Here is a 53,666-nt window from a genome sequence, read left to right on the forward strand (position 1 = left end):
CCGCACGCGAGATCATGGGCATGGCGACGGAGTCGCCCCTCCCGAAGCTCCGGGGCCAACTCGAGGCGGGGAGAGTGGGCGAAGAACGGATGATCCGGCAGGAGGACGGGCCGACGCTACTGGCGTCGCCCACGCCGTCGGTAAGCACTCCGCACTTCTACCCCGGCGGCGCGGTCGCGGGTCGCCCGGTGCCGGCCGGCTGGTACTCCGATCCGTGGTGGAAGCAGGCGCTCGTCGCGGGCACGTGGGCCGCGGGTGCTGCGGCACTCTCCTCCTCCGTGTACGCGGAGGCCGAGGAAGATCCCCGCAAGAAGATGGAGTCCGCATCTGGCAGCGGAGGCAGCGGAGGTGGCAGTGACGACTGGTCGAGCACCCCATCCTCCGGCAACGCCACCTTTGACAACGAAAGCAGGGGCGGCCGGTTCGACGTCGACGACAACCGGGGGCGCGGCGACGACGGAAGTGACGGCGACAGCGGCGGGGGCGGCTGGTTCGGCGGCTTCTTCGGCGGAGACGGCGGTGACGGGGGCGGCGACGGTGGCGGGGACTAACACGCAGATAGCCAAAGCCCTGCCCGACCAGTGAGCTGTGTGCGATAAACTGCTTGACGTTCAACCGCCCTATATATAAGGAGCCGCAGTGCGCATTGCAGTGTTGCTGAAAGAAGTCCCGGACACCTACAGCGACCGCGACATGAACCTGGAGACCGGTCTCACCGACCGCTCGGGGGACGTCGCCGCCGACGAGGTTGGCGAGCGCGCGGTGGAGGCCGCGCTGCGCATTGCGGAGAAGCTAGGGAAAGACGACGTTCAGGTCGAGGTCCTTTCGGTCGGTCCCGCACAGGCGGCGGAGTCCGTGCGCCGCGGGATCGCGATGGGCGCGCAGGAAGCGACGATGGTGACGGATGACCGCCTCGTCGGCGCGGACACGACGATGACGGCGACGGTGCTGGCAAAGCTGATCGAGCGCGGCGACTACGACCTCGTCGTTGCGGGCACGATGAGCTCGGACGGCGGCTCGGGTGTGATCGCCCCGATGCTGGGCGAGCTGCTGAACTGGCCCGCGCTGACCAATCTCACCTCGCTCGACGTGGACGGTGACACCGTCACCGCGACGCAGGCGGGCGATCACGCGACGGCGACGCTGCGCGCGCAGCTGCCCGCAGTCGTCGCGGTTTCCGACGAGTTCGCGGACGCGCGCTTCCCCAACTTCAAGGGCCTCATGGCGGCGAAGAAGAAGGAGCTCACCACGCTCACGCTCGATGACCTTGGGGTTGACGCCGAGGATTACACTCCGGCCCGCGCCATCATGGTGAGTATTGACCGCCGCCCGCCGCGCGAGCAGGGTGAGATCATCGACGCGTCGAGCTCGTCCGCCGCCAAGCTGGTCGATTTCCTCGAGTCTCAGAACCTTATCTAGTTAGGAGCCCACCATGACCACCACAGATCCGGTTCTCGTCGTCCTGCCCGACACGCTCGACGGCCAGCCCGACCCCGCAGCCGCAGAGCTCATCGGCGCTGCTAGCACGCTCGGCGCCCCGGTTGTCCTCGCCCGCAGCGCCGACCACGCCGACGCCCTCGGCGGTCTCGGGGCGACCAAGGTCGCGACCTCGGAGCTTTCGCTTATCGACGCCACCGTGGCCGCCATCGATACGTTCAACCCCCAGGCTATTCTCACCGCCCACGACGTGCGCGGCCGCGACCTGGCCGCCCGCGTGGCCATCCGCGCCGGACGCGCGCTGCTCACCGACGCTACGAACGTCCGGCGCGACGACCAGGGCATCGTCACCGACCACTCCAACTACGGCGGCGCGTTCACCGCCGTCGCTGCCGCCACCCACTCCGCGCCGGTGGTCACGCTGCGTCTGGGCAGCGTCGACACGCGCGCGGCAGCCACGAACGCGGAGGTCATCGAGGTCACCGGTGACGCACGCGAGCGCCGCGTCGCTGAGGTCGTCGAGTCGACCCCGGTGGAGCGCACCTCCTCCCGCCCGGAGCTGACCACGGCGGACAAGGTCGTCGCCGGCGGCGTCTCGCTTGGCGACGCCGACATGTTCGAGGAGCTCGTCGGCGGCCTCGCGGACGCCCTGGGCGCCGCCGTCGGCGCGACCCGCTCCGCGGTGGACGAGGACCAAGTCCCCTACGAGGCGCAGATCGGTCAGACCGGTGTGCTGGTGTCCCCGAAGCTGTACATCGGCGTGGGCATCTCCGGCGCCGTGCAGCACCTGGTGGGCATGCAGACCTCCGGCACCATCGTTGCCATCAACAATGACGAGGACGCCCCCATCTTTGAGATCGCCGACTTTGGCATTATCGGCGACCTCTTCGATGTGGTGCCCGAGATCATCTCCGAGATCGAGTCCAGAAAGTAGGCGCTCTATGCAGGTACCCGTACGTCAGGGCCTGCCCCGCGTTTCCGGCGGGGCACCGTGGCCGCCGGTGGAAGTTGCGGAGGTGCCGGAGCCCAAGGGCGGCGCGTCGACACATTCCGCACAGGCGGAAGACCCGGCACCGAACCCAGCTCACTCTGCGGCCGCAGAGTACGTCACCGTCCCGCTGCGACGCGGTCTGCCCCGCACCCCGGGCGGCCAACCCTGGCCCGCAGCGGAAACCGCCCAGGTCCCAGCACCGAAGATTTCCGCACAAGCGGAAGCACCGGCACCGGAGGCGGATCACTCTGCGGCCGCAGAGTACGTCACCGTTCCGTTGCGCCGCGGCCTGCCCCGCACCCCGGGCGGCCAACCCTGGCCCGCAGCGGAAACCGCCCAGGTCCCGGCGCCAAAATTTTCCGCACAGGCGGAAGCACCTGCACCGGACGCGGATAATTCTGCGGCCAAAGAGCCGGCAGCGCCGGCAGAGTCGACAGAGTCGGCAGCGCACGTCACCCCGGCGGCACCCGCAACACCTGCCACACCCGCAACTCCTGTCGCTGCCGCCGGGTCGACGGCGAAGCGTGCGGGGGGTGGCACGGAGGCGTCGAAAAGCACTCCGCACAGCACTAAACCCTGGCTGTGGGGCGGTATCCTTGTTGTGCTTGCGGCGATTGGGGTGCTGGCTGCGCGCTGGTTCGTCGGGACGGACACGGGCGCGGACTTCATTGCGCGCTACAGCGGCGCGCAGCCGCTGCCGGAAAGCGCGCCGGAGGGCTTCCCCGCGTGGCTGACGTGGTCGCACTTCTTCAACATGTTCCTCATGGCCATGATCATCAAGACTGGTCTGACGCAGCGTCGCGAGAAGAAGCCGGAGGCGTACTGGGCGCCGCGGAGCAGGCCGCGCGAGAAGATTTCGGTGAACCTGTGGCTGCACATCGTGCTGGATCTGGCGTGGATTGTGCTGGGCGTGATCTTCTACGTCCTGCTTTTTGCCACCGGCCAGTGGATGCGGATCGTACCCACGAGCTGGGAGACCTTCCCCAACGCGGTGTCGGCGGGTATCCAATACCTGAGCCTGGATTGGCCGAACGAGAACCCGTGGGTGTTCTACAATTCCCTGCAGGAGCTGTCGTACTTCCTGGTGGTGTTCGTGGCGTCGCCGCTGGCGATCATCTCGGGTGCGCGCATGAGCCCGCTGTGGCCGAGGCAGTGGAACTTCATTTCCATGCGCGTGGCTCGCGCGCTCCACTTCCCCACCATGCTGTTCTTCGTCCTGTTCGTGATCATCCACGTCGCGCTCGTATTCACCACGGGCGTGCGCGGCAACCTCAACGCGATGTTCGCCGCCACCGACGACCCGACCGGGTGGACGGGCACGATCCTCTTCGTCATCGCCATCGCGGTCATCGCGGGCGGTTGGGCGCTCGCCCGGCCGATGTTCGTCGCGCCCATCGCGGCACGCACCGGCAACGTGACGCAGCGCTAGGGGCATTCGCTTATCGACGCCCCCGTCACCCCGTCCGACTACGATGTCGGCCATGACGGAAACGATTCCCGAGCTCAAACTCAACGACGGCACCCTGATCCCCCAACTCGGCTACGGGCTGCACCGCGTCGACCCGGCCCTCGCTGAGGAACTCACCCTCGCCGCGCTTGAGGCCGGGTACAGGCACCTGGACACCGCCTTCATCTACCACAACGAGGAGGACGTTGGCCGCGCTATTGCCGCCTCCGGCGTGCCCCGCGACGAGCTGTACGTGACCACGAAACTGTGGAACGACCGGCACCGCGACGCCGACGCGGCGCTGTCCGAGTCTCTCGAGCGCCTGGGGTTGGACCACGTGGACCTGTACCTGATCCACTGGCCGGTCCCCTCGGAGGGCGCCTACGTGGACGCGTGGAGATCCATGGTCCAGCTGCGCGAGCAGGGGTTGACCACCTCAATCGGCGTCTCGAACTTCCTCCCCAGCCACATCCACGACCTCGAGATGGCCACCGACGTCACCCCGGCGGTCAACCAGGTCGAGCTGCACCCGCTGTTCCAGCGGTGGAAGGAACTCGACGCGATGCGGGTGCACGGGGTGGCCATCGAGGGGTGGGCGCCGCTGGGCGGCGGCAACCTGGACCTTTCCGACTACCCGGAGATCACCGACGCCGCCGAGGCGCACGGGAAGACGCCCGCCCAGGTGGTGCTGCGCTGGCACCTGCAGAACCGGGTAATCGTCTTCCCCAAAACCAACTCGCCGGAGCGCATGGCGGAGAACCTGGACATCTTCGACTTCGAGCTCAGCCACGACGAGATGGCCGCCATGATTGCGCTTGACGAGGAGGAGTTCGGACGATTCGGGCCGCACCCCGCGCACTACTCGGACATGTAGCCTTCAATTCCCAGCGCCGCGAGCTCGGCGCACAGGGCATCGATCTGCGCTGACGTGTGCGTCGCCATGAGGGTGACGCGCAGGATCGCTTGCCCGCGGGCCACGGTGGGCCAGCGGATGGCGGGCACGATGAACCCGCGCTCGAGCAGCTGAGCGGACGCCCGCATCGCGGCTTCCTCGTCGCCCACGTGGACCGGGATGATGGGGCCGGCGCCCGCGGGATCGATCGCGCCTTCGCCGCGGTTGGCGTACCAGCGGGCGATGTTGGCGTGCAGGCGCTGCACCGGCTTGGGATCGGATTCGAGTACCTCGACCGCGGCGGTGATCGCCGCGCAGGTCGCCGGCGCCGGTGAGGTGGAAAAGACGAAGGAGCGCGCCTGCTGGCGCAGGAGTTGGGCAACCGGCGCGCTGGTTGCGACGGCGGCACCCTCCACCCCGAGCGCCTTGCTGGCGGTCATGAGCTGGATGTCGGGGCGCACACCGAAGTACTCGGGGAGGCCGCGGCCGGTGGCGCCGATGGTGCCGATGGCGTGGGCGTCGTCAAGCATGCTCCAGGCGCCGTGTTCCCGGCAGACCTCGAGCAGTGCGGGCAGCGGCGCGCAGACGCCGTCCATGGAGAACAGGCCGTCGGTGACCACGAGCGCGTGGGCGGTCGTGCGCTGGGACAGGGCGCGGGCGACGGCCTCGACGTCGCGATGCGGGGTGACGCGGACCTCGGTGCCGCTGGCTTTGGCTAGGCGGCAGCCGTCGATGATACTGGCGTGGTTGCGCGCGTCCGAGACGATCGTGAGGCCGCCCGCGCTCGCGCACGCGGCAGCGAGGGCTTGGAGGGTGGACACGTTGGCCTGGTAGCCGGTGGCAAACAGGACAGCGTCGTCGTAGCCGGTCAGGCGCGCGCACGCGGCCTCGGTGGCCAGGTGGAGCTCGTTGGTACCGGTGGTGAGGCGGGAGCCGCCCGAGCCCGCACCAAAGGTCCGGATCGCGGCGATGGCGGCGTCGGCCAGGCGCGGGTCCTCCGCGAGACCCAAGTAGTTTGAAGAGCTGAACAGGACCGCGTCGGTGCGGTGTGCCCCGTCCCGGAGGCTCGCCTCGGCGCGCTGGGCGGTGGCGAAGACGGACGGGCTACGCCACAGACCACGGGCGCGCCAGTCGTCGAGGTTGGCGGCGGCGACGTCGGCAAGCGTCTCGGGCCGCGTTGGCTGGCCGGGGGTCACTGCGCGTCCTCCTGCGAGGGAACGCGCACCAGTACCGGTTCTCGCTCCAGGTAGCGGAAGAGCGCGGCGGTGTCGGCGCCCTCGCGGACGAGGAAGGCGCGCGCACCCGCGGGCGAGCCGACCGGCTTGATGTTGGGGATGCGCGTGTACGTGCCGGCGTGGGCGACGTAGCCGGTGGTGTAGTCGGGGTCGTCGGAGATGCACAGCTCCGCGAGTACGTCGGGGTGCGCGGCGACCTTGCTGCTGAGGACGAGCGCCTCGCGGGCGGCGTCCTTGCCGGGCGCGACTGTGGTGCAGGTGGCGTCCACGGCGTCCACGTGGCTCACGCGTACGCCGCGCTCGCGGTCGGGTTCCAGCCGCGCGCCGGTGCCCGCGCACACGAGCATGGCGCCGCGCATGTCCCGTGCGGCGAACGTGTCGCGGACCAGGGCGTCGGCGTGCGGGGTCAGCGGCGCGAGCAGCGCGCGGATCACCTGCTGCGCCTCACCTGGGTGGGCGCACTCCGCCACCTCCACGGCGAGCGCGGGGACGCGCCGGATCGCTTCGGGGTCGAGTGCTTCCACCGTGAGGTGCGTTTCGGCGGCCACGCCCTTGGGGTGGTCCAGCGCGCGCTGCGCAAGCTGCGCGCAGGTGGACGACACGCGCTCTGCGGGCACGATGCGCTCCGCGCCAGAGATGTGTCGGCCGTTGGAGCTCGCGCGCATGCGCACCGAAAAGTAGGTCATGTGACCCAACCTACACGCCGCCTTGTACAGTGTTCAATATCGCCACCAGCTGCAGCAATGAAAGGCTCCCATGACGCCCGACGAGATCACCGCGATCGACACCGCGCACATCTGGCACCCCTACGCCGCGCCCGGCTCCGGCAATCTCCCCGTCGTCCGGACCCACGGCGTCTTCCTCGAGCTCGCCGACGGGCGCACGCTTATCGACGCCATGTCGTCCTGGTGGGCCGCAGCCCACGGCCACGGGCACCCCTGCCTGGTCCGCGCCGCCCACGAACAGATCGACCGCATGGCACACGTGATGTTCGGCGGGCTCACCCACGAACCGGCTGCGCGCCTGACTCGCAACCTGCTAGCGCTTACCGGCGGCGCCGACGGACCAAACTACAGTCGCGTCTTCCTCGCTGACTCCGGCTCGGTGTCGGTGGAGGTGGCCATCAAGATGGCACTGCAGTACGCCCGCGGCACCGGACACCCGGAGCGCAATCGGCTGCTCACGTGGCGCTCCGGCTACCACGGCGACACCTTCGCCGCGATGAGCGTGTGCGACCCCGACGGTGGCATGCACTCCATGTGGAAGGGCGTGCTCGCCGAGCAGCGCTTCGCCCCCGCCCCGCCGGTACGCGGCGCGAGCGAGGACGCACGCGCCGCGTACCTCGCCGAGTTTGAGCAGCTCATCACCGACGACATTGCCGCAGTGGTGATCGAGCCCGTCGTCCAAGGCGCCGGCGGCATGCGCTTCCACGACGCTGAGCTGGTCCGCGGCGTGCGCGAGCTCTGTACGAAGCACGGTGTGCTCCTGCTTGCAGACGAAATTGCCACCGGCTTCGGGCGCACCGGTCAGCTCTTCACCACCCTCGACAACGGCGTGGTCCCCGACATCCTGTGCGTGGGCAAGGCGATCACGGGCGGGTTCATGACGCTCGCCGCGGTGCTCACCACCGACGAGGTCGCAGCCGGCATGGAGCCGTCGGCGATCATGCACGGGCCAACGTTCATGGGCAACCCGCTCGCCTGCGCCGTGGCCGCCGAGGCGACCGACATTATCGCCGAGGGCGACTGGCGCGAGCAGACCCGCAACATCGAAACCTGGCTTACCCAGGCACTTGCGCCCGCGCGCGACATTGCCGGCGTCGCCGACGTGCGGGTTCTCGGCGCAATCGGCGTGGTGGAGATGGCGTTCGACGTGGACATGGCCGCCACCACGCAGGCCGCGGTCGATCACGGCGTGTGGATCAGGCCGTTCGGGCGCAACATCTACACCATGCCGCCGTTTGTATGCACCGAGGACCAGGTCCGGCAGATTGGTCGGGCCGTGGTCGCTGCGGCTGAAGCGGCCGCAGCCGCACACAAAGATACACAGGAGCAGGACCAATGATTGTTGTCGTCACCGGTACAAACACTGACGTGGGCAAAACCATCGCCACCGCGGCGCTCGCATCGGCGTGGCAGGCGGACGGGACGGCCGTGCGCGTGGCCAAACCCTTGCAGACCGGAGAACCGGACGGCTCCGGCGACGCCAACACGGTCGACCGTCTCACCGGCGTGGCCACGCACGAGTACGTCCGCTTCCCCGAGCCGCTCGCCCCCAACTTGTCGGCCCGGCGCGCCGGCATGCAGGTCCCGCCGCTGGGCGAGGTCTGCGATTGGATCCGGGCGCTCGACGCCGAGGACGGCGGCCGCGGCGTCACTCTCGTGGAGGGCGCGGGCGGCCTGCTGGTGCGGCTTGCAGACGACTACACCATCGCCGACATCGCCGCCGAGCTGGACGCACCCGTCGTTGTCGTGACCTCGCTGGGCTTGGGCAGCCTCAACGCCGCGGAACTGACGGTGCGCGAGGCGACGCGCCGCGGTGTGCGCGTCGCCGGGCTTATCGGCGGCATGCTGCCCGCGGAGCCGGACCTGGCGACGCGGCTCAACCTTGAGGAGCTGCCCGTGGTCACGGGCGTGAACGTCTGGGCAAGTATCCCCGCCGGCTCTGGCGCGCTGGAGCGCGATGCGTTTGCGCGGATGGCCGGGGCACTCGGCGTTCCCGCGCCGCCGCGGTAGCTCGGTCTAGAGCGGGCGGCCGACCTCGGATTGCGCGATCTCCTCCGCGTGGCGGATCACCTTGGCCAGCGCCGCTGCGACGTCGGCCGCCCGCTCGCCGCTCAGGATGTCCTTGCGCACCTCGATCATCACGCCCAGCACTTTCATGTTCTGGGTAAACTCGACGGGGATGTACACGCCGGTGAACGGGGTATTGCGCTCCACGTTGAACCCGGCGGCGGTGAACTCGCGGTCGGTCACGTCCGCAAGCAGCGCCGGTGTGTGGATCGAGTGGGTGCCGATGCAGATGTCCGGCAGCAGCGTGCCGGGGTGGATCTGGTACTCGTCGGGCTGGTTGGAGTAGGAGTGCACGTCCACGATGACCGCGCCGTCGAGGGCGTCCAGGCGACCGCGGGTGAGTTCGGTGACGGCCTCTGCGTAGGGCTCGTAGTACTTCGCGCGCAGTTCGGTGGTGTCGAAGCCCGCGGGGCGCAGCAGGTTGCCGTCGCCAAGCTTCATGTAGACCGCACCGCGGCCCGAGGCGTCCATCGAGTCGCGCTCGTTGGAGAACCGACCCGGGTCCGCCACCAGGCGCGACAGGTTGTTCACGATCATCCACGCGTCCACCCCGGACTGCTCGCGGGCGGCGGTAGCGAGCTCAAGCGTGCCGTCGTCCGTCACGCGGTCGAGCTCCTGTGCCAGCTGCGCGTCGGTGGCGACGAAGTCAGCGGCCACCTCCTCGGGGATCTCGCGCGAGGAGTGCGGGACGTGGATAATCACGGGGCATGCGGCCCCGCCCTGCGTAATGATGTAGTGCTCGGGCTGTGCGCTCATGCACAGAAGCGTAACCGGGATTTTAGGATTGCGCTGGGTTACCCGGCACCTCCGGAGCCACACCGGTCTCTTCGTACTTCGCCAGGATGTCAATGCGGCGCTGGTGGCGCTCCTCCTCGCTCCATGGCTGGGCGACGAAGGCGTCGACGATCTTCAGCGCCTCCTCCTCGGTGTGCATGCGCCCACCGATGCCGATGAGCTGTGCGTTGTTGTGCTCGCGCGCCAGCTTCGCGGTCTCCTCGGACCAGGCCAGGGCGCAGCGCGCGCCCTTCACCTTGTTCGCGGCGATCTGCTCGCCGTTGCCGGAGCCGCCCAGCACGATGCCGAGCGAGCCCGGGTTCGCCACCACTGCCTCAGCAGCGGCGATGCAAAACGCCGGGTAGTCATCGGCGGCATCGTACTCGTGGGCGCCGCAGTCGATGACCTCGTGGCCCGCGTGCTCCAGGTGGGCTTTGATCTGGTTCTTTCGCTCGAAACCTGCGTGGTCTGCTCCAAGGTAAATTCGCATGCGCACAAGCCTACCTGCCGCCCGGCCCGGCCAGGGCCCCTACGCCTGTTCGCGGACCTGCGGGTCCTCAGTGCGCGAGCGCTTCAGCTCGAAGAAGTAGGGGAAGGAGGCGAGGGACACGGAGGCGTCGAAAAGCTTGCCTGCCTCCTCGCCCTTGGGCACGCGGGTGATCACTGGGCCGAAGAAGGCGGTGTCGCCGAGCTTGACCACAGGCGTGCCGACCTCATCGCCGACGTTGTCCATGGCCTGCTGGTGGTAGGCGCGCAGCTGGTCGTCGACGACCTCGGAGTTGGCCACATCCGCCAGCTGCGGCGGCAGACCGACCGCGTCGAGGGCCACGCCGATGATCTCGTCGTAGCCGCCAAAGCCTTGCTTGCCGCCCTGGCCCTCGGTGTGCACGAGCGTGCCCATCATCGTGTACAGCTCGTCGATCTTGTCGGGGAATTCGTCCTTCACCTTGGTGAACACGCGGGCCGGGCCCCAGTTCGCCTCCATCATGCGGGCGTAGGTCTCCGAGAGGTCGCGGCCGTCATTGAGCACGCTCAGGGACATCGGCACCCACTCGACCTCGATGTCGCGCACCTGCTCGACCTCCTTGATCCAGCGGGAGGTCAGCCAGCAAAATGGGCAAGAAACATCGAACCAAAAAGTGACTTGTTGGGTCATTACATTCTCCTTCGTGTGAGCGGTTGGCCCCCACAGTAGCCACTTCGTGCGTCCGAGTATGTTGGGGCCATGAAAACAAATCTGACTCGGGCCGACGCGCAGCACCGCGCCGCCCTCATTTCCAACGTCCACTACTCCATCGAGCTCGACGTTACTGGCGCCGAGCAGTTCCGCTCGCGCACCACGGTCACCTTCGATTCCCGTGCCGGCGAAACTTCCTTCGACCTGGTCGCGGACTCGTTCACGGCCACCCTGGACGGCTCGCCCGTCGAGGGCCGCGAGCTTTCGCTTACCGACGGCCAACACACCCTCAGCGTCGACGCCACCATCACCTACAACCGCACCGGCGAGGGCCTGCATAAATTCACCGACCCGGTGGACAACAAGGACTACCTCTACACCCAGTTCGAGCCCGCGATGGCGATGAAGGTCTTCGCCTGCTTCGACCAGCCGGACATCAAGGCCACCTACGACATCGCGGTGACCGCACCGGAGTCCTACACCGTGGTCCTCAATGCGCCGACCACGCGCGAGGACAATACCTGGTCCGCCACCGTGGACTACCCCCTGTCCACCTACCTCATCGCCGTGATCGCCGGCGAGTACGAGCACGTCACCGACACCTACTCCGACGAGCACGGCGAGATCCCCCTGGGTATCTACGCCCGCGCCTCCCTCATGGAGCACCTGGACGCCGAGCGCCTGTTCCGCCAGACCAAGGACGGCTTCGCCTACTACCACAAGAACTTCGGCGTGGCCTACCCCTTTGGCAAGTACGACCAGATCTTCTGCCCCGAGTACAACATGGGCGCGATGGAAAACGCCGGCGCGGTGACCTTCCGCGACGAGTACGTGTTCACCTCCGAGCCCACCCCGTACCGCCTGGAGCGCCGCAACGACACCATCCTGCACGAGATGGCGCACATGTGGTTCGGCGACCTGGTCACCATGCAGTGGTGGGACGACCTGTGGCTCAACGAGTCCTTCGCCACCTGGTCCGCCGCCATCGCGCAGACCGAGATCGGCGAGTACCCGGACGCCTGGACCACTTTCGCCGCCGTGGAGAAGGCGTGGGCCTACCAGCAGGATCAGCTGCCTACCACGCACCCGATCGCGGCGGACGCGCCCGACATCGAAACCGCGGAGCAGAATTTCGACGGCATCACCTACGCCAAGGGCGCCTCGGTACTCAAGCAGCTGCAGGCCTACGTCGGCCGCGACGAGTTCTTCGCCGGCGTCCACGAGCACTTCACCAACCACGCCCACGCCAACGCCACGTTCGCTGACCTACTCTCCGCGCTGGAGAAGTCCTCGGGCCGCGACCTGTCCAGCTGGTCCGAGCAGTGGCTGCGCACCACCGGTGTCTCCGCGCTGCGCCCGGAAATCACCGAGGACTCCTTCACCGTCGTGCAGGAATCCGACGTCATGCGCACCCACCGGGTTACCGTGGGCCTCTATTCGCTTATCGACGGCCACGTGACCCGCACCCACCACGTCACCCTCGACGTCGACGGCGCGCGCACCGAGGTACCCGAGCTCGCCGGAGTCGACCACGACCTGGCTCTGGTCAACGACGAAGACCTCACCTACTGCAAGATGGGCCTGACCTCCGAGCACCAGCGCTTCGCCCTGGATCACCTGGGCGAGATCACCGACCCGCTGGCGCGCACACTGGTGTGGTCGTCGCTGTGGGAGTCCGTGCGTGACGGCCGGCTCCCGGCCCGCGAGTTCGTCCGCCTGGTGGCCAAGCACGGCGCCGCCGAGGACCAGCCGAGCGTGCAGGAGCGCCTGCTCGCCCAGGCCACCCTGGCGGTTAAGCAGTACGTCGACCCCGCCTGGCAGGCCGAGGGCTTCTGCCTGCTCAACGACGCCTTCCGCGGCGCCGAGCCGGCCGCAATTTTCGACCGCGCACTTGCCCGCCTCGCCCCGACGCCGGAGACGGTGGACTACCTCAAGCAGCTGCTCGAGCGCTCGGACAATCAGGAGGTGCGCTGGCTGGCCCTGACCAGCCTCATCGCCGCCGGCGAGGCGCCGCTCGAGGACGCGGATAAGGAAGAGGACACCTCGTCCGAAGGTGTGATTTCACGGCTGCGGTGCCGCGCGACCGTCGAAAAGCGATGGGCGTGGGACACGCTGGTCAACGAGGATCTGACCAACCTGGAGGCGCGCTACCTCATGGACGGGCTGAAGTTCAACGGTGACGAGCTCGACGCGTTCACCGACGAGTACTTCCGCGTCGCGCCGGCGCTGTGGGACCGCCTGACCAATGAGATGGCGCAGCGCACCCTCGAGGGCATGTACCCGACCTGGGCGATCTCCGAGGAGGCCGTGCGCAAGGCGGACGCATTGCTTGACGACGCCTCCGTGCCCGCCGGCCTCAAGCGCATCCTCGCCGAGGGCCAGGACCGAGTTGCGCGCGCCGTGCGCAACCGCGCTGCAGACACTGAAGGTGCTGAAGGCGCTGGCGAGGTCAGCTAAGGCGCGGCGCTAGAAGCGCGTGACCGTGCGGAGCTGCGCCACGTCCGGCCGGACGACGATAGTGGCGTAGGCGACGACGAGGCTCCCCTCGTACAGCTTGCGGGTCACGCGCTGCAGTGGCGCATTCGCCGCCATTTGGAGTCGGCCGCGCTCCACATCTGTAGCCGCGCCGGGGGTGACCACGTCCTCGCGCAGCGTTGCCGCCTCCGGCCGCCTGTCCACCGTCAAAGTCAGGCTGCTCACGGCGTAGCCTTCCTCGTATCCTGGGCGCACGTAGAGCGTCTCCGAAAACGCCGGGGCCCCGTCGGCATAGTGCACACGCTCCTCCGCATACACCTTGTCGCTCGCCCCGTCGCCGAGCTCGGCGTCGGTTTCGGCGTCTCCAAAGGCCGCGGCAACAACCCGAGGAGGGGTGATGCGTCCGGAAAACAGCAGTTTGGAGACGATGTCCACCCCTTTCTCCTCCAGCTGCGCCGCCAACCCGGTCGCCCCATTGAGGTCCACGACGGGCGGCAGCGCGCGCACAAACGTGCCCCCGGCTCGGCCGCGCTTGCGCTCAATGATGCCTTCAAGCTGCAACACATCAAGCGCGTGCCGCACTGTCATCCGGGCGACGTTGAACTGGTCGACTAGCTCGCGCTCGGGTGGGAGCTTGTCACCGGGCTTGAGTTCGTGAGACTCAATCCTGGTGCGCAGCGTCTCCGCGATACGGAGATACGCCGGTTTCGTCGCCATAGATACCTTCCCTCGCTCTCCCTCGCGCAATGGGAAAACTCCCAAGACGAGCAATTCGGCCGTTGATTTACGTTCATTTACACGCAGCCGTCAAAATTATTGAAAACGGCTGTGTAAATTTCTCTTCGATCAACGTTAATCAACAAAGGATGCAGTTACCCCGCATTCTTTCTACGCGCCCAACCGACAGTTGTTGTCAAATCAATGGTCTAAATTTGGACGAACGTCGCCCTTTCCGACCCCGGCAGCACACACCCAAACGGGTGCACACCTCCCCCCGATCACCCCCAAAAGGTACATTCCGACCGGACATGCATGCCATGCATGAAAAACCTTGAAATTACCCCCTATTAGGGGTCTAACTTCGATGCAATTTATGCACCCGCAGGTATAACGAGGTCACCAGGCGAACTCGCCGCACCGAGCTTCCTAGCGTCCGGCTTACAACGCCGCCACGGCTTGCTCGAGGTCGGCGATGAGATCGTCCACGTCCTCGATGCCCACCGAGATGCGAACCAACTCCGGCGGGACCTCGAGCGCCGACCCGTTGACCGCCAGGTGCGTCATGGTCGCCGGGTGCTCGACCAGACTCTCTACTCCACCGAGCGATTCTGCGAGGCAGAACAGCTTCGTCGACAAGCAAAACTCCTTCGCCTGCTCCTCGGTCTGGAATTCGACGGACACCATGCCGCCGAAGCGCGTCATCTGGCGCTTCGCCACCTCGTGGTTGGGGTGCGAGGCAAGCCCCGGGTAGTGGACCTTGGCCACACAGTCCTGGCGCTGGAGGAAATCGGCGACCGCCTCGGCATTATCGCAGTGGCGGTCCATGCGCACCGCAAGCGTCTTCAGGCCGCGGGCGGTGAGGTAGGTATCAAACGGTGACGGGATCGCGCCGACCCAGCCAAAGAAGAAGCGCAGGTCCTCCTCCAGATTCGCATCCTTGCCACACACGATGCCGCCAACGACGTCAGAGTGGCCACCGATATACTTGGTGGTGGAGTGCAGCACCACGTCCGCGCCCAGCTCGAATGGCTTTTGCAGGTAAGGAGAGGCAAACGTGTTGTCCACGACGAGGGTTGCTGCACCTTTGGCCCTACTGATTGCCGTGATGTCCGCGATGTTTAGCAGCGGGTTCGTCGGAGTCTCCACCCAAATCACCTTGGTGTTGGGCTGGATCGCCGCAGTGACCGCGTCGGTGTCCGTAATGTCCACCACCGAGTTCTCCACGCCCCACAGCGTGAAGACCTGTTGGATGAGGCGGTAGGTGCCGCCGTAGGCGTCGTTCCCGATGACGATGTGGTCCCCGGGCTTGAGCAGGATGCGCAGTAGGGAGTCAATCGCCGCCATTCCGGAGGCGAACGCCACGCCGTAGTCCGCCCCCTCCAGCGCGGCGACGGTCTTCTCCAGCGCGGTCACGGTCGGGTTACCCACGCGCGTGTACTCGTACCCGCCGCGGAGCTTGGCCAACCCGTCCTGCGCGAATGTGGTGGAGGCGTAGATCGGCGCATTGATCGGTCCGTACAGGCTGTCAGGCTCGTACCCAGCGTGAATTGAATCTGTGGAGAACCCAGAGGTCATCGCGGTACCTTTCTTGTCGTCGCGGCCCCTCCGTGCGACGCATCCGTGCGGCGAGGGGAAGTTTCCCCGAAGTGTAGACCAAGCGGTTCATTTTGGGTGCGGAATGGGCGAATTTTATGCACAGGACGTTCGTTCCGTCTGGCCAGCACCGGCACATCCAGCCGGTTAAGATTGCACCTGATGAGCTATACAACAACACTTCTCGCAGCAGCATCGAACGACACCGAGGCGCGCGTTGACAGCGCCGTCTCCGGCCTCTCCACCTGGTGGAACGACCCCGACACGCAGCAAAACTTTGTCACCCGCCCCTTGTGGATCCTCCTGATCATCCTCGTGGCCTCCGTGCTGCAGTGGGTGCTCAACCGCCTGATCCGCCGCGGTGCCGAAAACGCAATCAAGAACCCTGGCAGCGGTGTGCCCTTCCGGCGCGGGGAGCGCGACGTTGATTCGCCACAGGCGCGCTCGCAGGAGCAGCGCCGGCAGGCTCGCATCCGCACCCTGTCAAACGTGGGTCGCTCTGCGGTGGCCATTGTCATCTGGGTCTGGGCCATCATGGCGATCCTGGACCAGCTCGGCGTGAACGTCGCCCCACTCGTGGCCTCTGCAGGCATCGTCGGTGTCGCTCTCGGCTTCGGCGCGCAGTCGCTGGTCAAAGACTTCTTGTCCGGCATGTTCATCCTGCTTGAGAACCAGTACGGTGTGGGCGACGTCATCGCCGTCAATGACGTCGAGGGCACTGTCGAGGACATGACCATGCGCATCACCACGCTGCGCGACATCGACGGCACGCTCTGGTACATCCGCAACGGCGACATCGAGCAGGTTGGCAACAACTCAGACCGCTTCTCGGTCGCCCGCATGGAAGTCCCCGTCTCCCTGTTCGCCGACCCATCGAAGGCCGCAGACGTGATCCTGGATGCCGCCCGTGCCGCTGCCCAGAACGAGCGCGTCCGCCGCAACATCATCGGCGAGCCCGAGCTCCTCGGCGTATCCAGCTTCACTACCGACCACCTCACCTATCGCGTTACCGTAAACACCATGCCCGGCGAGCAGTGGGGCGTGAGTCGCTTCATGTACGAGCAGATCCTCGAGGCCATGCAGGAAGCCGACGTCCGCCTGCCGGGCTCCGAACCCACCCTCGTGCGCAATGACCCGCGCGACAAGATCACCGAAAGAGGGCCCTCCAATGACCAGTAACCCGCAGGAGCATTCGCTATACGACGCCCTTGGCGCCGACTTTTTCCAACGCCTCGTCGAAGGCTTTTACAACCAGGTCAAAGAAGACGACCTCATCGGCCCGATGTACCCGGACCAGGACTGGGACGGCGCGCAGGACCGGCTCCGTTGGTTCCTCGTGCAGTACTGGGGCGGTCCCCGGACCTACCAGGAAAAGCGCGGCAACCCCATGCTGCGGCGCCGCCACTTCCCCTTCCCCATCGGCGAGCCAGAGGCGGATCGGTGGCTACACCTCATGGAAAATTCGCTGAACCAGTTTTCGGACGAGGAGCTCCCCGAGGCGTACCGCTTCGCCCTGTGGAACCACATGCAGCGCGTCGCCTACATGATGATCAACCAGGGTCCGCGCGCGTACTAAACGAGCGCGCTTAGACGAACAGCCCGAGTCCCGTTGAGTGGTAAACGGACCCAAACGGGGCGTCGAGACGCACCCAGCGCCCCGCGGTGGACACCCGCAGATGGCGCGGGATGTCAATGGGGGCAGCGAAGCCGGGGATGAACCCCAGCGACGTGCAGGTAAAAATCATTCGCATGGGGATCTCCACCGGGCTTGCAGACTCCGCGTCGGCGGTCAGCACCGTCGAGTCCAACAGCGACTTCGGCGGCCCCATCGGCCCGGAAAACTGGCGGGCGAGTTCTCGGCCCTTGTCGGCGAGCTGGCGCGCCACCGAAACTGGCACCTCGTCACGCACCGTGAAGCCCTCGCGCGGGGGCAGCGCGCCGGGCCAGTTGGGGTCCCGCGCCGCACCGACTTCGGCGCGGCCAGCCTGCAACGCAGCCAGCAGATCGCTCGCCGCCACCACTGCCCCATCGCGCGAGGCCTCGCCGCTCACCCGGCGCGACGCGATGCAGTCGAAGGGGGTGGTGACATAGACGTCGACCGCGGGGGCGCCTGCGTCGAGCGACTGGAACCGGGCCGACGCGGAGGCGTCGAGGCCGGTGGCCCGGCCGATCAGCGCTGTCAGCCCCGGAGCGCCGTCCGTAATGCGGAGGGACTCCATTTACTCCTCGCCAGCTTCGTCGATGCTCGAGGCAACGCGGGTGAGGATGCCGATTTCCTTCTGGGTGATCTGGCGCGGGGACGTCGTCGCGGTGTCCACGGTGACCTGCACGGTTTCCACCACGCAGCAGATGTGGCCTTGCGCGTCCTTAATCTCCTGGCGCGTGGTGAAGGAGGTGTTGCCCAGCCGCACAACCTCGGTGTCCACGGTGACCTCGGTCGTGTTGGGCAGCAGCGGGCGGATGTAGTCCGCGTCAACGCGGCGGACAAACACGACGAACTCGTGGCCCTGCGCCTCGAAGAACTGCTGCGCAAACGCCAGGCGCGCCTCCTGGGCGAGCTCGATGTAGGCGGAGTTGGTGACGTGGCCGTACCGGTCAAAGTCGCCCCAGCGCAGCGAAACCTTGTGAGTATGCGGGGCCCCGGCGCCGTTCGCGCCTGCGGTCTCGCCGTGTCCTGGTTGCTCAGCCATATTCTCCACTCCAAACTTCGCGGGTATGCGGTGCACGTTCTGCCGACATGCTACCCCACAACCAACGCCCCGCCACGGAACCAATGTGAGCTGGCTCTCGGGGCGGGGCGTGAAGCGGGAGGCCGGGTGGCGTCGAGAAGCGTGTGCCTAGCGCGTCAGCTTGCGGTGCGTGACGCGGGACGGCTTCGCGGCCTCTTCGCCCAGTCGCTCGACCTTGTTCTTCTCGTAATCGCCGAAGTTGCCTTCGAACCAGTACCACTGGCCTTCCTCAACGTTGCCTTCCCAGGCGAGGATGTGGGTGCAGGTGCGGTCCAGGAACCAGCGGTCGTGCGAGATGACCACGGCGCAGCCCGGGAATGCCTGCAGCGCGTTTTCCAACGAACCCAGGGTTTCCACGTCGAGGTCGTTGGTGGGCTCATCGAGCAGGATCAGGTTGCCGCCCTGCTTCAGCGTGAGCGCCAGGTTGAGACGGTTGCGCTCACCACCGGAGAGGACCTTGGACGGCTTCTGCTGGTCAGCACCCTTGAAGCCGAAGGCGGACAGGTACGCGCGCGAGGGCATCTCGTTCTGGCCAACGTGGATGTAGTCCAGGCCGTCCGAGACGACCTCCCACACCGTCTTCTCCGGGTCGATGTTTGCGCGGTTCTGGTCCACGTAGGACAGCTCGACGGTCGAGCCCACCTCAACGTCGCCGGAATCCGGGTCCTCGAGACCCACGATGGTCTTGAACAGGGTGGTCTTACCCACGCCGTTCGGGCCGATCACGCCAACGATGCCGTTGCGCGGCAGGGTGAACGAGAGGTCCTTGATCAGCGTTCGCCCGTCGAAGCCCTTGTTCAGGTTTTCCACCTCGACGACCTTATTGCCCAGGCGCTGCGGGGTCGGGATCTGGATCTCCTCAAAGTCCAGCTTCTTGTACTTCTCCGCCTCTGCCGCCATCTCTTCGTAACGCTCCAGGCGGGCCTTGTTCTTTGCCTGGCGAGCCTTCGGCGAGGAGCGAACCCAGTCCAGCTCCTTCTTCAGGCGCTTCTGCAGCTTCTGGTCCTTCTTGCCCGCGACCTGGAGGCGCTCCTGCTTCTTCTCCAGGTAGGTGGAGTAGTTGCCCTCGTACGGGTAGAGCTGGCCACGGTCGACCTCGCAGATCCACTCCGCGACGTTGTCCAGGAAGTAGCGGTCGTGCGTCACAGCAAGGACGGCGCCCGGGTAGTCCTGCAGGTGGCGCTCCAGCCACAGCACACTCTCCGCGTCGAGGTGGTTGGTCGGCTCGTCCAGCAGGAGCAAGTCGGGCTCGGACAGCAGCAGCTTCGCAAGCGCCACTCGACGACGCTCACCTCCCGACAGGTTGGTCACCGGGGAATCCGACGGCGGGCAGCGCAGCGCTTCCATCGCCTGCTCGATCTTGGAGTCGACCTCCCACGCGTCGGCCGCGTCGAGCTCCTCCTGGAGCTTGCCCATTTCCTCCATGAGCTCGTCGGAGTAGTTGGTCGCCATCTCTTCGGCGATCTGCTCGAAGCGGGCCTTCTTTTCAAAAATGTCGCCGAGGCCCTCCTCGACGTTCTCGCGGACCGTCTTCTCCTCGTTCAGCGGCGGCTCCTGCAGCAGGATGCCCACCGACGCGCCGGGCTGGAGAAATGCCTCGCCGTTGTTGGGCTGGTCAATTCCCGCCATGATCTTGAGCAACGACGACTTACCAGCGCCGTTGGGGCCCACGACACCGATCTTGGCGCCGGGGTAGAAAGCCATGGTGACGTTGTCCAGAATGACCTTGTCACCGATGGCCCTGCGAACGTTTTTCATCGTGTAGATGAATTCAGCCACGTGAAGTCCCCTCTTGTGAATTCGACTGCGAAATTGGCGTAAATGCTTTCCACAGACTACATCATTTCGGGGCCTCCACATGGCCTGACTGCCTGCACCAGACCAGGCATCGCGCGCGGGGAAGCAGCGACAGATCAGCGTTGGGTGAAGTGACGGCTTAGAACGGCACCCCCTCGGCGTCCGCGGAATCCGCAGAGTCTGCGGAATCTGCTGCGTTTGCGCCACGCGCGCCGCCACCGCCGGCGGCCGCGCCGACCAACACGGGCTCGCGCTCTTTGGCGCGCTTTGCGTGCCCGATGGCGTCTTCCTCGCTCATCAGCCGGTCAGTAACGTCCCCGCGACTGTCGCGCGTCAGCTCCTCCGTCGTCTTCGCCCGAAGCGGTTCCTGGCCGGCCAGCGTGTTACCAACGGGCTCACTACGCACCGAGCTGACCTGGTGGCGAGCCAGGTCGAATGCAACTTGGGTCGCCTTCAGCACGATCTTTGAGCGCTTGAGTTTCTCCTGCTCGGCCCCCTCCGGCGCGTCAACCAGCCACGTTTCCGTCACCAACTTGCCACAGACGGAAACCGGCAGTCCCCGCTTCAGCGACGCCGCCACGTTGGTGGCGAGCTGCCCCCAGCATTCGACATCGATATACAGCTGATCCACGTCCTCCCACAGCACCTTCCCGGAGGAATCCTTTTCCTCCGTCGGGCGACGGCGCGAGGTGGCGAGGCGAAATTTGCACAGCACCGAATCGGTGTCCTTAAACACGCGGAGGTCTGGGTTATCAATCAGGTTGCCGTGGATGTGAGTGTGCAAGTGGCTCATGGGAGAGCCACCCCCTTTCCTAAACTTTGACGTTTGTTTCGTGCAACGGGGCGTCGACAAGCGCTTGCTCCGTTAGGCGTATTTTTACACGAAACGTACGAAATGGGAAGGGGTGGCGGACAATTTTCCAAAAATGGCAGCTAGAGTCGATTGTATTGCGCGAGCATCTTGTTGTACTGGCGCCATTCCTCGTCGTCTGTTTCTTCTGCCTTGCGGTCGGATTCGATCGCTTCCCGGTTGTCCTCCGCGAACCACGCGCGGAACAGCTGCGCAAACACGATGACCAGCGGGAACGAACCGGCCGCCCAGCCGATACCGCCGCCCACCTTTTGATCATCAAGCAAGTCCGGATCCCACGGGAGCTGCAGCGACTGGTAGAAATCCTCGCCCAGCACGAAGTTGAGCTGCATCAGGTACACGCCCATAAAGAGGTGGAACGGCATGGCGATCCACAGCCATGCCAGGCGGACTTTCGCCGAGTGGCGCGCGGGCAGCTCGTCCGGCCCAATGAGCTCCCAGAAGTAGAAGTAGCCGGAAACAAGGAACACGGCGTTCATGATCACGTGGCCCGCGTGCTCCGAGATCATCAGCTCATACAGCGAGGGGAAGACGTACATGACGTAGAAGAGCACGAGGAACTGCACCGCGGACACCGGCGGGTAGGTGATCACGCGGACGAAGCGAGAGTGCTGGAAGCTCTCCGCCCACAGGCGCGGGTTGAACTCGCCGGCCGGGTAGGCCTCGCGGACCAGTGTGAGCGGCGCCCCGAGCACGAAGAAGACGGGAGCGCCCATCGAGAGGATCATGTGCACTGTCATGTGCGTGGAGTACGCGGCCGGCATGTGCATCCCCAGCCCGGAGCTCAGCGTGACCACCACCGTGGCGCAGCCGAGCAACCACCACGCCGTGCGAGACGCGCGCCACCCGGGCACGCGGCGCACCAGGTAGAGGTAGTACACGGCAAGCAGCAGCGCGATAACGCTGTACAGCAGCTCCGGACGCCACTGCGTCAGCCAGTTGCCCCACGTGAGCGGCTCGGCAAGGTTGTAGCCCAGCGCCACCTGCATCGCGGTCAGGTCGGGGTCCAGCGGCGGCGGGGGCGGGGTGCGCCCGAGTGTGACCGACAGGCCCGCAATTGCCGCCATGACCACGACCTCCACGAGGGCGAAGCGGGTAAACGCGCCGGGGCGCGACCCCAGCTGCGGCAGCGTGAGCTGGCGGTGCGCGAACCCCATCAGGCCGAGCACGAGGATGCCCGCAAACTTGATCACCAGCACCCAGCCGTAGGCGTAGTCGAGCAAGTCGGACAGCCGGACCCGGATGAGCGCGTTGGTCAGCCCAGATACCAGCATGACCAGCAGCGCGAACAGGGCAACCGCGGAATACCGCCGCGCCGCCCCCTCGAGGTTGGGGCCCAGCCTGCGGCCGTGCGCCACCAGCGCCATGAGCCCGCCGACCCAGATGAGCATGAACACCAGGTGCCAGATCAGCGAGTTCGTGCCAAAGTCGTGGCTTCCGCCCGACGCCGAGTGACCCGTCAGCGCCAGTGGCATTATCGACGCCAACGCGCCCCCACACAGCGCCACCTGGGAAAACCAGCTGCGCGCCAGGAGTCCGCACACGCCAACGCCCGCGGCGATGATGGCGGTGACCAGCCACACCTTCGCGTCGGCAACCTGCTCCAGCGCGACGGACCAGGCACTGAGCTGGAAGAAGACCTCCCCGAGCGGTTCGCCGGAGACGTCGGAAAGCACGAGCGGAATCATCGTCAACCCGATGAGCGCGATGCCAAGCTGCGCCCATCCGCCGGTCCGCGATGCGATGATCCCGTCGACGGTGAGCTGCGCGCCGTTCAGATCCGCGCCCTCGCCGCGCCGCGTCGGCGGGATCAGCCACGCGGTGAGGAAGAACGACCCCACTGACAGCGCAAACAGTAGCCAGGCGACGCCGCGTAACGCGGGCAGGCCGGCAGTGGTCAACGCACCGGGATCAGGGATGCCGAGCGCGCTTAACGACGCCCCCGCGAACGATTGCGCCACCGCACCCGCCACCACCGCGGCGATCACGCAGGCTGCAACGTACACCGGCCAGGCGGGCCGCACTGCCCGCTTGCGAACTCCCACTTCAGACATACCCCCTACCCTACTTTTGATTGATTGGGGTGCCTAACTGGCCTTGCGCTACAATAGGCGGGCTGCACGGAGCGCCCGGGCGTACGGGTGCCCTCGTGAGCGCTGCCCCCATAGCTCAGTGGATTAGAGCATCCGGTTTCTACCCGGCTGGTCGCGGGTTCGAGTCCTGCTGGGGGCGCTTTTGCTGGGGGCGCTTTTCGTTGGGGCGAAAACCGCTGCTAGGAGGAGTTTCGGCGCTTCCGCCGCAGCATGTCCACCGCCACCGCGGTGCCGAGGATTGCCGCGTGCTGACGCTGATCCAGGCCCGGCTGGAAACTGATCCGGTACGAGGTCTTACCCATAAACGCGCGCCCCATGCCCGTGTACTCTGCATTGATGCTCGCGATCGGCTGTCCGTTGCTGGTCAGGTCAAAGTTGAGGGCGAGCAGCTTGCCATCAATCTGCACGCTGGGAAAGCCGGCGATCTCCAGGTCAAGCTTGGTGCGCAGCAGGGAAAACTTGCTGCGCAGTGTGGCGAGCACCATGTCGGGCTCCGCCAGGCGCACCTCGTAGGAGTCCCGGAGGAAATTCGCCGGGTCGGTCACGCCAAGCACGAGGGTGCCTTGGGCGTCGCGCACCTCCACCCCGCGCGAGCCACGGAACATATCGGCGAGCTGCCGCGTTTGCCGCGCCGTGCCGACGAGCTGGCCCTGCCCGTCGGTGATTTCAAATTCGTCGGTACCAAGTGCCTTGGTCTGGCTGAAAATCAGTTCATCGCGATCAAGCATGACGCCAGGCTACCGCCACGGCAGCCACCACGCTTTCCGATGCGGCGGCGCGTGCCGCACTTCCGGCTTCGCTTCGTCGACCTCCGGAGTCGCCTCAGGCTTCTCGACGACTACGTCTTCCCGGTCTTCCCTTAGCTCGTGGGCCCCGTGGTACTCCTCTGCTTCCGGCACATCCGGTGCGTCTGGCGCTTCTACCAGCTCGGCGTCAGTACCGTCGGCGGCGTCAGCGCCGTCAGTGACGTCACGCCGCACTTGCGTTCATGCCAGGCCGAACTTCTTCACGTTCGCGTTCACGGCCGTACGCAGGAGCGCCAGGTTGGTCCGGGAGGAGTCGACTGCCACATAGATGAACAAGTCATTTTCCAGAATCTTGATCAAGTGGAACTGGTCGGTCAGGGTAAGCAGCATGTCCTGCAGGCCACCCTGGATGCCCAGCGCCTCCATGGTCTTGAACTTGGCCTTCACCATCTCAGAGTTGTACGCAGCCGCGATGTCCAGGTCGAAGTCCGGGTAACGGGAGGTGGACACCAGGGACATACCGGTGTTGATGTCGACGACAGATGCGCCAATGAAGCCGCTGAGGTCCTCAGAGACGGCGTTGAGGAAGTTGTTGAGATTCTCCTGCTGGGACATTCGATTCCTTTTCGTATTCTCGTGTAATTGCTGGTCACGGCGCACAGGTACGCGCCCGTTTGGGACGGTGGAAGTGCACGCTGGCCCGGATTGCCACCACAGAATACCGCAATATTAGACAAATGGAAAGAAAAGTCTGATAATTTGGGTGTCACTCCCCAAACTGAACCTGAGGAAATGATATGACTCAAACGCCCGCCACTGGGCGGCGCCACGGAAAGGCCGAGGACATCACCGCCGATGACCTGGACCCACACCTGACAATGCCCTCGGACGCCATCATTGGCGCGTACTCAGATTCCGAGGTCGTTTTCGTCGGCCCGGTTGGGGTTGGCAAGACGACGGGAGTCGCGACCATCTCGACGGTGACGCCCATCAATACTGAGGCGCACGCCAACGCTTCCGACGACTTCCTCGCGCAGACCAAGACAACGACCACCGTGGGGATCGACTTCGGCGTCTGGGACCGCGCCGACACCACGCGCGTTGCCGTCTTCGGCACCGCGGGCCAAGACCAGTTTGATGATGCGCGCACCCCCGCCCGCAATCCGGCCGCAGCGCTCGTGGTCTGGCTCTTCGGGCTCCCGCAGCTCCTGGAACAGCAGGTCGTGCACTGGCTGGAGACCATCGGGAGCTTGGACGCCTATCACCGCACCACCTTCGCGGTGAACTTCATCGACCCGGATGGGCCCGACCCGCTCCCGATCCTGCGCGATTTCCTTTCCACGGTCGGCCACTCCGACATTCCCGTGGTGGCGGCCGACCCGCGCGTGCACGACGACGTGGCGCGCGTTATTGACCTCGCCCTGACCAGACTGGAGGATTACCTGTGACCGCGACGCTTGAAAACACGACGACCACGTTGGCCACAGACGGCCTGGAGGGCGGAATGTCAGAAGCCATGAAAGATGACGTCAAAGCTCAGATTGGGCGCCACCGCCGGGTGCGCGGCACCGATTTCGCTACGAACGACCTGGCTGCCGCCGCTCTGCCATACATGTCGCGCATGCGCCACCAGGTACCGGGAATCTACGCAGTCGTCCTCGGCACCGGCGACGGCACCCACGTCTGCTCGATCGGCCTCGGCGACGCGCTCGACGCCGCCCGGATCAGCGCCCTAAACTCATCGATGTTTGGCACCGCCGGGGCGCAGGCCGCGATTGTGGACCCCTCCCGCGACCCCGATGAGGCGAAAGGCGAAGGACGCGACGCTATCGTCAGCGTCTCGCTGCCAAACGACGAGGTCATCGCACTGGCAAAAGTGGCGCACCCGCCCGTCGGCCACCTGGTCCTGGCTGTTTTTGCCCGCGATGTACAGCTGGGCATGGTGGTCCACCACGCGCGTACCTCCGCGCAGGCGCTCTCGGAGTGGCTGGACGAGGAGTAATCCCACTTGACGTTACCCCGCGTTCCGGTACACTTTCCACTATGGAAAACATGGAGACGCAGGGTCGGCAAAGCACGACCAATCAGCACGCCAGAGTCAAAAACAAGGACACAGCCGCCTCCGCTCGCGAGGCGCTCGAGGTAATTCGCGACACCGAAGCCCGCACCAAGGCATCACAACCCGTGCCGTGGCTGAGCATCGTGGCGACCAGCCTGTGTTTCGGTGCTGGCATGTACTTCACCCTCGTTGGCCACCCCTGGGGCCTGCTTATCCTCCTTGCTGGCGTGGTGGGCATCATCTGGATCGAGCTTTCCGCCAAACGCGGGGTGCGCACCGCGATGAAGCAGGAGGTGCGCGAGGATCCGAAGCTCAATTGGAAAGCTGTCGTCATTCCTCTGCTCGCGTACCCCCTCATGACGCTCGCTGAAGGAATCGGCACAGTGGCCTGTGCCATCGTTGCGGTAGCCACAACCGTGGGTTTTATCGCTGCCTACGGCCTGACCTGGAACAAGTACCATGACTAACCCCGTCATCCACCCCATCAACCGTTTGAAGATTTGCGCGGCGCTCAACGCCGGCGGCGCCATCGAAGGCGAGACGCGCTACGAAATGCGCTTCAGCACGCTTCGCGACGCCACCCAGCTTTCCGACGCCACGCTGTCCAAACAACTCAACGCCCTGGAGGAAGTCGGTTTTGTGACCCGGTTCCGCGAGTACGGCTCGACACGGGCGAAGGACACGGTGTGGGTCACGCTCACCAGGGAGGGGCGCGAAGCCTTCCAGGCGCACATGGAGGCGTTGGAGGCGCTGGCGAGGGGTGAGGTGGGCGTCGAGAAGCACTAGCCCAGGTACCCTGAAGACCATGACTTTTCCAGCCCCCGAAATTGACTCTTATGCCCTGGTGACCGGCGCGTCACAGGGCATTGGCGAGGCGATGGCGCGCGACCTCGCCGCCGCCGGCTACAACCTGATCATCGTCGCCCGTCGCGAAAACGTGCTCATGGAGCTCGCCCACGAACTGAGCGACGCGCACGGCGTCAACGTCGAGGTCGTGGCCGCCGACTTGGCCAAGGAGCGCGACGTGGACGCGCTGCTCGCGCACATTGCGACGCGCAAGGTGACGCTATGCGTGAACTCGGCGGGCATCGCCAGCTTCGGCCCATTCATGCGCCAGGACTGGGGCTACGAGACGAACCAGTACAACCTGAACTCCACCGCCGTGTTCCGCATCACCAAGGCCGTGCTGGACCAGATGGTGCCGCGGGGCGAGGGGGCGCTGTGCAACGTCGGCTCGGCAGCAGGCAACATCCCCATTCCCAACAACGCCACCTACGTGTTCACCAAGGCTGGCGTGAACGCGTTTACCGAGGCCCTGCACTTCGAGCTCAAAGATTCGGGCGTGCACTGCACCCTGCTTGCACCGGGCCCCGTGCGCGACGCGTACATTCCGGAAGAGGAGCAGTCCATCGTGGACAAGGTCGTACCGGATTTCCTGTGGACCACCTACGACTCGTGCGCCCGCGACACGCTGCGGGCCATGCGCGCAAACAAGCGCCGCGTGGTCCCCGGCCCGCTGTCCAAGGCGATGGACGTGGTTTCCACCTACGGGCCGCGCGGCGTGATCGCCCCGCTCGTAGGCAGCTTTTACGCAAAGATGGGAGAAGAGTAACCGTGGACATCCACGCAAAAGACAACCGGATCGTTTGGGTCGACTTGGAGATGACCGGGCTGGATACGCACCGCCACGTGATCGTCGAGGTGGCGGCACTGGTGACCGATGCCGAGCTCAACATTTTGGACGAAGGCCTGGACATCGTCATCGGAGCGACCGAGGCCGAGCTCGCTGAGATGGATGACTTTGTCACCAAGATGCACACAGATAACGGGCTGCTCGACGAGATCAAGGCGTCGACCGTCACCATGAAGGAGGCCGAGGACGCCGTCCTGGCACTGCTGGACAAGCACTGCGATAAGGCGCACCCCGCTCCCCTGGCGGGCAACTCAATTGCCACCGACCGCGCCTTTATCCGCGAGCAGATGCCACGCCTCGACTCGGCCCTGCACTACCGCATGATCGACGTCTCCACCGTCAAGGAGCTCACCCGCCGCTGGTTCCCGCGTGCGTACTTCAACCAGCCCGAGAAAGGCATGGCGCACCGCGCGCTCGCGGACATCGTGGAATCCATTCGCGAACTGGACTACTACCGCCGCTCCGTGTTCGTGGAATCTCCCGGCCCGGAGACCCCGGAAGCTGAGCACGCAAGGGACGCTGCCAATAGCGCCTACCAGCCGTTTTTGTGATTTAGAGACCGCGTACTAAGGTAGTTCCCGCTGCTGAAAACGCAGCGATGGTGGCTGTAGTTCAGCTGGTAGAGCACCAGGTTGTGATCCTGGGTGTCGCGGGTTCGAGTCCCGTCAGCCACCCCAAAGTTACCCCGTGACCTATACAAACAGGTGACGGGGTACATTGCTTTCTCGGTCGGCCGCGCCCTACAGCGCCTGCTCGCCACACTCGCCGGTACGCACGCGGATCACGTCGTCGACCGGAGAGATCCAAATCTTGCCGTCGCCAAACGCCCCCGTGGATGCCGCCCGAAGGATGGCGTCCACCGCCCGGTCGGCCAGCCCCTCCCCCCCGTGACAATCTCGAGCTTCAGTTTCGGCACGAAGTCCGCTGCAACCTCTGCGCCGCGGTAGACCTCGCCGCGCCCGCCACGAAGTTGCCCGCGGAATCAGCGATCTGGCCCCCTGACCCCAAATGCCTGCAGCGGGGTGGCCACGATCCCGGCGATGTCGTCTCCAGCGTACGACGCCGACCATCCCCACAACACGTAGACGACGGGGACGACCGCCATCGCGGCGAAGGACGTCACCATCATGATCAGCACGTTCTGCCGACCCGCCATCCCTCCGTAGAACAGCGCGAGTCCGGGCGTCATGAGCAACACCAGGGAGGCGCTCATGAGCATCCACGCGGAGTTCCCTGACGCCGCCAACAACAAGCGAGAAGGCAAATAAAAACGCTCCAAGCACAATCAGTGCCTGGAGCAGATCGCTTGTCGACGCCTACGCGCCACCAACCTTACGCATTGGGATCCTCGGTTCCACCCGAGCGCATTTCCCAGTCCATGTTCCAGTAGCCGAGCCCGTCGTACGGCGTGAGCGTGCCACCGTATGTGTTCTGTACAGTCACCACATCGCCGCGCTTCACGTTCTCCTGGAACCACTGCGCGTCCGCCATAGACGCGTTAATGCAACCGTGCGATTGGTTCGTGTTGCCGAGCGCCCACATCGCCCACGGCGCGGCATGGAGGTAGATGCCGGAGTAGGACAGCTGGGTCGCGTACGACACCGGGGTGACGTAGCCACCCTGCCCGAGGCCGAGACCATAGGTGCGCGAATCCATCACCAACGAATTGTGCATGTCGCCCACAATGTAGGTGCCGTTCGGCGTATCACGCGAGTTATCGCTACCCATTGATACCGGGAAGGACTTCACCAGTTCGTCATTTCGGTAGAACTTCAGCATCTTATCCGCGTTGTCCACCACAGCCTCGACCTTGTCACCAATGGTAAAGCTGTGCTCGACGTCTTCGACGCCGTAGACCCCGCCGCCCATATCCTTGCCGTAGACGTTGGCAGCGACAGTGACCTCGGTGCCAGGCTCCCACAGATCCTTCGGACGCCAGCGCAGCTCGTAGGGATCGAGCCAGAAAAATCCACCCTCGGTGTCGTTGGAGGTCTCCACGTCGATGAGCTCCTCAACGGCCTTCGTGTCCTGAATCGGCACGTCGAAGCGGAACGTGATTGCTTGCCCCACACCGACGTTGTCACCGTCAAGGGGACCCAGGTACACGTTGGTCTCAGCCGCCGGAACCACCGTGGTAAAACTCTGCTTCACCTTCTGGCCCGCAGCATCTTCAGCCTTGACGGTGTACGTGCGACCGTAACCGAGCGGCTCCACCGTTTCCCACTCAGTCTTCTCATCGTTCATCTTCGCCTTGACAACCTTGCCGTCCTCGTTGGTCATCACCACAGACGACAACCCCTCATCCGACGTCACGGTGACGGACTCACCAGGCTCAGCGTCTTCAGCACCGTCATCGAAAGAGAATTCCGGCGGATCCGGCTTCGGCTCCTCTGCCGCTTCCTGCTCCTCGGTCTTGGCAACGTGCTGTGTTTCAACCTCATTCGTCTCACCGATCGTGCACGACACCAGTGTGGTGGCCATCGCGGCCGCCGCAACGACGCCAGCTGCCCGGCGCACCACTTTCCCTACACGCATGAACGCTTTCCTACCTCCAATATCGCGTTTTGCATTGCAACTACCCTATCTGCCAAAAGCACCCAAACGCTACTTCAATTCACTTGGAAAAGATTACAATTTGAACACTACGAAAAAGGCTCGTGACCTGGCGATTTCACCCCCTACAAGGAAAGGTGTTATTGTTTTCAACGTCGCCGAGAGCGACAGAGAGAAAAACAAAATACGCGCCATTAGCTCAATTGGTAGAGCAACTGACTCTTAATCAGTGGGTTCGGGGTTCGATTCCCTGATGGCGCACAGCATTACCCCCTCGCGGAGATACCGAATGGTACTCCGCGAGGGGGTTTCTCTTTCGGTACGTTAGCCCCTAGAACGCATCACCCACGACAATCCCGCACATCCCCTCCCCAGACCCACAAACCTGAGAGACTTTCTTAACAAAGGAATAGGTCACCCTTTTTATATCCTGCAGATTTAGTGCTTCTGCCACTTTCCTGAAACAAAAATGCGCATACATTTGCCTGTCGCCTGAGAATCAATTAAGGTTGCTACTATGAATACGGCACTCCTGCTTGTAGACGTCCAAAATGACTTCTGCCCCGGCGGACCGCTTGCAACGGCTCGCGGGGATGAGGTGGCGTCGAAAATCGCCCAGTTCCTCAGCACCGAGGACAACCGGACGCGCGAGTACGCGCACATCATCGCCACCCAGGATTGGCACATCGACCCGGGCGAGCATTTCTCTGAGAACCCCGACTTCCAGGACTCGTGGCCGCCGCACTGCGTCGCGGACTCCTACGGCGCGAAGATCCGCGGGCCGATCGACACCTCGCTGATCGGCCACTTCTTCCGCAAGGGCGAGCACTCGGCCGCATACTCCGGCTTCGAGGGCCACGACGACAACGGCATGCTACTGGGCGATTGGCTGCGCGAGCACGACATCAACGAGCTCGATGTCTGCGGCATCGCCACAGACCACTGCGTTCGCGCCACGGTGCTCGACGCGCTGAAGCAGGGTTTCAAGGTCCGGGTGCTGCGCGGCATGGTTGCCCCTGTCGATGACGCGGCGGGGGCCCGGGCCCTCCAGGAGATGATGGACGCCGGGGCGGAGATCGCCTAACGCCGAGGCGTTTGTCGACGCTGCAGCGCAGCAAAAACCGTCCACCCACCAATCGGTGGTGTGGACGGTTTTTCGTTGTTCCGAAGCGGTCTGACGCTAGTTGCGCGACAGCAGCTTCTGCAGCTCGTTGAGCTCCTTCTTGCGCTTGCGGCCGTTGAGCACCCTGATGCCGACGATCGCGGCGATACCGACGCCGATACCGGCGAGGACCTTCTGCACCGTCTCGTCCTTCAGCCACTCCAGAGCGCCGTCCTTCGCGCCCCCCGCGAGGGTGGACGGGTTCGCGCGATCCGCGAGCTCGTCCAGGGTGCTGGCAAGCTGGCTGCGGGTGCGGGAGATGTCGCGCTCAATGTCGTGAATGTCTCGTGCCACGTTCAATTCTCCTACGTTGTACTCGTTTGTCGGTTCTTGTGACCACAGTAGTGTAAAACGTGTAAAACGGTGAAGTATGAATGATCAGATCAGACTGGAAAAGGGCGACACCGCCCCAGCGTTCACCCTGACCAACGACAAGGGCGAGCAGGTCTCCCTGTCAGATTTCGCCGGAAAGCGCGTCATCGTGTACTTCTACCCGCGGGCGAACACCCCGGGCTGCACAACCGAGGCGTGCGACTTCACGGAAAAGCTCGAGGATTTCAACAACGCCTCCGTGACCGTGCTGGGCATCAGCCCGGACCCCACCGACAAGCTCGCGGACTTCCGCGCGAAGCACGACCTGGGCATCGAGTTGCTTGGTGATGAATCGAAGGACACCCTCATCGCGTACGGCGCGTTTGGGGAGAAGAAGATGTACGGCAAGGTGACGGAGGGCGTCATCCGCTCCACCTTCCTGGTGAACGTGGCTGAGGACGGCACCGGCACCATCGAGGAGGCCAAGTACAACGTCCGCGCCTCGGGGCATGTCGATCGGATCCTGCGCGACTGGGATATTTAGCAGCGTTGAAGGCCCGGGCAAATAGCGCCACCCAGGTGTGATCTTCGCCGTGTTTCGCGGGAACTTTTTGCTTATTCACGCCACGCACGGGCATAATGGTCATATCAGTGAAATTTTGTCCCCCACCGATTTGATGCGGCGTTGACCTGCCGCGACGAAGTGAGGCCTCATGTCTAGTCCAATCAATCCCAGCGATTCCCGCGCCGACGACACCGCCGGTGCCGCGCGCCCGTCCAGTCCGTACCCGCTGCAGGGCGCGCAAGACAACGAAGCGGACGCACGTCCCCGCTCCACCACTGCCCAGTGGGCGACCGTAATCGTCCTCGCTCTCATCGGCTTCGGGCTCCTCGGTTGGTTGCTGCTCAGCGACAACGATGATGAGACCGCCCCGGCGACGGACACCCCCGTGAGCGCCAACGCTACGGCCGGTGCCAACGCCACCGGCGCGCAGGCGGAGGCGCTCAAGGCGGCGGAGGTACACCTGAACGGTCAGGCGATGTCTGAGGAAAACCTGTACACCCTGCTGCGCGACACCGATGGTTTCGACCGTGAAACCGCGAGCTACGCCGTCGACCACCTCGACGCGGACTTTAACCAGCTCGCCCTCCAGGTAGCGCAGCAGATGGAAGAAGACGGCACGAGCCGCAGCGAGCTCACCAAGGCCCTGACTGAAGGGCCCGAGCACTTCACCCGCGAGCAGGCTGAGTTCGCCGTCGAGCACCTCTAACGCAGCCGGAACACGCGCGAGCACAAAGCACCTGGGGCCTTGATGCCCCAGGTGCTTTCTCGTGTGCGCCCGGAGAGACTTGAACTCTCACGTCCGTAGACACTGGAACCTAAATCCAGCGCGTCTGCCAATTCCGCCACGGGCGCGGTGACCATCATGCTACACGGCGCGACGCGCCCGCCCGAAACCGGTAAGCCCCCGCTCACCCCATCAAACTTTAGTTTGGTTGCGCGTGCGGAGTTGGTAAACTGTCCGCTTGTGAGTGAGTTCGGCGAAACAGAGGCCCCTGCACCGGAGAAGCGCTCCCGCGTGAAGGTGCGCGCGTGGCATATCCTGCTGCTTATCGCCGCCGTCATCACCTGCTGCCTGCTGGCGTGGTGGCAGTGGACCCGCTTCCAGTCCGGCACGGGCACGTTCCAAAACCTTGGGTACGCCCTCCAGTGGCCGTTCTTCGGGGCGTTTTTTGTTTACGCCTACCGGGCGGGCATCCGCATGGAAAACGAGAAGATCGACGCGATCAACGCCGGCGAGCAAATGGACAGCCTGTACGAGGCGGACCTGGCCAAGTACGGTGCGGACCCATCGCAACCGAAAACTATCAGCGAAGACTTCCTCCCATCGCGGCCGCAGATGGACGTCCAGGAATACAACGACATGCTCACGCCGCGTAGGCAAACCCCACACCAGCACAAATCCGAGGAGAAGGACGCATGACCGAGCAAACCCCCGCTGCCACCCCGAAGATCCACCCGGAGCGTCAGCGCCGCGTGCGCACCGCGCTGCACCTCTTCTCCATCACGGCGTGGATCACAGGCGTACTTTTCCTCTTGCTCATCACCCGCATGGTGATGCAGTACGGCCTGGGCATGGACGTGTCCCTCCTCTCGTGGGTGGCTCGCGTCCACGGCTTCGCGTTTATGTTCTTCCTCGTCGCCTCGCTGAACCTGGGGCTTAAGGCCCGCTGGTCATCGGTGACGTGGGTGCTCACCGCGGTTTCCGGCATCGTGCCGTTCATGTCCTTCATCGTCGAAGCGAAGCGACGCAAGGAAGTCACCGAGACTTTCCAGCTCGGGTAACCAAGGCGGTCGGGCGCCGGTTACGCGCCCCGAACCAACTACTTTCCTTCCCCAGCCCGGGTCAGGACCATCACGCCGATGTCCTCGGCGCGGTCATTGTCCGGGCTCAACGTCAGCGTGTCGCCGTTGATCTTGCCCTTGTACTCCAGGTCGCGCCCGGAAAGCGGGTCGGCGAGCTTAAATTCCTCGTCGTCCTGCTCGCACCGGGCGTCGTTGGTTTGGCCGTCCGGCTCGGTGAGCTCCCAGTGGCAGTCACCGCCGTCGATGGTGAGGGTCGCGGCGCCGCCGGGCTGGCTGGCGTCCGTGGAGGTGACGTCACCGGACCAGGAGCCGTCCCAATCGGAGGACGAGCCGCAGCCGACGAGCGCGGTTCCGGCGATCATGACAGTGGCTGAGAGTGCAAGCGTTTTCTTCATGCCACTACCCTAGCCAAACTGGCCTATCCCAGCAGGCGCGCGATGTCCGGGGCGAGCGCGCGCAGCGCCTGTCCACGGTGCGACCGGGCGTTCTTCTCCTCTGGCGTCAACTCCGCCGAGGAGACCGGACGCATCGCTTCGGCTGGCTGCGCGTCGTCCGGGGCGAACAGCGGGTCGTAGCCGAACCCGCCCTCGCCCTGCGGCTCGCGGAGCAGCTGGCCCGGCCAGCGGCCCGTCGCCGTGAACTCGTCGCCGGCGGGGGTGACGAGGGCGCAGCAGGAGATAAACGCGGCGTCGCGAAGCTCGATGTCCTGCATCTGCGCGAGCAACAACCGGTTATTCGCGGCGTCGGCGTCGTCTGCGTCGTGGTCGCCGGACCAACGCGCGGAGAGCACGCCAGGCATCCCGTTGAGCGCAGTGACGGCCAGGCCCGAGTCGTCGGCGACGCAGGGCAGCCCGGTGCGCGCGGCGCCGGCGCGAGCCTTGATCAGCGCGTTGTCCTCGAAGGTCAGCCCGTCCTCTTTCGGCTCCGGGTAGGGTTCGACGTCGCGCAGCGACACCAGCTCAACACCGGCGATGTCCAGCTCGCGCAGCACCTCTTCGAGCTCGCGGAGCTTCCCGGGGTTGTTCGAAGCGACCAGGACTTTTACCATCCCAGCGCCGCCTTCTGGGCGCCGATCAGCTCGTTGAGCCCGACCTCGGCAACATCGAGCATCTCGTTGAGCTCGCTGCGGCCGAAGAGGCCGTGCTCGCCGGTGCCCTGGATCTCCACGAAGTTGCCGCCCTCCTGCATCACCACGTTGAGGTCAACCTCCGCGCGGGAGTCTTCCTCGTACGGCAGGTCGAGGCTCACGCGGCCGTCGATAATGCCAACGGACACCGCAGCGACGGGCTTGAGCAGCGGCTCGCCCGGTACCACGCCGCGCTCCTTGAGCACCTCGATCGCGTCCGCCAGCGCTACGTACGCGCCCGTGATGGACGCGGTGCGCGTCCCGCCATCGGCTTGCAGCACATCGCAATCGAGCTGGATGGTGTTTTCGCCCAGCTCGGACAGGTCCACCGCAGCGCGCAGAGAGCGACCCACCAGGCGGGAAATCTCGTGGGTGCGGCCCTTGACCTTGCCCTTCATGGATTCGCGCGGCATGCGGTCGTGGGTGGCCGACGGGAGCATCGCGTACTCCGCGGTGAGCCAGCCTTCGCCGGAATCCCGCTTAAAGCGCGGCACGCCCTCCTCCACGGAGGCGGTGCACATCACGCGGGTGTTGCCAAACTCGACAAGCACGCTGCCAGCTGGGTTGGAAGTAAAGCCGCGGGTGATGCGCACCGGGCGCATCTCGTTGAGTCCGCGGCCGTCTGCGCGTTTGAAATCAGTCATGCGCCCCAGCCTAACGCACGCCGCGCGCCCTACAGCTCGAAGACGTCCCCCGCGGAGCCAACCACGATCTCGCCATCAAACTCGGCTCGCGCCGCCTCGAGCGTGGCCTGCGTGCTGGTCCACGGCTGGATGTGCACGAGCACCAGCGTCTTCACCCCAGCCTCGCGGGCGATGCGACCGGCCTCTGCGCCGGAAAGGTGCATCCCCGGCGCCATCCCCTCCGAGGTCGGGCCCCAGGCGGCTTCGCAGAGGAAGAGGTCGGCGTTACGGGCGGCGTCGATAAGCGCGGGCGTCCACGCGCTATCCCCGGAATAGGCGATTGCGCGCGAGCCATCCTCAATGCGCAGCGCGTGCGACTCCGCAGCCGGGTGCACGACCTCGAACGGTGTCACGGTCACCCCGCCGAGGGTTTCCGCCTGCCCGGTGCGCCACGCTGCGAAATCGAAGGTGTCTGCGATGTCGTCGATCTGGTCCGGGCCGTCCGCGCTCATCCGGCCAACATGCTCCGGCGTGTAGCTCGGGCCGAACATGCGGTGGCGCGACGCCGCCGGCTTTTCCGGGTGGTAGCGGCGCCACACCAGCAGCGAGGCGATGTCGGAGCAGTGGTCCGCGTGCAGGTGGCTGAAGCACACGTGCGCGTCCGCCGGGTCGAAGTGTTCCTGCATGGCAGCGAGGGCACCGGGGCCGAAATCCAACAGAATGTCGCTGTGCCCGGGCGCGCTCACTACGTAGGAGGAGCCGGGGTTGCCTGGCGCGGCCAGGCTCCCGGAGCAGCCGAGGATGGTCAACTTCATGCGCTTACTGTGCCATGAATCTGCGGGGAATTCTAAACTTCGGGGCATTTTTGCTTATCGACGCCGCACAGCCCCCAAGTTTTGCTCCCCCACTGCCCGCACCTGCGGCCCCAGGAAGCGCGCGGCCAGCCGGTCGAACACCACCGGGTCGCCCGTCGACGCAAACACCCGCTCGGGCGCGCGGCCGCTCTCGGCCTGCGGCGGGGCGAGCATGTCGCGCTCCGTGAGCACGCGCAGCACGTCCTTCGACGTCTCCTCCGCCGAAGAGACAAGCGTGACCTGCTCGCCGATGGCCAGCTGAATCACGCCCGAGAGCAGCGGGTAGTGCGTGCAGCCCAGCACCAGCGTGTCCACGCCTGCGGCCTGCAGCGGTTCGAGGTACCCCTGCGCCACGCCGAGGATCTGGCGGCCGGAGGTAATACCGCGCTCCACAAACTCCACAAAGGCCGGGCACGCCGCCGCGGTGACCTGCAGGTCGGACTTGAGCGAAAAGAGGTCCTGGTACGCCCCCGACTTGATGGTGCCCGCGGTGCCGATGACGCCTACCTTGTTGTTCCGGGTCGTCGCGATCGCGCGGCGCACGGCGGGCTGGATGACCTCGATGACGGGGATGTCGTACCGCTCGCGCGCATCGTGCAGGAATGCGGCGGTGGCGGTGTTGCAGGCAATGACGAGCATCTTGCAGCCCTGGTCTACGAGCTGGTCGCCGATGCGCTGCGCGTGCGCGCGCACGTCTGCGATCGACTGCGGACCGTACGGACTGTGGCCCGTATCGCCGATGTAGATGATTGCTTCATCGGGCAGCTGATCCATCACGGCGCGCGCGACGGTCAGCCCTCCCACGCCTGAGTCGAAGATGCCGATCGGGGCGGTATTTCCCCCGCTGGTTCCGTTGCTACTCCCACTGTGCTGTTCCATGGGTGCCATTGTGCCACCCGTGTCGCCGCGCTAGTAGCCCGCCTGTTTCCGAGCCTTCTTCGCCTCGCGCTTGGCCACCAGCTCCGGCGGGTCGTCCGAGGTGATGATCATGCCGGCGAAAAATCCGCCGATGGCGCCGAAGAGGTGTGCCTGCCAGCTCACGCCGGGCGTGCCCGGCAGCACGCCCAGGATCAGCCCGGAGTAGAAGAACGCGAGCACGAGGCCCAGCGCGATCTGCGTCCCGGATCGGTTGAAGATGCCGCGCACCAGCAGGTAGATCAGCCAGCCGTAAATGACGCCCGAGGCGCCGAGGTGGTTGGTACCAATCCCGCCGAACAGCCAGGTGCCCAGCCCGCTGAATACCGTGGCAAACGTCGTGACCTCCCAGAAGACGCGCTTGCCCGAGTAGCCGATGAGAAACGCGAAAATCGCTCCGGTGACCGAGTTACCCACGATGTGCTCGAGGTTGGCGTGCAGCAGCGGGGCGGTGAAAATGTGCCAGATGCTCACCAGGTCGAGCGGGTGGATGCCCCAGTACTGCAGGAGCCCTCCGAACAGCCCCTCGTTGAGCAGAAACACCGCCCAGATCACCACCAGGTAGCCGATGGCGAATGTGAACCCCGTGCGCCGCTGCTTCTTACGCTTGGTCCGTTTATCTTCCGGCTGCACGCCGTCCGGGAATGCGGGCAGCTGCGTCTCAGGGTGCGAAAACGGCCGCTGGAACGGCTTGCCGTAGCCGGGCTGGTGGGTCTGGCCGTAACCCCAGCCCGCGCCCTGGTAGGGGTTACTGGGTGGGGTCGGGCCGCTGGTTCCGTAAGGATTGTGTGTCATCGCTAATAAGTGTAGCCGGGGCGCTCGCCGACGCGCTGAGCAAGCTTATCGACGCCCACCAGCAACCACGTCCGACCACGCCGTCACCCCGAAACCGCCCGTGGCACTGCACACCGCGTCCACGATCGCTGCCTCCACCGCGTCCGCCGCGGCACCGCCAAGGTGCGCGAGCGCTTCCGGTGCCAGCGGCTGACCGGCGTCGCGCTGCCCACCCGCGTCTTGACCATCATCTTTCGGGACGGAGACGGCGAAGAGGGTGTCGCCGTCCAGCGGCGAGTGGGCGGGGCGGATCGCGCGGGCGATCCCGTCGTGCCCCGTCATGGCCAGGCGCTGCAGCTGCGGCACCGGGAGGTCCACGTCGGTGGCCACCATGCCGATGGTGGTGTTCAGCCGCGGGTCCGGCGCGCCGCTGCCAGGGGCGGGCCGCTGCAGGGTGCGGTACCGCTCGAGGTCCACGGCGGGTTTCGAAGCATCGCCAAACAGTAGCCCCGTCGCGGGGTCAACCACCGACCCCACCGGGTTTGCCACCACCGCGGCGGTCACCGTCGCGCTCCTGCGCGCCCCGGGAAGTTCCACCGCGCGGGACGCGATGCCGAAACCGCCGCGCAGGACGCCGGCGGTCGCGCCGCAGCCGGCACCGACACTGCCCGACGCCAACGGCTCGCCCGCGGTGTCCTCCAGCGCTGCCGCCACGGCCGCGGCCCCGTCACTCGCAGTTGGGCGGTGCGACGGATCACCGACGGCAAGGTCGAAAATGACGGCTGCGGGGACGATGGGCACGCGCGGGCCCGGCACGCCCTCGCCGAAGACTGGGAACCCCCGCCCGCGCGACTCCAGCTCGCGCATCGCTCCGTCGGCGGCGGCCAGGCCGAACGCGGAACCGCCGCACAGCAGGATGGCGTGGACTCGCTCGACCGTGTTGTGCGGGGCGAGCAGGTCGGTCTCGCGAGTGCCCGGCCCGCCGCCGCGCACGTCGACAGCGGCGCGCATCCCGCGCGGGTCGGCGGCGACGAACGCGGTCACACCGGTGTCGCCCAGGGAGAGATGGGCCGCGGGAAGGATTGGGGCCACGGTGGCGTCGACAAGCATCTGTTTACTCGCAGAGCACGTCGACGAGGGAGTCCTGGCAGAACGCGAGCCACTCCATGAGGCGCTCGCGATCCTGGGCCTGGCCCTCGCCGCCGCGATCATCCGCGGACACGTAGAGGCGCATGTCATTGAGCGCGGCGACGAACTGGTGGGCCTCTTGCTCGTCGATGCTCACCTCCACGCCGCCGTTGGGGCCCAGCATGTCATTGATCACCTGCATGTTCATCAGCTTCGCACGGATGATGTCGTTCTCGTGCAGGCTGCGGAGCAGGCCGTTGTCGCCGTCGAACTCCTCGTCGCCCTCGCGCTCGAAATCGGGCAGCAGGCGGGCCAGCTTCGGGTCCTCCGGTGCCTCGGTGTGGCCCGTGGACATGCCGACCATCTCTGCAAACTCGTCCTTCGGCGCGGACTGCGCGCGCGAGATGAGCGCCTCCGACACGGTCGCGGTGAGGTCGCCGATCACCTCGCGTTCCAACGGATCGAACTCGGTAGTGAACTTCACGCCTGAACGCATCAGGCCTTTCTTCTTACGCCACGGTTGCATAGCTCTACCCCGCCTGCTGCATCGTCGCCCACAGGCCGGCGGTGTGCAGCTTCTTCACGTCGCCCTCGACCTTGTCCTTCTCACCCGAGGAGACCACGGCCTTACCCTCGGTGTGTACCTGCATCATCAGCTCATTCGCGCGCTTGCGGTCGTAGCCCAGCACCGTCTGGAACACGTAGGTGACGTAGCTCATCAGGTTGACCGGGTCGTCCCACACAATGCACATCCATGGCAGGTTCTCTCCGGCCGCGACCTCAACCTTCAGGTCCTCCTCAAGGTCCGGGGTAGCCATCGGCGAGCTCATCTGCGGCACTCGGCTCGCGGCTGAACTCGCTTCCGGGCTCATGTCCGGGCTCATGTCCTGGCCCATGTCCTCGCGCGTGAATTCGCAATTCATGCGGACCAGCCTACCGGTTGTTTCCCGCACGTGTGCCCCGGGAGGTTGCTAGGATCAGGGCCCATGCGGAACATCCCCAGCCTCCAGGAGCTGCCTGTCTCCACCGAGCAGTTGCTGCGTGCCGTGCTTGCCGTCCTCGGCATCGTCAGCGCAGTCGCCCTCACCGTGGTCAGCGCGCAGCACTCCGACGGCTCCTCGCACGCGGACGGGCGCGGCGACAGCTACGTCGATCCCGACTTTGACACCGGGCAGCAGCTCGAGGAGATCCGCACCGACTTCTTCACCGCCATCGCCCAGTTGCGTATCGACGACACACTGCCCCCAGTCAGCCTCGACCCCGAATTGCAGCGCACCGCCCAAGCCCAAGCAGAGGGCAACGCGGTCACCGGTGAGCAGCCACCGCTGGATGCCGGCGAGAAGACCGCGCAGGTCTCCGCCCACCTCCCGGTAGAGCAGGCCTCCGGCTACGAGTTCTTCGAGCTGTTCACCCACTCGCCCGAGCACATGGAGGTGCTGCTGGATGATCGCCACCGCGACGTGGGCATCGGCGTGGCCTACGGGCGCGGCGATGTGTGGGTCGTCGTGGCGTTTGCGGGATAGCCCCGAAGAGCCCCTTCCGCGCAAATAAACGCGACGCGCGCGACCAGGGCGTAGTCTGTAAGACCATGACGAACTCCACGCCGGACTCTACAGCGTTTCTGACCGACATGTACGAGCTCACCATGCTCGACGCCGCACTGAAGGACGGCACCGCACACCGCCAATGCGCGTTCGAGGTATTTACCCGGCGCCTGCCCGGCGAGCGCCGCTACGGTGTGGTCGCCGGCACCTCGCGCGTGATCGACGCGGTAGAAAAGTTCCGCTTCACGCAAGACCAGATCGACGCGGCCGACTTCCTGTCCGACGAGGCCAAGGACTACCTGGCCAACTACCGGTTCTCGGGCGACATCGACGGCTACCGCGAAGGCGACATCTACTTCCCCTACTCCCCCATCATGACGCTGCGCGGCACCTTCGCCGAGTGCGTCATCCTGGAAACAGTCATCCTCTCCATCCTGAACTCGGACTCCGCTGTCGCCTCCGCCGCCTCCCGCATGGTCTCGGCGGCAGACGGCCGCCCGATCATTGAGATGGGCTCGCGCCGCACCCACGAGCAGTCCGCCGTGACCGCCGCCCGCGCCGCCTACATCGCCGGGTTCGAGGCCACCTCCAATATGGAGGCGTCGCTGCGCTACGGCATCCCGCCGTCAGGCACCGCCGCGCACTCCTGGACGCTGCTGCACGTGGACGAGGACGGCACGCCGGACGAGAAGGCGGCGTTCAAGGCGCAGATTGACCAGCTGGGCGTAGATACCACGCTGTTGGTGGACACCTTCGACATCACCAAGGGCGTGGCCAACGCCATCGAGGTCGCGGGCACGGAGCTCGGCGCGGTGCGCATCGACTCGGGCGATCTGGGCATCGTGTCGCGCCGCGTGCGCCAACAGCTGGACAAGGCCGGCGCGTTTAACACCCGCATCATCGTCTCCTCCGACCTCGACGAGTTCGCCATCGCCGGGCTGCGCGGCGACCCGGTCGACGGGTTCGGCGTGGGCACCTCCGTGGTCACCGGCTCCGGCGCCCCCACCGCCGGGCTCGTGTACAAGCTCGTCGAGGTGGAGGGCCACCCGGTGGCGAAGCGCTCGTCGGGCAAGCAGACCTACGGCGGCGCGAAGACGGCGCTGCGCGGCTACCGCGCGTCAGGCGTCGCTGTCGCCGAGATCGTCTACCCGCTCGACGCGGAGATCACCCGCAAGCCCAACCTGGATTACCACGAGATCGTGGTGCCAATGGTGCGCGGCGGCAAGCGCCTCCCCGAGTACGACGAGCAGCACGGCAGCCTAGAGCAGGCCCGCACCCTGCACGACGCGGCGCGCGGCACCCTGCCGTGGGAGGGCCTCGCGCTCTCGCGCGGCGACGCCGCCATCCCGACGCGATTCGTCGGCTTCCCCGACCCGCTGGACTAACACCGACCCCGCTACACTTTCACGGTGTGAGCACGCGCGAGGAAGAAGAAGGCACCACCACCGGCGACGTTCCCCTGAGCGGGGAGACGCTGGAATTGTTGGGCGCTGTCGTCGATAAGCTTGGGGGTGCAACGCGCGAGGGGCAGCAACGCATGGCTGAGGCCGTGGCGCGCGCACTGGACACGGAGCGCCACCTCGCGGTGCAGGCCGGCACAGGTACCGGCAAGTCCTTCGCCTACCTCGTGCCCGCGGTGCGCTACGCGCAGGCCAACGACACCACGGTGGTCGTCTCCACCGCCACGCTCGCGCTGCAGCGCCAGCTGGTGCAGCGCGACCTGCCGCGCCTTGCGGACGCGCTCGAGCCGCACTTGCCGCACCGCCCCACCTTTGCAATTCAAAAAGGCCGCAATAACTACGTCTGCCTGAACAAGCTCGCGCAGGACGAGCCAGAGGGATCGCTTATCGACGAATCCGAGCTCTCCTGGACCGGCCGCCACGTCAAGCGCGTGGCCGAGTGGGCGCAGGAGACCGAGACCGGCGACCGCGACGACCTCTCCCCCGGCGTGCCGGACCTGGCATGGCGGCAGGTCTCCGTGACCTCCAACGAGTGCCTCGGTGCGGCCCGCTGCCCGCACGGCGAGGAGTGCTTCGCGGAGCTCGCGCGAGAGAAGACGCGCGACGTGGACGTCGTGGTGACCAACCACGCGCTCCTGGCCATCGACGCGCTCGCGGATTCCAACATCCTGCCCGAGCACGAGGCCGTGCTCATCGACGAGGCCCACGAGCTGGACGCGCGCATCACCTCGGTGGCCACGAACGAGATCTCCGCCCGAGCGCTCACGCTCGCGGCGCGGCGCGCGGACAAGATCGGCGGCGACGGTGACAAGCTCGAGGAGGTCAAGGACGACTTCACCGCGGTGCTCGACCTGGAGCAGCCCGGCCGCTGGGAGCGCATCTCCGACCCGGCCCGCGGCGCGTTCGCCGCGCTTCGCGACGCGCTCTGGGCCACCCGCACCAGCATCGCGGACAGCCCCGAGGGCGAATCGGAGAACAACCCGGAGAAGTTTGCCGAGCGCACGAACCTGAAGAACCACCTCGGCGACCTGCACGACGCGGTCGTACGCATCCTGGGCGTGTTTGACGAGGACGACCCCGCCAAGCACACGGACGTGGTGTGGCTGACCCGCAACGACCGCTTCGGGGACTCCGTCGCCGTCGCTCCCCTGTCCGTGGCGGCCCTGCTTCGCGAGAACCTGTTCGGCGAGCAAACCGTCGTGCTCACCTCCGCTACGCTCACGGTCGGCGGCAACTTCGACGCGATGGCCGCTGCCTGGGGCCTGCCGTCCGGGTCCTGGGACAGTCTGGACGCGGGCACCCCATTCGACCCGGCGAAAGCCGGCATCCTCTACACCGCCCGCCACCTCCCAGCCCCCGGCCGGGACGGGCTGAGCCGCGAGACTCTGGACGAGATCGCCACCCTCATCACTGCCGCGGGCGGGCGCACCCTCGGGCTGTTCTCCTCGCGCCGCGCCGCCGAACAGGCCGCGGAGGCGATGCGCGCGCGACTCCCCTTTGACATCTTTGTGCAGGGCGAGGACTCCACCGGCGCGCTCGTGACCGCCTTTGCCAACGCGGAAAACTCGTGTCTGTTTGGCACCCTGTCGCTCTGGCAGGGCGTGGACGTGCCCGGCAGTTCCCTCTCGCTCGTGCTCATTGACCGCATCCCCTTCCCCCGCCCCGACGACCCGCTCCTCCAGGCGCGCGCCAACGCCGCCGACGCCGCCGGCCGCTCCGGGTTCATGGAGGTCTCCGCAACCCACGCGGCACTCCTCATGGCGCAGGGTGCCGGCCGCCTGCTGCGCTCGGTGGACGACCGCGGCGTCGTCGCCGTGCTGGACAACCGCTTAGTCACCAAGCGCTACGGCGCATTCCTCCTGCGTTCGCTGCCGCCCTTCTGGCAAACCGACCGGCTCGACGTAGTCACCGGAGCGCTCAAGCGCTTGGTCGCCCGCTAGCCGGGTCTCCCGCTCTCCGGATCGAACGCGCCCGGCGGCAGCGTGAGCACCGTCATCGAACCGGGAGCGACCTCAGTAAAGCCCGCGTCGCGCACCGGCACCGCGCCCGGGTGCGCCGCGCAAGCGGCGAACACGTCCGCAGGCACCTCGCGCACGTTTAGCGGGCACCCGGCGGCAGCCCACTCGCGCACCTCGCCCTCCGGACGCGCTGCCGCGTACAGCATCGACGCGTGCCCCACCTGCGCCGCCGCCTTCCCGGCCGTCATCTCGAGGGACGCGTCCACCGCGATCGTCGGCGCGGTCGGGTCGAACGGGAGCGGGCCCTCGTCGGCCGGCAGGTCCGTGCCGCGGATCTGCAGCTTCGCCAGCTCGTGCGGCACCTCGGACACCGCGGAGGGCACGAACGCACGCACGCTGCCGACGGTCACGCCGGGCAGCGCCTGGACATCGTCCCACGCCTTGTTGCGGGCGCGCCGCGCCACCTTCCGGATCCTGCGGGAGTACCACGCCTCGAGCCGTTCGCGCCAAAACCCGTCGCGCTCGGCCCGCTCGTCGAGGCAGACGAGGAGGGCGGCACGTGCGGCGTCGATAAGCATGGCGTTGCGAGCGGGCGGGTCCTGCTTCGGCAGATTGATGGCCATTTGCATCGCCTGCACCGCCGCGGGGTCGTCGGGGTCGCCGGAGCCTTTGCCTATCGACGCCGCGAGCAACCCGTGCGCCGACGCCGTCACAGCGGGCGCCTGGTGTCGATGCCCGCGGCCGCGTCGGAGGAGTCGATCTCCTCGCGGGGAATGCCCAGGATGTAGAGGACCTCGTCCAAGAACGGGAAGTTCACCGACGCGTCCGCGACCTCCTTGAGGGCGGGCTTGGCGTTGAACGCAATGCCGAGGCCGGCGCGGGAGATCATGTCGATGTCGTTGGCGCCGTCGCCCACCGCGACCGTCTGCGAAAGCGCCAGCCCGGAGTCCGCGGCGAACTCGGCGAGGAAGTCCGCCTTGGCCTTGCGGTCCACCACCTTGCCGATGACCCGGCCGGTGAGCTTGCCGTCCTCAATCTCCAGCGTGTTGGCGCGCACGTAGTCCAGCTCGAGGTCCGCGGCGAGGTCCTCCAGCACCTGGATGAATCCGCCGGAGACGACCGCCGTGCGGTAGCCCAACGAGTTGAGCGTGCGGATGGTGGTGCGGGCGCCCGGGGTGAGCTCGATGTCGGCGGCGACACGGTCGATGACGGAGGCGTCGAGCCCAGCCAGTGCCTTCACGCGCTCGCGCAGCGACTCCTCGAAGTCCAGCTCGCCGCGCATCGCGCGCGCCGTTACCTCGGCCACCTCCGCTTCGCGGCCGGCGTGGGCGGCGAGCATCTCGATCACCTCGCCGGTGATCAGCGTTGAGTCGCAGTCGAAGCAGACGAGGCGCTTCGCGCGCCGGTGCAGGCCTGCGTGCTCCATCGCCACGTCCACGCCGAGTTCGCCGGAGAGCTCGGCCAAACGCTTGCGCAGCTCCTGGGCATCGCCAGGTGTGTAGTCCGGCATGGTGATGCGGAATTCCAGCCCGGTTACCGGGTACTGGGCAACGCCGCGGATGGCGTCGATGTTCGCGCCCACGGCGGCGAGCTCCGCGCCGAGGCGGGAGATGGCCTCCGCGCTGACCGGGTTGCCCAGGGCCACGAGCACGTGCGTCGAGCGGGGGCGCGACACCGCGCGGGCTTCCGCGTGTGTCTCGATGTTCACGCGCTGGCCGTACTCCCATAGCCCATCGCGAAGCTCTCGCTCAACCTGCGTGAGCGAGTGAGGGTCCATGCCTACCAGGGCCGCGAGCATCATGCGTCCGCGGAAGTCTGTCTGGGAGACGTCGAGCAGCTGCACCCCGTGCCGTGCAAGGACGGTAAAAAACTCGGCGGAGACGCCGGGGCGGTCCGGGCCCGAGGTGGAAATCACCGCGGGCTTAAGACCCGGTTGCAGTTCGACTTGGAAGGCTGGCTGGTTGGTCACAAACCAGGACGATAGCACAGCAAAACCCCTCACCGAGGCGGTGAGGGGTAATTACTGTCAGGGGGTTCGCGCCAAGCGAATTACTTGGTCACAGCGGTAGAACCGGTGGTTGCGGACTCGCCCTTCCAGGTTGCCGGGCCGTCTGCGTGGTGGCCGGCGTGCGCCTCGCGGCGCAGGGTCTCCACCATGTGCGGGTAGTGCAGCTCGAACGCGGGGCGCTCGGAGCGGATGCGCGGCAGCGCGGTGAAGTTGTGGCGCGGCGGCGGGCAAGAGGTTGCCCACTCGAGGGAGTTGCCGTAGCCCCACGGGTCGTCCACGGTGACGACCTCGCCGTAGCGCCAGGACTTGAACACGTTCCAGATGAACGGCAGCATACCGATGCCCAGGATCAGGGCGCCGACGGTGGAGACCTGGTTCAGGAAGGTGAAGCCGTCGGTGTCCAGGTAGTCGGCGTAGCGGCGCGGCATGCCCATGTTGCCCAGCCAGTGCTGGACCAGGAAGGTCATGTTGAAGCCGATGAAGACCAGCCAGAAGGACAGCTTTGCCAGGCGCTCGTCCAGCATGCGACCCGTCATCTTCGGGAACCAGAAGTGGACGCCGGCGATTGCGGAGAACACCACGGTACCGAACAGGGTGTAGTGGAAGTGCGCGACCACGAAGTAGGAGTCGTGCAGGTGGAAGTCCAGCGGCGGGGACGCCAGCATGATGCCGGTCAGGCCACCGAAGAGGAAGGTGAACAGGAAGCCCATCGCCCACATCATCGGGGACTCGAAGGTGATGTGGCCGTTCCACATGGTGCCGACCCAGTTGAAGAACTTCACGCCGGTCGGCACGGCGATGAGGAAGGTCATGAAGGAGAAGAACGGCAGCAGGATCGCGCCGGTGGCGAACATGTGGTGCGCCCACACGGCCATGGACAGGCCCGCGATGGCCAGCGTTGCGAAGACGAGACCGATGTAACCGAAGATCGGCTTACGGGAGAAGACCGGGACGATCTCGGAGATGATGCCGAAGAACGGCAGCGCCAGGACGTACACCTCCGGGTGGCCGAAGAACCAGAACAGGTGCTGCCACAGGACGGAGCCGCCGTTAGCGGTGTCGTAGATGTGGCCGCCGAGCAGGCGGTCGTACAGCACGCCCAGTGCCGCGGCGAGCAGCAGCGGGAAGATCATCAGCACGATGATGGAGGTGACGAACACGGTCCAGGTGAAGACCGGCAGGCGGAACATGGTCATGCCCGGTGCGCGCATGGTCAGCACGGTGGTGAGCATGTTGATCGCGGAGGCGACGGTACCAACACCGGTTGCGCCCACGCCGACGATCCAGAGGTTGGCGGAGACGGACGGGGTGTGGACAGCGTCAGCCAGCGGCATGTACATGGTCCAGCCGAAGTCGGCCGCACCACCCGGCGTGATGAAGCCGGAGAGCATGGCGACAACGCCGACGGTGGTGATCCAGAAACCGAAGGCGTTCAGGCGCGGGAAGGCCACGTCCGGTGCGCCGATCTGCAGCGGCAGGATGTAGTTAGCAAAGCCCCAGACGATTGGGGTACCAAAGGCCAGCAACATCACCGTGCCGTGCATGGTGAACAGCTGGTTGAACTGCTCGTTGGACAGGAACTGCATGCCCGGGTGGAACAGCTCAGCACGGATAAGCAGCGCCATGAAACCGCCGAGGAAGAACCAGACGAAGGACATGATGATGTACATGATGCCCAGTTCTTTGTGGTCGGTCGTGGTCAGCTGCTTGTAGATTTTGGAGCCACGGCGAGCGTGTCCCGTCGGCTCCGGACGTGTCGGCGGGACATGATTGTCCAGCCTTGGCGCCACAGCGGTCATTCGATCCTCCTGACTTCGGCTCGCCACCGCAATGGCGGCGAGGCCTTGTTAGATACCGAATCATCATATGTGATCGGCTCATGGAATTGCCAGCCCTCCCAGGCCAGCTACAGGTTAAACAATAGGCCCTTGCGTCACATCGTGCGCGCCGGTCCGCGGGAGCCACGCGCGATTGGCAGGGATTGCCCCGCGTGCGCGCCCACTCCCCCGCCGAGGTGGGCGCGACACGCCCAAACACCTCGACAGATTGCCGGTTGACCCCATGCGTGGTCAACCGCGTGTCACGGTCCCCCGTTGTATATCAAACGAAAGGTTGAGGCTTATCGACGCTCACGTGGTCGTCGATAAGCGTGCCCCTAAAAGTCCCAATCCTCATCGGCGGTGTCCTCCGCCTTGCCGATGACGTAGGACGAGCCGGAGCCGGAGAAGAAGTCGTGGTTCTCATCCGCGTTCGGCGACAGCGACGCGAGGATCGCCGGCGACACCTTGGTCTCATCCGCCGGGAAGAGCCCCTCGTAGCCGAGGTTGTTCAGCGCCTTGTTGGCGTTGTAGCGCAGGAAGCGCTTGACGTCCTCGGTCCAGCCGAGCGGGTCGTAGATGTCCTCGGTGTACTGCTGCTCGTTCTCGTAGAGGTCGTAGAGCAGATCGAAGGTGTACTCCTTCAGCTCCTCCTGGCGCTCCGGGGACTCCTCGCGCAGCGCGACCTGGTACTTGTAGCCGATGTAGTAGCCGTGCACGGCCTCATCACGGATAATGAGGCGGATGATGTCGGCGGTGTTGGTCAGCTTGGAGTGCACCGACCAGTTCAGCGGCAGGTAGAACCCGGAGTAGAAGAGGAAGGACTCCAGCATCACGGAGGCGATCTTCTTCTTCAGCGGGTCGTCGCCGCGGTAGTAGGACTTGACGATCTTCGCCTTGCGCTGCACCTGGGCGTTTTCCTCGGTCCAACGGAATGCGTCGTTAATCTGCGGCGTGGACGCCAGCGTCATATAGATATTGCTGTACGACTTCGCGTGCACGGACTCCATGAAGGCGATGTTGGTATACACGGCCTCCTCGTGCAGCGTGCGCGAATCCGGGATCAGCGACACCGCGCCGACCGTGCCCTGGATGGTGTCCAGCAGGGTCAGGTTCGCAAACACGCGCATGGTGGCGAGTTGTTCCGCGTCATTGAGCGTGTTCCAGCTCGGGATGTCGTTGGACACCGGAATCTTTTCCGGCAGCCAGAAGTTGCCGGTGAGGCGATCCCACACCTCCTGGTCCTTTTCATCCGGAATCTCATTCCAGTTGATCGCCTTAATCGGGTTCGGGTGGCTATCCAGGTATGCCTGATATTCCTCACTCATGGCTCACATCCTAACCAATTGTCTTCTTCCCCACCGCACCGCGCGTCACGCGATTTTGTTTACCCCCGTTGAGGACTAGGATAATGGTAGTTCTATTTCTCGTTTTCCCACCATATGAGGTTGAATTCCATGGCCGCACCCCAGGAACCTTCGGCGGAGCCCCTGCTTACGTCGATCCTTGACACCCTCGGCGAGCAAATCATTTCCGGCGCCCTCGAACCCGGATACACCTTTACATTGCAGGACTTATCCTCCAGGTTCGGCATCTCTCGCACCGTTGCCCGCGAGGTCATGCGCGCGCTCGAACAGATGGGGCTCGTCTCCTCATCACGCCGCGTAGGCATTAAGGTACTGCCGCCCGAGCACTGGGCGGTGTTCGATCAGTCCGTGATCAAGTGGCGCCTCTCGTGCGCCGAGCAGCGCCCCGCGCAGATTACGTCGCTCAACGAGCTGCGCACCGCCGTCGAGCCGGTCGCCGCGCTGCTGGCCGCCAGCCACGCAACGCCTGCGCAATCGGCCCGCCTGCTCGAGCTCGCGGAGCTGCTGGTCAACCTTTCCGAGGCGGGCGCCGGCAACACGCAGGAATTCCTCGACGCGGACAAGGAGTTCCACACGCTGATCCTGCACGCATCTGGCAACGAGATGTTTTCCACCTTGGCGGAACCGATCATGCACGTGCTCGAAGGTCGCACGCGCTACGGCATCATGCCGGACGATCCCTCAGTGCCCGCGATGCGCATCCATGTCGACCTGGCAAAGGCAATTAGCGACGGCGACGCCTCCGCCTCCGAAGCTGCCTCCCGCGACCTGCTCACCGGGATCAAAACCTTCCTGGCGATCTAATAGAGAGGTACAAAAAGGGGCCTGCCCGCCGAAGTCGGCGCGCAGGCCCTCTTTACGTGTCGGGGCCCGGTCGTGTGCCAGCGGCAGCTCTGTCGGCTACAGCATGCAGGACACGCAGCCCTCGACCTCGGTGCCTTCCAGCGCCATTTGGCGCAGGCGGATGTAGTACAGGGACTTGATGCCCTTGGTCCATGCGTAGATCTGCGCGCGGTTCAGGTCGCGGGTGGTGACCGTGTCCTTGAAGAACATGGTCAGCGACAGGCCCTGGTCCACGTAGCGGGTCGCCACTGAGTAGGTGTCCACGATGGCCTTGTAGCCAATCTCGTACGCGTCCTCGAAGTACTCCAGGTTGTCGTTGTCCATGTGCGGCGCCGGGTAGTAGACGCGGCCGATCTTGCCTTCCTTGCGGATCTCAATCTTGGAGGCGATCGGGTGGATCGACGAGGTGGAGTTGTTGATGTAGGAGATGGAGCCGGTCGGCGGCACCGCCTGCAGGTAGCGGTTGTAGATGCCGTCGCGCGCCACGTCCTGCTTCAGCTGCTGCCACTCCTCCGCGGTTGGTGCGGCGATGTTGGAAGCGTCGAAAAGCGCCTTGACCTTGTCGGTCTTGGGCTGGAAGTCGGCCGTGTCGTAGCGGTCGAAGAATTCGCCGGTGGCGTACTCGGACTTGTCAAAGTCGGCGAACGCCTGGCCCTTTTCCACCGCGATCTTGTGGGACGCACGGATTGCCTGGAACATCACGGCGGCGAAGTAGGCGTTGGTGAAGTCGAGTGCCTCCTCGGAGCCGTAGTGGATGTGCTCGCGGCCGAGGTAGCCGTGCAGGTTCATCTGGCCAAGGCCGATGGCGTGCGAGGCGTCGTTGCCCTCGCGCACGGACGGCACGGAGTTAATGGCCGTCTTGTCCGCCACGGCGGTCAGCCCGCGGATGGCGGTCTCGATGGTGCGGGCAAAGTTGTCCGAATCCATCGTCATCGCGATGTTCAGCGAGCCCAGGTTGCAGGAAATGTCGTGGCCGACCTCCTGGTAGGTCAGGTCCTCATTGAGCTCGGAGGCGGAGTTGACCTGGAGGATCTCGGAGCACAGGTTGGACATGTTGATGCGGCCGGTCTTCACCGGGTTCGCGCGGTTCGCGGTGTCCTCGAACATGATGTACGGGTAGCCGGACTCGAACTGGATCTCCGCCAGCGTCTGGAAGAACTGGCGGGCGTTGATCTTGGACTTGCGGATGCGCGGGTCCTCCACCATCTCCTCGTACTTTTCGGTCACGGAGATGTCGGCGAAGGGCTTGCCGTAGACCCGCTCGACGTCGTACGGGCTGAACAGGTACATGTCGTCGTTGCGCTTGGCCAGCTCGAAGGTGATGTCCGGGATGACCACGCCGAGCGAGAGGGTCTTGATGCGGATCTTCTCGTCCGCGTTCTCGCGCTTGGTGTCCAGGAACTTCATGATGTCCGGGTGGTGCGCATTCAGGTACACCGCGCCCGCGCCCTGGCGCGCACCGAGCTGGTTGGCGTAGGAGAAGGAGTCCTCCAGCAGCTTCATCACGGGGATGACCCCGGAAGACTGGTTCTCAATGTGCTTGATCGGCGCGCCGGACTCGCGGATGTTGCTCAGCAGCAGGGCGACGCCGCCGCCGCGCTTGGACAGCTGCAGCGAGGAGTTGATGGCGCGACCGATGGACTCCATGTTGTCCTCGATGCGCAGGAGGAAGCAGGAGACGAGCTCGCCGCGCTGCGCCTTGCCGGCGTTGAGGAAGGTCGGGGTGGCGGGCTGGAAGCGGCCGGTCATGATCTCGTCCACGAGCGCGGACGCGAGCTCCTCATCGCCGTCGGCGAGGAAGAGCGCCGTCATCGCCACGCGATCCTCAAAGCGCTCGAGGTAGCGGCGGCCGTCAAACGTCTTCAGGGTGTAGGAGGTGTAGTACTTGTACGCGCCGAGGAAGGACTTAAAGCGGAACTTGAAACCGTAGGCGCGCTTGAACGTCTCCTTCACAAATTCCCAGTCGTAGGCGTCCACGACGTGCGGCTCGTAGTACTTGTTGTCCACCAGGTACTTCATCTTCTCTTCCAGGTCGTGGAAGTACACGGTGTTCTGGTTCACGTGCTGGAGGAAGAACTGATTGGCCGCTTCCCGGTCCTTATCAAACTGGATGTGGCCGTCCTCGTCGTAGAGGTTCAGCAGCGCGTTGAGCGCGTGATAATCCAACTGGTCGGTGGTATTCACCGGTTCCGGGACGACTTTCCCGTGCTTATCCGAAGCAGAAGCGTAGGTGGACACAGCAGAGCCTTTCATTCACGTTTGTCGGATCTCTAGGTTACAAGTTTGAGGTTTCTTGCGCTCGGGCGCAGGGCGCGCGCACTAGGCGCTGCGCGGATCGCGCAGGTATTTCGCCTGGTACTTGGCGCGCAGCGCGTCGAGCCGGTCCCCATTATCCGCGGGAAGCGGCTGCAGCGCCGCCTGTTGCCTTTCGCTCAACGGCGTGAGCCCGAGTGCCACCGCGTTGTGGATCAGCGAGCCGCGCACGTGCGCCACGTCGTCCCACGTCCCCATCAGCTCGAAGCGGTAGAGGTAGGGGACGTTGCACTTGCGCGCGATAATGTCGCCAGCCACGCAGTAGTCTGGGCCGAAGTTCGAATTGCCACCCGCGATCACACCGCGCAGCTGCGACCGGTTGCGCGGGTTGTTGAGGAAGCGGATGACTTGCTTGGGCACGGGCCGTGATTGAGCATTGCTTATCGACGCCCCTCCCCCGTACGTCGGACACACCAGCACAAAGGGCTCGTCCACCTCGAGCGGTGCCTCCGCCCTGCGCAGCGGGATCCGCGCGCTGGGCAACCCGACCTTTTCTACGAAACGTTTCGTATTTTCCGTCGTCGAGGAAAAGTACACGACAAGCATGCTCGCTCCAGGTGTTGAATTGTGCAGGTGGTGGGGTGCGCGCCCCGCCCAGGGCGCGCCGTGCGGCTCGCGCGGAGCCGCTTAGGCGGCGGGCTTCAGGCCGCGGATGCGATCCGGGCGGAAGCCGGACCAGTGCTCACCGTCCACCTCGACGATGGGTGCCTGCAGGTAGCCGAGCGCCATGACGTAATCACGAGCCTCCTCGTCCACCGAGATGTCGACGAGGGAGTACTCCAGACCAGCCTTATCAAGGGCCTTGGTGGTTGCCTTGCACTGCATGCAAGCGGGCTTCGTGTACACGGTGATGGACATAACCTGTAGCTCTTTTCTGTCGCGTTTACGGGAAGATGACGGGGTTTCCTCGGCGCTGATTCCTACCTCAGCGCAACACCAAGAAACACTATACCTTGGGGCAATTTCTGGCAAGTGATACTACATGTAGTAGTTACAGGGCTGGTATTCCCAGGATAGGCC

Annotated in this window: 59 protein-coding genes, 4 tRNA genes and 1 pseudogene (1 of these 64 running past the window's edge); 28 read left to right on the plus strand and 36 right to left on the minus strand. The window is 65.6% G+C overall.

The genetic code is table 11. The features are described from left to right. The 5 genes from CKJ85_RS04945 to CKJ85_RS04965 form a co-directional block, all read left to right on the plus strand. Nucleotides 1-551, plus strand: partial view of a DUF1542 domain-containing protein gene (locus CKJ85_RS04945; protein ID WP_143340159.1) — the 3' portion only. 346 nt of this gene lie to the left of the window's left edge; only the last 551 of its 897 coding nucleotides appear in the window; its start codon lies beyond the left edge, outside the window; its stop codon occupies nt 549-551. 88 nt (nt 552-639) lie between these two features. Continuing rightward, nucleotides 640-1,419, plus strand: a complete 780-nt coding sequence (locus tag CKJ85_RS04950) for an electron transfer flavoprotein subunit beta/FixA family protein (RefSeq protein ID WP_095553618.1) — start codon at nt 640-642, stop codon at nt 1,417-1,419. A gap of 13 nt (nt 1,420-1,432) precedes the next feature. After that, nucleotides 1,433-2,371: an electron transfer flavoprotein subunit alpha/FixB family protein gene (locus tag CKJ85_RS04955; protein ID WP_095553619.1), complete on the plus strand. Its 939-nt coding sequence runs from the start codon at nt 1,433-1,435 to the stop codon at nt 2,369-2,371. Between the two features lie 7 nt (nt 2,372-2,378). Beyond that, a complete protein-coding gene (locus CKJ85_RS04960; RefSeq protein WP_095553620.1) occupies nt 2,379-3,857 on the plus strand; it encodes a cytochrome b/b6 domain-containing protein in 1,479 nt (492 codons plus the stop codon). A 52-nt stretch (nt 3,858-3,909) separates the two neighbouring features. Further along, nucleotides 3,910-4,749 (plus strand): aldo/keto reductase, encoded by an 840-nt coding sequence (locus CKJ85_RS04965; RefSeq protein WP_095553621.1) that lies wholly within the window; start codon nt 3,910-3,912, stop codon nt 4,747-4,749. Here CKJ85_RS04965 and CKJ85_RS04970 read toward each other — a convergent pair. Together CKJ85_RS04970 and CKJ85_RS04975 are read right to left on the minus strand one after the other, a co-directional pair. Then, on the minus strand, nt 4,734-5,963 hold the full coding sequence (locus CKJ85_RS04970) for an 8-amino-7-oxononanoate synthase (protein ID WP_095553622.1): 1,230 nt from the start codon (nt 5,961-5,963) through the stop codon (nt 4,734-4,736). The genes CKJ85_RS04965 and CKJ85_RS04970 overlap by 16 nt on opposite strands. Continuing rightward, a complete protein-coding gene (locus CKJ85_RS04975; RefSeq protein WP_095553623.1) occupies nt 5,960-6,688 on the minus strand; it encodes a 6-carboxyhexanoate--CoA ligase in 729 nt (242 codons plus the stop codon). The genes CKJ85_RS04970 and CKJ85_RS04975 overlap by 4 nt, the downstream gene beginning before the upstream one ends. A 70-nt stretch (nt 6,689-6,758) precedes the next feature. Here CKJ85_RS04975 and CKJ85_RS04980 point away from each other — a divergent pair, with 70 nt between their 5' ends. Beyond that, nucleotides 6,759-8,066 (plus strand): adenosylmethionine--8-amino-7-oxononanoate transaminase, encoded by a 1,308-nt coding sequence (locus tag CKJ85_RS04980; RefSeq protein WP_095553624.1) that lies wholly within the window; start codon nt 6,759-6,761, stop codon nt 8,064-8,066. Then, nucleotides 8,063-8,737 carry a dethiobiotin synthase gene (gene bioD, locus CKJ85_RS04985; protein WP_095553625.1) on the plus strand — a complete coding sequence of 225 codons (675 nt, stop codon included), beginning with the start codon at nt 8,063-8,065 and terminating at the stop codon, nt 8,735-8,737. Before CKJ85_RS04980 ends, bioD begins: the two co-directional genes overlap by 4 nt. Before the next feature lie 6 nt (nt 8,738-8,743). On the opposite strand, the gene CKJ85_RS04990 is transcribed toward bioD, so the two are convergent. From CKJ85_RS04990 to CKJ85_RS05000, 3 genes are read right to left on the minus strand one after another with little or no spacing between them, the layout of a single operon-like run. Beyond that, the gene (locus CKJ85_RS04990) at nt 8,744-9,550 is read right to left on the minus strand and encodes an N-formylglutamate amidohydrolase (RefSeq protein WP_095275420.1); all 807 of its coding nucleotides are present in this window, start codon (nt 9,548-9,550) and stop codon (nt 8,744-8,746) included. A 22-nt stretch (nt 9,551-9,572) separates the two neighbouring features. After that, nucleotides 9,573-10,058 carry a ribose-5-phosphate isomerase gene (locus CKJ85_RS04995; protein WP_095275570.1) on the minus strand — a complete coding sequence of 162 codons (486 nt, stop codon included), beginning with the start codon at nt 10,056-10,058 and terminating at the stop codon, nt 9,573-9,575. Nucleotides 10,059-10,097: 39 nt separating this feature from the next. Next, nucleotides 10,098-10,724 (minus strand): DsbA family protein, encoded by a 627-nt coding sequence (locus CKJ85_RS05000; protein ID WP_095535388.1) that lies wholly within the window; start codon nt 10,722-10,724, stop codon nt 10,098-10,100. Between the two features lie 69 nt (nt 10,725-10,793). Here CKJ85_RS05000 and pepN point away from each other — a divergent pair, with 69 nt between their 5' ends. Continuing rightward, nucleotides 10,794-13,202 (plus strand): aminopeptidase N, encoded by a 2,409-nt coding sequence (gene pepN / locus CKJ85_RS05005; protein ID WP_095553626.1) that lies wholly within the window; start codon nt 10,794-10,796, stop codon nt 13,200-13,202. A gap of 9 nt (nt 13,203-13,211) precedes the next feature. Here the strand turns inward: pepN and CKJ85_RS05010 are convergent, their stop codons facing one another. Next, nucleotides 13,212-13,937: a GntR family transcriptional regulator gene (locus CKJ85_RS05010; protein WP_095553627.1), complete on the minus strand. Its 726-nt coding sequence runs from the start codon at nt 13,935-13,937 to the stop codon at nt 13,212-13,214. A gap of 441 nt (nt 13,938-14,378) precedes the next feature. After that, complete coding sequence (locus CKJ85_RS05015; RefSeq protein ID WP_095553628.1) at nt 14,379-15,515, minus strand: cystathionine gamma-synthase; 1,137 nt, start codon at nt 15,513-15,515, stop codon at nt 14,379-14,381. Nucleotides 15,516-15,695: 180 nt separating this feature from the next. On the opposite strand from CKJ85_RS05015, the gene CKJ85_RS05020 reads away from it, so the two are divergent. Both CKJ85_RS05020 and CKJ85_RS05025 read left to right on the plus strand, forming a co-directional pair. After that, a complete protein-coding gene (locus CKJ85_RS05020) occupies nt 15,696-16,712 on the plus strand; it encodes a mechanosensitive ion channel family protein (RefSeq protein WP_095553629.1) in 1,017 nt (338 codons plus the stop codon). Further along, a complete protein-coding gene (locus tag CKJ85_RS05025) occupies nt 16,702-17,109 on the plus strand; it encodes a globin (RefSeq protein ID WP_095275414.1) in 408 nt (135 codons plus the stop codon). Before CKJ85_RS05020 ends, CKJ85_RS05025 begins: the two co-directional genes overlap by 11 nt. 10 nt (nt 17,110-17,119) lie before the next feature. Here the strand turns inward: CKJ85_RS05025 and CKJ85_RS05030 are convergent, their stop codons facing one another. The 5 genes from CKJ85_RS05030 to CKJ85_RS05050 all read right to left on the minus strand — a co-directional run bounded on the left by CKJ85_RS05030 (nt 17,120) and on the right by CKJ85_RS05050 (nt 22,984). After that, nucleotides 17,120-17,752, minus strand: coding sequence for a hypothetical protein (locus CKJ85_RS05030; protein WP_095553630.1), 633 nt, complete (start codon nt 17,750-17,752; stop codon nt 17,120-17,122). After that, on the minus strand, nt 17,753-18,223 hold the full coding sequence (locus tag CKJ85_RS05035; RefSeq protein WP_095275412.1) for a thioesterase family protein: 471 nt from the start codon (nt 18,221-18,223) through the stop codon (nt 17,753-17,755). A gap of 147 nt (nt 18,224-18,370) precedes the next feature. Then, complete coding sequence (gene ettA / locus CKJ85_RS05040; RefSeq protein WP_095275411.1) at nt 18,371-20,041, minus strand: energy-dependent translational throttle protein EttA; 1,671 nt, start codon at nt 20,039-20,041, stop codon at nt 18,371-18,373. 157 nt (nt 20,042-20,198) lie between these two features. Continuing rightward, nucleotides 20,199-20,852, minus strand: a complete 654-nt coding sequence (locus CKJ85_RS05045; protein ID WP_095553631.1) for a single-stranded DNA-binding protein — start codon at nt 20,850-20,852, stop codon at nt 20,199-20,201. Nucleotides 20,853-20,992: 140 nt separating this feature from the next. Continuing rightward, nucleotides 20,993-22,984: a bifunctional copper resistance protein CopD/cytochrome c oxidase assembly protein gene (locus CKJ85_RS05050; protein ID WP_095553632.1), complete on the minus strand. Its 1,992-nt coding sequence runs from the start codon at nt 22,982-22,984 to the stop codon at nt 20,993-20,995. Nucleotides 22,985-23,088: 104 nt separating this feature from the next. Between CKJ85_RS05050 and CKJ85_RS05055 the strand changes: the two genes are divergently transcribed. Continuing rightward, nucleotides 23,089-23,162, plus strand: a tRNA-Arg gene (locus CKJ85_RS05055). A 40-nt stretch (nt 23,163-23,202) separates the two neighbouring features. On the opposite strand, the gene CKJ85_RS05060 is transcribed toward CKJ85_RS05055, so the two are convergent. Genes CKJ85_RS05060 through CKJ85_RS05070 form a run of 3 tightly spaced genes read right to left on the minus strand, consistent with a single transcriptional unit; the run spans nt 23,203 to nt 24,384 of the window. Next, nucleotides 23,203-23,751: an LURP-one-related/scramblase family protein gene (locus CKJ85_RS05060; protein WP_095553633.1), complete on the minus strand. Its 549-nt coding sequence runs from the start codon at nt 23,749-23,751 to the stop codon at nt 23,203-23,205. 9 nt (nt 23,752-23,760) lie between these two features. Continuing rightward, nucleotides 23,761-24,003, minus strand: coding sequence for a hypothetical protein (locus CKJ85_RS05065; RefSeq protein WP_095553634.1), 243 nt, complete (start codon nt 24,001-24,003; stop codon nt 23,761-23,763). Nucleotides 24,004-24,009: 6 nt separating this feature from the next. Next, on the minus strand, nt 24,010-24,384 hold the full coding sequence (locus CKJ85_RS05070) for a hypothetical protein (RefSeq protein WP_095275406.1): 375 nt from the start codon (nt 24,382-24,384) through the stop codon (nt 24,010-24,012). A gap of 182 nt (nt 24,385-24,566) precedes the next feature. Between CKJ85_RS05070 and CKJ85_RS05075 the strand changes: the two genes are divergently transcribed. From CKJ85_RS05075 to CKJ85_RS05105, 7 genes are all read left to right on the plus strand, one after another. Next, nucleotides 24,567-25,217 carry a hypothetical protein gene (locus CKJ85_RS05075; protein ID WP_095553635.1) on the plus strand — a complete coding sequence of 217 codons (651 nt, stop codon included), beginning with the start codon at nt 24,567-24,569 and terminating at the stop codon, nt 25,215-25,217. Beyond that, nucleotides 25,214-25,771, plus strand: a complete 558-nt coding sequence (locus tag CKJ85_RS05080) for a hypothetical protein (protein ID WP_233126957.1) — start codon at nt 25,214-25,216, stop codon at nt 25,769-25,771. Before CKJ85_RS05075 ends, CKJ85_RS05080 begins: the two co-directional genes overlap by 4 nt. Before the next feature lie 41 nt (nt 25,772-25,812). Then, the gene (locus CKJ85_RS05085; protein ID WP_143340160.1) at nt 25,813-26,295 is read left to right on the plus strand and encodes a hypothetical protein; all 483 of its coding nucleotides are present in this window, start codon (nt 25,813-25,815) and stop codon (nt 26,293-26,295) included. After that, the gene (locus CKJ85_RS05090; protein WP_095553637.1) at nt 26,288-26,614 is read left to right on the plus strand and encodes a transcriptional regulator; all 327 of its coding nucleotides are present in this window, start codon (nt 26,288-26,290) and stop codon (nt 26,612-26,614) included. Before CKJ85_RS05085 ends, CKJ85_RS05090 begins: the two co-directional genes overlap by 8 nt. 19 nt (nt 26,615-26,633) lie before the next feature. Then, nucleotides 26,634-27,440, plus strand: coding sequence for a mycolate reductase (gene cmrA / locus CKJ85_RS05095; protein ID WP_095275402.1), 807 nt, complete (start codon nt 26,634-26,636; stop codon nt 27,438-27,440). Between the two features lie 2 nt (nt 27,441-27,442). Then, entirely contained in the window at nt 27,443-28,072 is a 630-nt protein-coding gene (gene orn, locus CKJ85_RS05100; protein ID WP_255395997.1) for an oligoribonuclease, read from the plus strand. 50 nt (nt 28,073-28,122) lie between these two features. Beyond that, nucleotides 28,123-28,198 (plus strand) — tRNA-His (locus CKJ85_RS05105). A gap of 63 nt (nt 28,199-28,261) precedes the next feature. Here the strand turns inward: CKJ85_RS05105 and CKJ85_RS12355 are convergent. The 3 genes and pseudogenes from CKJ85_RS12355 to CKJ85_RS05120 form a co-directional block, all read right to left on the minus strand. After that, the gene (locus CKJ85_RS12355) at nt 28,262-28,381 is read right to left on the minus strand and encodes a P-II family nitrogen regulator (RefSeq protein WP_369825022.1); all 120 of its coding nucleotides are present in this window, start codon (nt 28,379-28,381) and stop codon (nt 28,262-28,264) included. Between the two features lie 94 nt (nt 28,382-28,475). Next, nucleotides 28,476-28,740 (minus strand): annotated as a pseudogene (locus tag CKJ85_RS12225) (ammonium transporter); the annotation flags it as partial. Nucleotides 28,741-28,853: 113 nt separating this feature from the next. After that, nucleotides 28,854-30,056: an Ig-like domain-containing protein gene (locus tag CKJ85_RS05120; protein ID WP_095275401.1), complete on the minus strand. Its 1,203-nt coding sequence runs from the start codon at nt 30,054-30,056 to the stop codon at nt 28,854-28,856. 206 nt (nt 30,057-30,262) lie between these two features. On the opposite strand from CKJ85_RS05120, the gene CKJ85_RS05125 reads away from it, so the two are divergent. Together CKJ85_RS05125 and CKJ85_RS05130 are read left to right on the plus strand one after the other, a co-directional pair. Further along, nucleotides 30,263-30,335 (plus strand) — tRNA-Lys (locus CKJ85_RS05125). A gap of 256 nt (nt 30,336-30,591) precedes the next feature. Beyond that, nucleotides 30,592-31,158 (plus strand): isochorismatase family protein, encoded by a 567-nt coding sequence (locus tag CKJ85_RS05130; RefSeq protein ID WP_095547446.1) that lies wholly within the window; start codon nt 30,592-30,594, stop codon nt 31,156-31,158. Nucleotides 31,159-31,254: 96 nt separating this feature from the next. Here the strand turns inward: CKJ85_RS05130 and CKJ85_RS05135 are convergent, their stop codons facing one another. After that, complete coding sequence (locus tag CKJ85_RS05135; protein WP_095275566.1) at nt 31,255-31,530, minus strand: DUF3618 domain-containing protein; 276 nt, start codon at nt 31,528-31,530, stop codon at nt 31,255-31,257. A 76-nt stretch (nt 31,531-31,606) separates the two neighbouring features. Between CKJ85_RS05135 and bcp the strand changes: the two genes are divergently transcribed. Together bcp and CKJ85_RS05145 are read left to right on the plus strand one after the other, a co-directional pair. Next, nucleotides 31,607-32,092: a thioredoxin-dependent thiol peroxidase gene (bcp, locus tag CKJ85_RS05140; RefSeq protein WP_095275379.1), complete on the plus strand. Its 486-nt coding sequence runs from the start codon at nt 31,607-31,609 to the stop codon at nt 32,090-32,092. 169 nt (nt 32,093-32,261) lie between these two features. Next, nucleotides 32,262-32,819: an Ltp family lipoprotein gene (locus tag CKJ85_RS05145; protein WP_095553638.1), complete on the plus strand. Its 558-nt coding sequence runs from the start codon at nt 32,262-32,264 to the stop codon at nt 32,817-32,819. Nucleotides 32,820-32,883: 64 nt separating this feature from the next. Here CKJ85_RS05145 and CKJ85_RS05150 read toward each other — a convergent pair. Then, a tRNA-Leu gene (locus CKJ85_RS05150) sits at nt 32,884-32,965 on the minus strand. Nucleotides 32,966-33,077: 112 nt separating this feature from the next. Here CKJ85_RS05150 and CKJ85_RS05155 point away from each other — a divergent pair. Then, nucleotides 33,078-33,533 carry a hypothetical protein gene (locus CKJ85_RS05155; protein ID WP_095553639.1) on the plus strand — a complete coding sequence of 152 codons (456 nt, stop codon included), beginning with the start codon at nt 33,078-33,080 and terminating at the stop codon, nt 33,531-33,533. Further along, complete coding sequence (locus tag CKJ85_RS05160) at nt 33,530-33,895, plus strand: DUF3817 domain-containing protein (protein ID WP_095553640.1); 366 nt, start codon at nt 33,530-33,532, stop codon at nt 33,893-33,895. Before CKJ85_RS05155 ends, CKJ85_RS05160 begins: the two co-directional genes overlap by 4 nt. Nucleotides 33,896-33,933: 38 nt before the next feature. Here the strand turns inward: CKJ85_RS05160 and CKJ85_RS05165 are convergent, their stop codons facing one another. Genes CKJ85_RS05165 through clpS form a run of 9 tightly spaced genes read right to left on the minus strand, consistent with a single transcriptional unit; the run spans nt 33,934 to nt 40,166 of the window. Next, on the minus strand, nt 33,934-34,311 hold the full coding sequence (locus CKJ85_RS05165; protein WP_095553641.1) for a hypothetical protein: 378 nt from the start codon (nt 34,309-34,311) through the stop codon (nt 33,934-33,936). Between the two features lie 23 nt (nt 34,312-34,334). Next, nucleotides 34,335-34,964, minus strand: a complete 630-nt coding sequence (rdgB, locus tag CKJ85_RS05170; RefSeq protein ID WP_095535359.1) for an RdgB/HAM1 family non-canonical purine NTP pyrophosphatase — start codon at nt 34,962-34,964, stop codon at nt 34,335-34,337. After that, entirely contained in the window at nt 34,958-35,686 is a 729-nt protein-coding gene (gene rph / locus CKJ85_RS05175) for a ribonuclease PH (protein WP_095275373.1), read from the minus strand. Before rph ends, rdgB begins: the two co-directional genes overlap by 7 nt. Before the next feature lie 29 nt (nt 35,687-35,715). Next, nucleotides 35,716-36,480, minus strand: a complete 765-nt coding sequence (locus tag CKJ85_RS05180; RefSeq protein ID WP_095553642.1) for an MBL fold metallo-hydrolase — start codon at nt 36,478-36,480, stop codon at nt 35,716-35,718. A 54-nt stretch (nt 36,481-36,534) separates the two neighbouring features. Beyond that, complete coding sequence (murI, locus tag CKJ85_RS05185) at nt 36,535-37,398, minus strand: glutamate racemase (protein WP_095553643.1); 864 nt, start codon at nt 37,396-37,398, stop codon at nt 36,535-36,537. A gap of 30 nt (nt 37,399-37,428) precedes the next feature. Beyond that, nucleotides 37,429-38,229: a rhomboid family intramembrane serine protease gene (locus CKJ85_RS05190; protein WP_095547453.1), complete on the minus strand. Its 801-nt coding sequence runs from the start codon at nt 38,227-38,229 to the stop codon at nt 37,429-37,431. 45 nt (nt 38,230-38,274) lie between these two features. Continuing rightward, nucleotides 38,275-39,318: a P1 family peptidase gene (locus CKJ85_RS05195; protein WP_095553644.1), complete on the minus strand. Its 1,044-nt coding sequence runs from the start codon at nt 39,316-39,318 to the stop codon at nt 38,275-38,277. Between the two features lie 4 nt (nt 39,319-39,322). Continuing rightward, nucleotides 39,323-39,862, minus strand: a complete 540-nt coding sequence (locus CKJ85_RS05200) for a DUF2017 domain-containing protein (protein ID WP_095553645.1) — start codon at nt 39,860-39,862, stop codon at nt 39,323-39,325. 4 nt (nt 39,863-39,866) lie between these two features. Beyond that, a complete protein-coding gene (clpS, locus tag CKJ85_RS05205) occupies nt 39,867-40,166 on the minus strand; it encodes an ATP-dependent Clp protease adapter ClpS (protein WP_173783196.1) in 300 nt (99 codons plus the stop codon). Nucleotides 40,167-40,322: 156 nt separating this feature from the next. Here clpS and CKJ85_RS05210 point away from each other — a divergent pair, with 156 nt between their 5' ends. The 3 genes from CKJ85_RS05210 to CKJ85_RS05220 all read left to right on the plus strand — a co-directional run bounded on the left by CKJ85_RS05210 (nt 40,323) and on the right by CKJ85_RS05220 (nt 44,280). After that, nucleotides 40,323-40,859 carry a CAP domain-containing protein gene (locus CKJ85_RS05210; protein WP_095537386.1) on the plus strand — a complete coding sequence of 179 codons (537 nt, stop codon included), beginning with the start codon at nt 40,323-40,325 and terminating at the stop codon, nt 40,857-40,859. A 65-nt stretch (nt 40,860-40,924) separates the two neighbouring features. Then, the gene (locus tag CKJ85_RS05215) at nt 40,925-42,265 is read left to right on the plus strand and encodes a nicotinate phosphoribosyltransferase (RefSeq protein ID WP_095537387.1); all 1,341 of its coding nucleotides are present in this window, start codon (nt 40,925-40,927) and stop codon (nt 42,263-42,265) included. A 26-nt stretch (nt 42,266-42,291) separates the two neighbouring features. Beyond that, nucleotides 42,292-44,280, plus strand: coding sequence for an ATP-dependent DNA helicase (locus CKJ85_RS05220; protein ID WP_233126959.1), 1,989 nt, complete (start codon nt 42,292-42,294; stop codon nt 44,278-44,280). Here the strand turns inward: CKJ85_RS05220 and CKJ85_RS05225 are convergent. From CKJ85_RS05225 to nrdF, 4 genes are all read right to left on the minus strand, one after another. Continuing rightward, on the minus strand, nt 44,277-45,011 hold the full coding sequence (locus CKJ85_RS05225; protein WP_233126960.1) for an aminoacyl-tRNA hydrolase: 735 nt from the start codon (nt 45,009-45,011) through the stop codon (nt 44,277-44,279). The genes CKJ85_RS05220 and CKJ85_RS05225 overlap by 4 nt on opposite strands. Further along, complete coding sequence (serB, locus tag CKJ85_RS05230; protein ID WP_095537388.1) at nt 45,008-46,267, minus strand: phosphoserine phosphatase SerB; 1,260 nt, start codon at nt 46,265-46,267, stop codon at nt 45,008-45,010. Before serB ends, CKJ85_RS05225 begins: the two co-directional genes overlap by 4 nt. 80 nt (nt 46,268-46,347) lie before the next feature. Further along, complete coding sequence (ctaD, locus tag CKJ85_RS05235; protein ID WP_095547456.1) at nt 46,348-48,105, minus strand: cytochrome c oxidase subunit I; 1,758 nt, start codon at nt 48,103-48,105, stop codon at nt 46,348-46,350. A 356-nt stretch (nt 48,106-48,461) separates the two neighbouring features. Then, nucleotides 48,462-49,451 (minus strand): class 1b ribonucleoside-diphosphate reductase subunit beta, encoded by a 990-nt coding sequence (gene nrdF / locus CKJ85_RS05240; RefSeq protein ID WP_095547457.1) that lies wholly within the window; start codon nt 49,449-49,451, stop codon nt 48,462-48,464. Between the two features lie 129 nt (nt 49,452-49,580). Here nrdF and CKJ85_RS05245 point away from each other — a divergent pair, with 129 nt between their 5' ends. Further along, a complete protein-coding gene (locus CKJ85_RS05245) occupies nt 49,581-50,294 on the plus strand; it encodes a FadR/GntR family transcriptional regulator (RefSeq protein ID WP_095547458.1) in 714 nt (237 codons plus the stop codon). A 96-nt stretch (nt 50,295-50,390) separates the two neighbouring features. Here the strand turns inward: CKJ85_RS05245 and nrdE are convergent, their stop codons facing one another. The 3 genes from nrdE to nrdH form a co-directional block, all read right to left on the minus strand. After that, a complete protein-coding gene (nrdE, locus tag CKJ85_RS05250) occupies nt 50,391-52,571 on the minus strand; it encodes a class 1b ribonucleoside-diphosphate reductase subunit alpha (RefSeq protein ID WP_369825023.1) in 2,181 nt (726 codons plus the stop codon). Between the two features lie 81 nt (nt 52,572-52,652). After that, nucleotides 52,653-53,192 (minus strand): class Ib ribonucleoside-diphosphate reductase assembly flavoprotein NrdI, encoded by a 540-nt coding sequence (gene nrdI / locus CKJ85_RS05255; protein WP_095547459.1) that lies wholly within the window; start codon nt 53,190-53,192, stop codon nt 52,653-52,655. 81 nt (nt 53,193-53,273) lie between these two features. Beyond that, nucleotides 53,274-53,504: a glutaredoxin-like protein NrdH gene (gene nrdH, locus CKJ85_RS05260; protein WP_095275361.1), complete on the minus strand. Its 231-nt coding sequence runs from the start codon at nt 53,502-53,504 to the stop codon at nt 53,274-53,276. Nucleotides 53,505-53,666 lie beyond the last annotated feature (162 nt).

This window comes from Corynebacterium sp. NML 150383, from assembly GCF_002285085.1.
Lineage (GTDB): Bacteria > Actinomycetota > Actinomycetes > Mycobacteriales > Mycobacteriaceae > Corynebacterium > Corynebacterium gottingense.

Coding starts and splice junctions, on each gene's coding strand:
- CKJ85_RS05210 (WP_095537386.1), top strand. CDS start 40,323: ATGCGGAACATCCCCAGCCTCCAGGAGCTGCCTGTCTCCACCGAGCAG.
- bcp (WP_095275379.1), top strand. CDS start 31,607: ATGAATGATCAGATCAGACTGGAAAAGGGCGACACCGCCCCAGCGTTC.
- CKJ85_RS05160 (WP_095553640.1), top strand. CDS start 33,530: ATGACCGAGCAAACCCCCGCTGCCACCCCGAAGATCCACCCGGAGCGT.
- CKJ85_RS05060 (WP_095553633.1), bottom strand. CDS start 23,751: ATGCTTGATCGCGATGAACTGATTTTCAGCCAGACCAAGGCACTTGGT.
- CKJ85_RS05050 (WP_095553632.1), bottom strand. CDS start 22,984: ATGTCTGAAGTGGGAGTTCGCAAGCGGGCAGTGCGGCCCGCCTGGCCG.
- CKJ85_RS04995 (WP_095275570.1), bottom strand. CDS start 10,058: ATGCGAATTTACCTTGGAGCAGACCACGCAGGTTTCGAGCGAAAGAAC.
- CKJ85_RS05015 (WP_095553628.1), bottom strand. CDS start 15,515: ATGACCTCTGGGTTCTCCACAGATTCAATTCACGCTGGGTACGAGCCT.
- CKJ85_RS04960 (WP_095553620.1), top strand. CDS start 2,379: ATGCAGGTACCCGTACGTCAGGGCCTGCCCCGCGTTTCCGGCGGGGCA.
- nrdH (WP_095275361.1), bottom strand. CDS start 53,504: ATGTCCATCACCGTGTACACGAAGCCCGCTTGCATGCAGTGCAAGGCA.
- CKJ85_RS05075 (WP_095553635.1), top strand. CDS start 24,567: ATGACTCAAACGCCCGCCACTGGGCGGCGCCACGGAAAGGCCGAGGAC.
- ctaD (WP_095547456.1), bottom strand. CDS start 48,105: ATGACCGCTGTGGCGCCAAGGCTGGACAATCATGTCCCGCCGACACGT.
- murI (WP_095553643.1), bottom strand. CDS start 37,398: ATGGAACAGCACAGTGGGAGTAGCAACGGAACCAGCGGGGGAAATACC.
- CKJ85_RS04990 (WP_095275420.1), bottom strand. CDS start 9,550: ATGAGCGCACAGCCCGAGCACTACATCATTACGCAGGGCGGGGCCGCA.
- CKJ85_RS04975 (WP_095553623.1), bottom strand. CDS start 6,688: ATGACCTACTTTTCGGTGCGCATGCGCGCGAGCTCCAACGGCCGACAC.
- pepN (WP_095553626.1), top strand. CDS start 10,794: ATGAAAACAAATCTGACTCGGGCCGACGCGCAGCACCGCGCCGCCCTC.
- CKJ85_RS05195 (WP_095553644.1), bottom strand. CDS start 39,318: ATGCTTGTCGACGCCACCGTGGCCCCAATCCTTCCCGCGGCCCATCTC.
- cmrA (WP_095275402.1), top strand. CDS start 26,634: ATGACTTTTCCAGCCCCCGAAATTGACTCTTATGCCCTGGTGACCGGC.
- CKJ85_RS05030 (WP_095553630.1), bottom strand. CDS start 17,752: ATGGAGTCCCTCCGCATTACGGACGGCGCTCCGGGGCTGACAGCGCTG.
- CKJ85_RS05120 (WP_095275401.1), bottom strand. CDS start 30,056: ATGCGTGTAGGGAAAGTGGTGCGCCGGGCAGCTGGCGTCGTTGCGGCG.
- CKJ85_RS05070 (WP_095275406.1), bottom strand. CDS start 24,384: ATGTCCCAGCAGGAGAATCTCAACAACTTCCTCAACGCCGTCTCTGAG.
- CKJ85_RS05215 (WP_095537387.1), top strand. CDS start 40,925: ATGACGAACTCCACGCCGGACTCTACAGCGTTTCTGACCGACATGTAC.
- CKJ85_RS04965 (WP_095553621.1), top strand. CDS start 3,910: ATGACGGAAACGATTCCCGAGCTCAAACTCAACGACGGCACCCTGATC.
- CKJ85_RS04980 (WP_095553624.1), top strand. CDS start 6,759: ATGACGCCCGACGAGATCACCGCGATCGACACCGCGCACATCTGGCAC.
- clpS (WP_173783196.1), bottom strand. CDS start 40,166: ATGAGCTCGCCGATGGCTACCCCGGACCTTGAGGAGGACCTGAAGGTT.
- nrdI (WP_095547459.1), bottom strand. CDS start 53,192: ATGCTTGTCGTGTACTTTTCCTCGACGACGGAAAATACGAAACGTTTC.
- CKJ85_RS05190 (WP_095547453.1), bottom strand. CDS start 38,229: ATGACACACAATCCTTACGGAACCAGCGGCCCGACCCCACCCAGTAAC.
- CKJ85_RS05020 (WP_095553629.1), top strand. CDS start 15,696: ATGAGCTATACAACAACACTTCTCGCAGCAGCATCGAACGACACCGAG.
- rph (WP_095275373.1), bottom strand. CDS start 35,686: ATGACTGATTTCAAACGCGCAGACGGCCGCGGACTCAACGAGATGCGC.
- CKJ85_RS05085 (WP_143340160.1), top strand. CDS start 25,813: ATGGAAAACATGGAGACGCAGGGTCGGCAAAGCACGACCAATCAGCAC.
- CKJ85_RS05045 (WP_095553631.1), bottom strand. CDS start 20,852: ATGAGCCACTTGCACACTCACATCCACGGCAACCTGATTGATAACCCA.
- CKJ85_RS05180 (WP_095553642.1), bottom strand. CDS start 36,480: ATGAAGTTGACCATCCTCGGCTGCTCCGGGAGCCTGGCCGCGCCAGGC.
- CKJ85_RS05010 (WP_095553627.1), bottom strand. CDS start 13,937: ATGGCGACGAAACCGGCGTATCTCCGTATCGCGGAGACGCTGCGCACC.
- CKJ85_RS05000 (WP_095535388.1), bottom strand. CDS start 10,724: ATGACCCAACAAGTCACTTTTTGGTTCGATGTTTCTTGCCCATTTTGC.
- CKJ85_RS05245 (WP_095547458.1), top strand. CDS start 49,581: ATGGCCGCACCCCAGGAACCTTCGGCGGAGCCCCTGCTTACGTCGATC.
- CKJ85_RS05165 (WP_095553641.1), bottom strand. CDS start 34,311: ATGAAGAAAACGCTTGCACTCTCAGCCACTGTCATGATCGCCGGAACC.
- CKJ85_RS05035 (WP_095275412.1), bottom strand. CDS start 18,223: ATGGCTGAGCAACCAGGACACGGCGAGACCGCAGGCGCGAACGGCGCC.
- CKJ85_RS04955 (WP_095553619.1), top strand. CDS start 1,433: ATGACCACCACAGATCCGGTTCTCGTCGTCCTGCCCGACACGCTCGAC.
- CKJ85_RS05130 (WP_095547446.1), top strand. CDS start 30,592: ATGAATACGGCACTCCTGCTTGTAGACGTCCAAAATGACTTCTGCCCC.
- CKJ85_RS05090 (WP_095553637.1), top strand. CDS start 26,288: ATGACTAACCCCGTCATCCACCCCATCAACCGTTTGAAGATTTGCGCG.
- bioD (WP_095553625.1), top strand. CDS start 8,063: ATGATTGTTGTCGTCACCGGTACAAACACTGACGTGGGCAAAACCATC.
- CKJ85_RS05200 (WP_095553645.1), bottom strand. CDS start 39,862: ATGCAACCGTGGCGTAAGAAGAAAGGCCTGATGCGTTCAGGCGTGAAG.
- rdgB (WP_095535359.1), bottom strand. CDS start 34,964: ATGGTAAAAGTCCTGGTCGCTTCGAACAACCCCGGGAAGCTCCGCGAG.
- CKJ85_RS05145 (WP_095553638.1), top strand. CDS start 32,262: ATGTCTAGTCCAATCAATCCCAGCGATTCCCGCGCCGACGACACCGCC.
- CKJ85_RS05025 (WP_095275414.1), top strand. CDS start 16,702: ATGACCAGTAACCCGCAGGAGCATTCGCTATACGACGCCCTTGGCGCC.
- nrdF (WP_095547457.1), bottom strand. CDS start 49,451: ATGAGTGAGGAATATCAGGCATACCTGGATAGCCACCCGAACCCGATT.